The following is a 57,671-nucleotide window of genomic DNA, read 5'->3' on the forward strand; positions in this document are numbered from 1 at the left end:
AGCACGCCTTTTTGTTATTCATCAATTCTAATAACCTCGCCTTGAGGGAATTCCTCAGTTTCTAGTAAGTTACGAATAGCTTTCGCAACATATTCAGGTGATAATAGCTTTCCTTCTTCTTTTAATGCAATGAAGCGGTCTAAATTTGTGAAGTCTTCTTTAGCTGTTTCACGAATTTGTGCTTGCATATTTGTATCAACAACACCGGGGGCAAAAGCGACGATTTTTACTGGATATTCTTTTTCCCATTCTTCAGTTGCTACGCATTGTGTAAACATATTTACACCAGCTTTCGTCGTACAATAAGCGCCCCATCCGAAATAAGGATTTTTTCCTGCACCAGATGAAATATTTATAACGCGTTTATCTACTTTCCATTCTTTCGTATGTTTCATAAACGTAGATGTAAGAATCATAGGTGCAAGTAAATTAATGTGAACGTTCGTAATGAATTGTTCGCTTTCTGCTTTTTCAATTGGTTTCATAGGTGCAACTGTACCCGCATTATTAATTAAATGAATAGAGGATACATTGTCTTCTTTAATGGATGAAATGATTTCTTTAAAGTTAGTTTCTAAGTTATGTACATCTTGAAGATCTAAGGAATGAAAAATGCAATTGCTGTTATATTGCTCTGCAAGTTTAGTAAGTTCTTTATTTTCTCTTCTAGAAATAGAGATGACAGTTGTACTTTCTTCTAACAATTGAGTGGCAATAGCCTCACCTAAACCTTGTGAAGTTCCTGTTATGATAACGTAGCGCATAGTTTTATAAACTCCTCTCGTATGTGCGGAATTTTGTTGGACAACGTACATTGCATAGTTTGTCTACATTTTATAGTATAGAGCACTTTTTACTATAAATGAAATGAGATGATTGTGTGCCTTTTATAAACCGTTTTACAACAACAGTACCTGGTGCCGTCACGTTCACTGGGAACACGTTAGGGCTTAGCCCTACATCACCTGCGCCAGGTAATATTTTTGGTACACTTGCTGTATTTACTACGGTAAATACAGCGCTGCAAGTACCAGGGTTCCCAGCAGGAACGACGGATGAATGGCAATTGAATTCTTCAAGTGCAATTTTAAATCTTCCGGCGGGGAGTAGTGTGCTATATGCAGAGTTAGTTTGGGCTGGTACTTTTCGGACTGATACGGAAGATGTTTTACCATTTTTAAATGATGATATTACATTTACAACACCATCAGGGACGTTTGCTGTTACGCCAGATCCCGCTACCGCGCAGCAAGGTTCAGTAGGAAATCAGTTTTATTATGCTCGCTCTGCTAATGTAACGAATCTTGTTAGTGCAGGTGGGGCAGGCACATATACAACAGGTGCTGTGCCCGCTGCAAGAACTTCAGCTGATCCAACAATCAGTCGTTCAGCTGGCTGGACGCTTGAGGTTGTATATCAAAATGCAAGTTTACCTCTTCGGAATTTGTCAGTTTATGCAGGCCAAGAAATTATTGATGCTTCATCCCCGCCTGTTGATGCTACTATTTCAGGATTTGCTACGCCGGCAACAGGAGCTGTTACAGGAAGAGTGCTCGTAACTGCTCAAGAAGGCGATTCTAACATTGTTGGAGATCAACTTCGCTTTGGACCGAATGCAAATGCTACAGTTGCATTATTCGGACCGAGAAACCCTGCGAATAATTTCTTCCAGTCTCAAATTTGTAATGACATTGGAGAGTTAGATACAACCGGGACATTTGGAGATTTGAATCAGCCGTTAGGGATAGCTTTAGCTGTCCGAAGACAAGGGTGGGATATTACGAATGTAAATGCCTCTGCAGCATTAGTAAATAATCAAACGTCAGCAACGGTTCGATTTGTTACAAATGGAGATGGATACGCTGCAGCTGGTTTTGGTGTTCAAATTGATGCAACAGGTCCAATTATTAATCCTGTTAAATCAGTTAATAGAACAGTCGCAGGGGTAGGGGATACCCTCACTTATACGATTACGGTCCCAAATACAGGAACAGGAAGTGCAGAAAACGTTGTATTACGTGATAGTATTCCGAACGGAACGACGTTTGTTGCAGGTAGTGTTACGGTAGGAGGAGTAACACAGCCGAATGCAAACCCTGCTAATGGAATTAATTTAGGTACAATCCCAAATAACACGCAAAGAATTGTTACATTTCAAGTTCGAATAACATCATTCCCGAATCCCAATCCTATTTTAAATCGTGCAATGGTGTCATATCAATTTCGTCCTTTCGTTGGTAGTCCTCCTATTACAAGTACGTCTTCTTCAAACACAGTACAAACGACAGTGAATCAAGCAACTATAAGTATGCAGAAATCTGTAGATTTACAGACGGCAACGCTTAATGATGTATTAACGTACACAGTTAATGTCACAAATAATGGAAATGTCACTGCGAGCAATGTTATTTTTGTTGATAGTATCCCTGCTGGAACAACATTTGTCGCAAATAGCGTTACGGTAAATGGAGTAGCACGTCCAGGAGCGAATCCAGCAAGTAGTATTAATCTAGGAAGTATTAATGCTTCGCAAACGACTGTAGTGCGCTTTCAAGTTCGAGTAACATCGAACCCTCTTGTCAATCCAATTCCAAACCGTGCAAGTGCAACATTTACCTTTACTCCAGTGCCTGGTCAACAACCAGTTTCAGGGCAAGCGACAAGTAATACTGTAGTTACGACAATTAATATAGCTGATATAACAACGAGAAAAACAGTGGATAAAGCTTTTGCAACGGTTAACGACGTTCTTACGTACACGGTAACAATTCAAAATACAGGAAATGTACTTGCAACGAACGTTATTTTTCAAGACCCAATCCCAATTGGAACGACTTTTATCGCAAATAGTGTGACTGTGGACGGGGTTTCACAACCTGGGGCAAATCCAGCGAGTGGGTTTACGGTAGCTAATATATCTCCTGGCGGAAGTAGGGCTGTTACATTTCAAGTACGAGTAACATCTACGCCGTCAGGTGGTACGATTCCGAATCGCGGAAATGTGTCTGCTAATTTTGTCGTTATTCCAAATCAGCCACCGATAACAATTAATAGACTAACGAATACAGTTGTGACACAAGTTAATACAGGTGGTTTGAATGTAATAAAAGAAGTGAATACAATGCAAGCAGCAGTAGGGGATACTTTAACATACACAATTGCCGTCCAAAATACAGGGAACGTTCCGTTAACAAATGTATTTTTCCAAGACCCTATTTCTTCTGCTGTTTCATTTGTTGCAAATTCTGTAACAATTAATGGAGTACAGCAAAGTGGACTAAATCCGAATACAGGATTTTCTCTTCCGAATATTCCTGCGGCTCAAACAGTTGTAGTCACATTTGACGTGTTAATTGTACAGGATCCAGAAAATGAAGATATTTTAAATCAAGCGAATGTAACAGCAAGCTTTCAAGTGAATCCGAGTGAACCACCAGTGACAATAAATGTTCCGAGTAATGTTGTGAATACGACAGTACAATCAGGAAACTTTGAAGTTGTGAAGTCAGTGAATACAGATGTTGCGACGGTAGGAGATGTTTTAGTATATACAATCGAAGTTATAAATGCAGGTAGTGTACCAGCTACAAATGTATTTTTCCAAGATTCAATTCCACAAGGGACATTATTTATTGAAAATAGTGTATTGGTTAATGGTGTTTTACAAGAGGGGGCAGATCCAGGACTTGGATTCCCATTAAATGATTTGCCTACTGGCGCCAGTGTTATTGTTACGTTTGAAGTATTAATTGATGAAATTCCCCAAGGAAATAATGTCGTAAATAATGCGAATGTAACTGGAGATTTCCTTGTAAATCCAACAGAGCCACCGATTACTGTAACAGTACCAAGTAACACTGTTATGACGGTCGTGAATTCTTCAGGGTTAAATGTAAGGAAAAGTGTAAGTGCTACTGAAGCCGGTGTAGGAGATACGTTAACGTATACAGTCCGTATACAAAATAGTGGAACGGTGGCAGCGACAAATGTATCATTCCTTGATCCGATTCCAGTTGGAACCACTTTTGTAGCGAATAGTGTAACAATAAACGGGACACCTCAACCAGGTTTAAACCCGACAACTGGATTTCCACTTGCTAATATTCCAGTAGGAGGTATGGTGACGGTCACTTTTCAAGTGACAATCACGAGTATACCACCAAATAGAGTTCTTCCGAATAATGCGAATGTCACTGCTGATTTCCAAGTAAGTCCTCTCCAGCCACCAATTACAATTGTAACGATTAGTAATATTGTTGTGACGCGAGTGAATGTAGGATCACTTAATGTAATGAAGAGTGTAAATACACCACAAGCCGGTGTAGGAGATACGTTAACGTATACGATTCTTATTCAAAATACAGGAACTGTTCCTGCAACGAATATTGTTTTTCAAGATCCAATTCCGTCTGGTACTGCCTTTGTAGCAAATAGTGTGACGATAAATGGAGTCGTTCAGCAAGGTGCGGATCCTATGGTAGGTTTCCCAGTACCAAATATTCCGGTCGGGCAAACATCTACGATTACGTTTCAAGTTACAGTGACGAGTATTCCGAGCGGTGGAAATATAAGAAACCAATCGAACGTTACTGCAAGTTTTCTTATAAATCCAGCAAACCCTCCAATAACGACTGTTACAAATAGTAATTTTGTAGTGACGCAAGTAAACACAGCACAGTTAAATATACAAAAATCTTCATCTGTACAACAAGCAGCACTTGGAGAAACTTACACGTATTCTGTTGTCATTCGAAATAACGGTACAGTAACAGCAACGAATGTCTCTTTCCTTGATCCAATTGCTTTAGAAACAACATTTGTAGCAAATAGTGTAACGATAAATGGAACGCCTCAACCTGGATTTGATCCAAATATTGGTTTCCCGCTTCCTAATATTGCAGCTGGAACATCATTGACAGTAACGTTCCAAGTTACGGTAGTTGCACCGTCTACACGTGGAGCAGTATTAAATACAGCATCTGCTACAGCCACTTTCTTATTGAATCCTTTACAACCACCTGTAACAACAACAAATTCAAGTAATACAACGGTAGTTACAATACCGTTACCTCCTCCTGGTGAAGTAACAGCAACAAAAACAGTTGATGTTGCAACTGGGGCTGTCGGGGATGTATTAACGTATACAGTGCTAATAATGAATGTAGGAATTATCCCTGTTACAGATGTACTCTTCCAAGATGTCATTCCAGAAGGGACGACGTTTGTTGACAATAGTGTAACGATAGGTGGAGTGCAGCAACCAGGATTAAATCCAGAAATAGGATTTACAGCTACTCCATTATTAATCGCTGGTGGAAGTATTGAGGTCACATTCCAAGTGACGATTACAGAAATTCCAGATAATGAAGTCATATTAAATGATGCAGATGTTACATTTACTTCACAACCAAATCCGCAGGAACCACCGATTACGGAAACGATATTAACAAATTTAGTCGTTACGACAATTAATATAGCGTTTATTTTTCCATTGAAACTAGTAGATAAAGAAGTAGCGACGGTAGGAGAAATATTAACGTATGATGTATTGATTTTTAATTTCGGAACAGTGCCAGCGACGAATGTTCAATTTATCGATACTACTTCCGCGGGTGTAGCATTTGTACCAGGAAGTGTGAGCATAAACGGGGTACCAGCACCAGGATTAAATCCTTTCATTGGTTTTACAGTTCCAGATATACCTGTCGATGATTTTGTACTTGTCACATATCAGGAAGTGGTTACAAGCATACCAGAAGGTGGAACGATTGTTAATTTTGTAGACGTTACAGCTACATTTGCTGTAAGTGAAACAGAACCGCCTATTACGGAAACAACGACAAGTAATACGACATTAACAGAAATCAATGAATCTGGTTTGAATGTTTTAAAATCAGTAAGTCAGCCGTTTGTTGCAGTAGGCGATACAATCACATATACAACAGTAGTTCAAAATACGGGAACAGTGATAGCGACGAATGTTCAATATAGTGATGTATTACCATCCTCTATAACATTCGTACCAAATAGTGTAACGATAAACGGTGTGTTACAGCCTGGATTAGACCCTAACACTGGCTTCTCACTTCCCGATATAACCCCAGGTGAAAGTGTAGAAGTCACATTCCAAGTAACAGTTGTTAGCGTTCCGTCAAACGGAACAATTGCCAATACGGCAAATGTTACTGGAAGCTTTATTTTAGTACCAGGAGAACCACCAGTTATAGTAAATCAGCCAAGTAATACAACACTCACAACTGTAAATAGAGGACGCTTTAATGTTATTAAACAAGTAAATAGAGCCGCTACTCTAGTTGGAGATGTATTGACGTATACAGTGCAAATAACGAATACAGGAACAGTAACAGCTAACAATGTTCAGTTTATTGATACGATTTCAACAGGTGCGTCATTTTTACCAAATAGTGTAACAATAAATGGAGCCCCGCAACCAAACTTAAATCCGATTACTGGATTTGGAGTTGGAGATATTCCAGTTGGTGAAACAGTTATAGTGACGTTTCAAGCGACAGTTACAAACATCCCGTCATCAGGAACAATTACGAACGTTGCAAATATAACAGGAAGCTTTACTTTAGTGTCAGGAGAGCCACCGGTTGTAGTAACAGAGCCGAGTAATACGACGATAACTAGAGTGAATAGAGGACGATTCAGCGTTATAAAATCTGTAAATAAAGAAGCGACACGATTAGGAGATACGTTAACGTATAGTGTGCAAGTTACAAATACGGGAACGGTAACAGCGACGAACGTTCAGTTTAGCGATGTTCCATCACCTAGTTTAGAATTCGTTCTTGGAAGTGTACAAATAAATGGGATTCCGCAAGTAGGTTTAGATCCATTTATAGGCTTTGCATTGCCTAATCTTGCAGTAGGGGATAGTGTATTAATTACATTTGAAGTAAATATAATCGCAGTTCCGCCTTCTAGTAGCATTATGAATACAGCAAGAGTAACGGGTGATTTCGAATTGATTCCAGGAGAACCTCCGTCTACAATTACAAATTCAAGTAATACGACAGTCACACCAGTAAATAGAGGCAGTTTAGATATGCAAAAAGAAGTAGATCATTCAATTGTTGGAGTAGGAGAAACAGTAAAGTATACGGTTCGAATATTAAATACTGGTACTGCTGATGCGATGAATATTCAATTTATCGATGTCCTATCTCCGGAAGCTGTTTTTGTACCAAATAGTGTAACTGTAAATGGAGTAGCTCGTCCGGGAGTGAATCCGCAGGTTGGATTTACGATTGTAGACATTCCAGTCGGTGAGACGGCGATTGTAACATATGAAGCTACGATTACGAGCTTTCCAGATGGTGGTACAGTAGTGAACGTTGCTGGGGCGTTAGCAGAATATATTTTAGTACCAGGGGAGCCGCCAGTTACAGTGATGGATACGAGTAATACAGTTATAGTGACGGTAAATACTGCAATCTTATTTGTTGCAAAAGGAGCAAACTTTGAAGTAGCAATGATAGGGGATGTTGTCACTTACGGAATCGCTGTTATAAATGATAGTACAGTTCCTGTGACCAACATTGTGTTAACAGATATCATTGATCCGAATACGCTATTTATAAATGGCACGGTAACGGTAAATGATGTACCTCTTCCATTTGCTAATCCGAATACCGGTATTCCGTTAGGTGATTTTCAGCCAAATGACGCAGCAATTATTAATTTCCAAGTCGTAATAACAGGAGGACAAATAAATAATTTAGTTACAAATACTGCTATAGCAAATGGGCTCGCAACTGTAAATCCGAATGAGCCGCCAGTAGTAGTTGAAGGTGATAGCAATACAGTTGTTATCCCGTTTATTCCTCAAAATGTCTCAACGACAGTCGTAAAAACGGCAAATTTACAGGCAGCAACAATTGGCGATGTTATTACGTTTACGACAGTTATTACAAATACGGGGGATACAGCAATACAAAATATTCGTTTTCAAGATATGTTAGATAGTAGTGTTCAATTTGTCCTTGGAACTGTAACGATTGATAATACGCCAGTGCCAAATGTAAACCCAGTATCAGGTTTTATTATAGGAAATTTAAATCCAGGTGAAGCACGGACAGTTTCGTTCCAAGTAGTAGTGCAGAGCGCGCCAAATGGTTCAGGAAATTATATAAATCAAGCGAGTATTCGTTTCGAACATCAAGTAGGCACAGTATTGCCACCTGTTACACAAATGGTAGAAAGTAACATAGTTGTCATTCCATTTGTTCCAACGATAGAACAAATTTGTGAAACGAATCTTAATTGCTTAAGGAAAATTCCTTTTCAATGTTCTCCGTGTAATCATTTGCAAATAAATAAAAAATAAATACAGAAAGAGCATCCGGAAAAAAGGATGCTCTTTCTGTATTTATCATGTAGATTCTTTTTCGGGTGAGGTGAAAAATTCGTCGATTTTGTCGGAGAGTAGTAATGGAATGGCTCCTTTTATAACAGAAATGTCCCAGTCCCACCATGCGAGATTCTCTAGTTTGTCAATCGTTTCTTGTGGGAAACGATATCGAACAAATTTTGCAGGATTACCAGCCACAATTGCATATGGAGGGACGTCTTTTGTAACAACACTTTTTGCACCAATAATGGCACCGTTACCAATTGTAACACCAGATAAAATGCAGGATTGATAACCAATCCATACATCATTGCCGACTACGATATCACCTTTTGAAGAAGGGTGACCAGTAATATGTGCTCCTTCATCAAAAAAGTGCATTAAATGGATAAGTTGTTATCCAGTCTGCGCGATGTTCACCGCCAAGTATGAAAACGACTTCTTCTGCTAATGAACAAAACTTACCTATTTTTAATTTTGTTTCATCGTTCCAAGAAAAAATGGTTGGCCCTACTTTACTATAAGTATAATCACCAATATCATATTTATTATATTCAGGTTTTTGATTTAAATATAACATGCTTCTTCAGCCTCCTTTCTCAATTAAGTGATACGTATGGAATATTATATGCAAGATGTAGTAATGTGAACTGTATTAATAGGTGAAATGAACAAAAGGAAGTGGGATGTATGCGATACGAAATGGGTCTATATAATAAACCGTTTCAGTCAATTCAATCAGGAAAAAAAGTATATGAAGTACGCCTATACGATGAAAAACGTCAACTAATAAACAAAGGCGATGAAATCGTATTTACGAATCTTACGACAAAAGAAATGATGACGGTAAAAGTAACGGAAATAAAGCGATACGAGAGCTTTAAAGCCATGTATGAACAAATCGATAAAAAATTATTGGATTGTGAAAATGATAGTTTAGAGGAAATGTTAGAAAGTACATACAAAATATATACGAAAGAACAAGAAAAAGAGTGGGGAACAGTTGCGATTCGTATTGAGGTAATAAAATGATAAGAAATCGCGGAGCGGCTATCATTGTACAGGAAGGAAAAATCGCTCTTATAAAACGTATTCGAGAAGAGGAAACATATTATGTGTTTCCTGGCGGAGGGATTGAGGAAGGTGAAACGCCTGAAGAGGCAACGAAAAGAGAGGTATACGAAGAATTAGGGGTACATATAAAAGTGGAGCACCTCATTGCAAAGGTAAAATATAAAGGAAATGAATATTATTATGCTGCCTATATTACAGGCGGAGTGTTCGGAAGTGGAACAGCTGAGGAATTTCAGTGGGAAGGTAGAGGAAGTTATATTCCGTTATGGCTACCGATAAATGAGTTGGAAAAAGTGAATATAAAACCTTATGAAGTGGTCGGAAATATATTTAATCATTATAAAATATAACGTCTGACAACATACAAAAAAAACCATTGACATAGGCTTCTGATTTAAGTATTGTATTCGAGTATGTTTATAATCAGGAGGTTTATATGAGCAATCAAACTACTACACATCATGTGAAAATGACAACAGCAGATCCATCTGGAATTGGACTATTTGGATTAGCGATGGTAACACTTGTAGCATCATCTCAAAAGTTAGGCTTAACAGATGGCGTTTCACTTGTATTACCGTGGGCAATCTTTTTAGGAGGATTTGCACAAATCTTTGCTTGCATTCATGATGCAAAGCATAACAATACATTCGGTACAACAGCATTCGGTGCGTACGGTCTATTTTGGCTAGGTGTTGGAATGACTTGGTTAATTCAACTTGGAGTATTTGGCGAAAAATTAGCACAAGCTGCAGATTCAAAACAGCTTGGTGTAGCCTTTATCGGATATTTGATTTTCACAATCTTTATGACAATTGGTGCAATGGAAACACATAAAGTATTATTTATGATCTTCGTCCTTATTGATTTCTTATTTATCGGTCTTTCATTAAGTACTTTAGGTGTTATGCCGCATGCAATGCATAATTTAGCAGCATATTCTGAACTTCTTATTTCATTATTATCTTTCTATGGTTCAGCAGCAGCAGTGTTAAACACACACTTTGGAAAAGTTGTTTTACCAGTTGGAAAGCCGTTTGGTATTTTTAAAAAGTAATAAAAGACACAGATGATTGTATAGTCATCTGTGCTTTTTTTATTTATTCCGCTCTTTGTGGGCTGTCTGAAAAAGCTTGATTGGTGAGGTCTCATTAAACTTTCACTTTATTTGAAATAAGTAATGTGAAATGTAAATAAAAGTAGAAAAAAATTAATTGAAATTGATTCTCATTATTAATATAATGAGAATGAGAATCATTTATTGTTAGAGGGGGATGCCAAAGTGGCAAAGATTTTAATAGCTTATGCAAGTATGTCAGGAAATACAGAGAGTATTGCTGATTTAATTAAAGTTAGTTTAGATGCTTTTGATCATGAAGTAGTATTGCAAGAAATGGAAGGCATGGATGCTGAAGAATTATTAGCTTATGATGGAATCATTTTAGGATCTTATACGTGGGGCGATGGTGAATTACCATTTGAAGCGGAAGATTTTCATGATGACTTAGAAAATATAGATTTAGCTGGGAAAAAGGTAGCGGTATTCGGATCGGGTGATACGGCGTATGAACTGTTTTGTGAAGCGGTAACGATATTTGAAGAACGTCTTGTGGAACGCGGTGCAGAGCTTGTACAAGAAGGGCTGAAAATTGAATTAGCTCCAGAAGATGAAGAGGATGTTGAAAAATGCAGTAATTTTGCAATTGCATTTGCTGAGAAGTTCTAAGAATGGGAGTGTCAACGTGGAGACAATGTTAAGTGCAACTGCTATTACAAAGTTAAGAGATGGAAAACTGTTGTTAGCTACTACATATAATGGCTTATTTGTTGAACAAGACGGAGAATGGAAACGAATTTTAAATGGTTTTCAAAAACGAATTAGGGATTTACATAGCGAAGATAATGTAGTTTATGGTGTAGGTGACGAAGGGATTTTTATTCGTAGTATGAATGGTGGAGAGAATTGGACAATTCAGCGTTTTCCAACAAAAGCAACGAGTTGGAATGTATGTAGCAATGTACAAGGAACTGTTGTTGCTCATGGAGAAAAAATGCTGTATCTTTCTAATAATTTCGGTTCGACATGGGAAACTATTCATCCGTTTCTTGAGTATGGCAGTGCGGCACCGTCTATTCGATCGTTATTTTTATATAAACATTACTTATTTATTGGTACGAAAATTCATGCTAAATATGGTGGTGTTTGGCTCTTTGATTTGAAGACACGTAAATTAAAGAGGATTAAAATTGCGATGAATCAAATGATCTCTGCGTTGACTTTACACAATTCTTATTTAGTAGCGGCAAGTGGATCGTGCAAGGGAGTTAACGGGAATATTTCTTATTGTAAAATAGATGAAAGTATTGCAAGTGAAAAAATATATTGGCACACATGTCAAAGTGAGCAGAAAGCAAGTAGTTATTTAGACTTAAGTGTAGATCAACATATTTTATATACAACTTCAACGCAAAATAAGGCGGGTATTAGTAGTGTGTGCCGTGTGCTTCTTGAAGAAGGTATTGTTACAGTATGTGATTCGGTTAAAGGGCACGGATGGCGCATTGTTAATCAAAAAGATGGCTATGTAGTAGCCGGATCAGGTGAATTAAAAGCAATGCAGTGGGAACAAAAAATAATTTAAGAAAAAAACTTTACTTTTATTATATTGATATGATATAGTATATTTAAACCATTTTACTTTTAATAATATAGAGATTTAAATGAGCTGTAACTTCCGAGGAGGATAGCAATGTTAAATCTCCTCAGGGGTTGCAGTTTTTTAATATCTGGCTTATTATTGTAAGGTGGTTGAAAATGAATATGTACATATAGGTACATTGTAGGAGGATTTTTTTCATGCAAAACGGTAAAGTAAAATGGTTTAACTCAGAAAAAGGTTTCGGTTTCATCGAAGTTGAAGGCGGAGAAGACGTATTCGTTCATTTCTCAGCTATCCAAGGCGAAGGCTTCAAAACTTTAGAAGAAGGTCAAGAAGTTACTTTCGAAGTAGAACAAGGTAACCGTGGACCTCAAGCTACTAACGTAAACAAGAAGTAATTTTTGAAAAAAGAAGGGCTCGCCCTTCTTTTTTTTTGCATTTTTATAGATGTCCTCCTACTTACATATCATAACGAGACTGAATTTTCATTTATTTATTCGGAGTATTTTTGTATAAAGTACATGAATAAATAAATACTGAAAATAAAGTGTTTGTGTGAAAAGGAATTTAGAAAGAGGTAAATAAATTGAAAAACGCTACACATTTTATTGTGTTTGATATTGAGAGGAATTTCAGACCGTATAAATCAGAAGATCCGTCAGAAATAGTTGATATCGGAGCTGTAAAAATAGAAATAGGTACAATGAAGATAATTGAAGAATTTTCGGAGTTAGTAAAACCAAGTGCACGATTAACTCGTCATACAACAAAATTAACCGGTATTACGAAAAAAGATTTAATGGGTGTAGAAAAATTCCCTCAAATTATAGAGAAATTTATTCAGTTCATCGGCGAAGGTTCTATATTTGTTTCATGGGGAAAAGAAGATTATCGCTTTCTATCTCATGATTGTACATTATATGGTGTTGAATGCCCAAGTATAGAAAAAGAAAATAGAATTGATTTGCAAAAATTTGTTTTCCAAGCATATGAGGAATTGTTTGAACATACGCCAAGTTTACAATTTGCGGTAGAACAGCTCGCTTTAACGTGGGAAGGAAAACAGCACCGTGCTTTAGCAGATGCTGAAAATACAGCAAATATACTTCTTAAAGTGTGTAGCGAGAGAGATATTAATAAGCGATACAAAAGACATGGTGAACTTGAACTTGTAAAAAACGGAAAACTAACAGAAAAAGCGAAAAAAAGATGCGAAAATGGGTGTTTAAAGAACTAAAGAAAAATACAGAACGCCCTTTTGAATGGAGTACATTTGAAAGTGGTGACACGTGGGAAAGTATAACGGAAAGATATTATATAAGTGAAAATACAGTAGAACTCCTGAAAAAACATTTTCGTACAGCAGTGAGAAAAGCGGAACGGCAGATTAGGTATTTGGCTGAGATGGAGGAGAATACAGAGGTTAAATGAATTGCTCCTCCATCTCTAACTACATACATGTAATAACAGCGTATTGATATTAAATAGGCATCAACTTGTTGTTGTGATTGTGCATTATAATTGCTTTGGGAGTGTTAAGACGTAATAAGAGTTTTAAACTGTATTAATAAAATAAAAATATATATAAAGAAAAGAGTGTAGCTTAATGGAAACAATCTTTAACATTTAAACTGTTTTAGTTTTTTGGATAATATTTACTACACAATTAGCATTAACTACACTTTCTTTCATAGTAAAGAAGAATTGGAAAAAACTTAATATCTCTTTAAGTTGTGGTGTATTAAAGTTTAAAATAGAAGAGTAAGATTGAGTTTTGTATAAGGGAGGTATGATAGTGGTAGACTTGGATATTAAAGATGTCACAGTAAAGATGGAATTAAACGGTGTCTTTTGGAATGAGGATCGGATTGCTGAAATGAAGGTGACTACAAAAGAAGAGCATTCTGTTATTCTTCGTCTAGTAGTTGATTTAGAAAGTAAAACTATTAGGGCGACGAGTGCGGAAATAGTGAATGGATTCTGCCCTCTGTGCAAACAGAAAAGGGACGAATGTAGTGAACTTAATGACTTGCAAAACAAAATGGAAATTTTAGAAGAAGCCTACGATTGGGTGAGAGAACATCCGGAATATCGTTTTCAATTATCTTTTTACGAGTACAATAAATTTGAGGTAGTAAAGTGAAATTTGCATTTTAACAACTTATAGAAGGACTTGGTCAACTAGAAATATTGAAGTAGATATTTCTAATGGAAATAAGCCTGTATAACAAGGAAGGGATATATTTGATTCTGCAACAAATGTCATCTTGCATCAAAAAAATTTAAAAATAAACATGTTTTATTATAAAGCAGAAAAATCGATTCTTAGTAGAATCGGTTTTTAATATAAATAAAAGAGCGCTTATTAAAAGCGCCCAGTAACAACAGTTATATGGAAGTATTTATCCCGTAAAAGCCCGATTGGTGAGGGCTAATAATTAGTGGGGGATGAACAAAACCCCACTGATTAAAGTTTCACTTTATTCAATACCGCTCGGATCAAACGAATACTGCTGCTTATTCTCAATCCGCTCAATCACATCTTGCAGCTCATCTGGCTTCAGAAACTCAATAGGAGAGAAGCCTTTTTCAAATGTAAGTGTGTCTGCTTCAATCATAAGTACATATCGATCATTTACCTTCGCAATATGTATTTGATCCCCAAAATCCGCAAGCAACGCCTTCACAGAGATATGATCGGCTTTTAGTTTTAATTCCACTTCAGGAGCATGCTCGACGATTTGAGCGGTTGCTTCCATTACTTCTTCGGTTGAAAATTGTTCCATAATTTCGCGTTTCGGACTGGCAGCCCATACTTCCATCGCTTGGTCGAATTGTTCGCGTTCTTCCGTACCTTCTTCAAATACATCTTCAATTTGGTCGTATACCATGTCCATTACTTGTGTTTTCATAATTTCAGGCATAGAGCGTTCATATTCGACGAATTTTAAGAAGTCTTCAAAGTAGCGGGCATGTGATGCTTGATGTATTTTTAGTTCGCCTACTTCAGCCATCCCTTCTTCAGGCATGTACGGATATTGGATAGATTTCATATTCTTTGTTGTGATGGCCATTTCAACGTTACGAATCAGTGTTGATTCATCAGAAATAGAAGCAACCTTTGGTTCGAAGTCGCATTTCATTACGAATACAAATGGATCATCAAAGTATTTGCGTAGTTTTGCCTGAGCAATTAAAAATACACCACCACGTACAGCGCTTGTGTCAAGATATGTATAAACGAGAGGTTCGCTCATATCTTTAAAGTTTTCTTTTGTTTCTGCAAAGCGAATACGATTAAAAAGGTTGTAATGAGGGTTTGAATCAAGTTCGTGCCCTTCTTCTACAATAAAGCGACCAATTTTTGTTGGGGCTTGTTCTGTTTTTGCATGACGTTCTACTTTTCGCTTCGATATTTTTAATAACTCACCATTCAAAAATTCTTTTAAGGAGCTATCTTCATATTCTTCAGCGTCTAAAGTTTGAAAATGTTTGTAGCGTTTATCAACTGCTTCACCTTTTCCTTCTACTTGTACAACATAAAAGGAAAGATAATTTATTTCAAAATCCATATTTATCACCTTGTTTCATTTCATTAACTCTTATCAGTATAGAGATGGAAAAAACTTTCGTCAATTTATATAAGGAAGGGGGAGCCCCTTCCTTATATAATTTTTATTTTTTCAATTAAAATCCGTCTTCTAATGCTGCGAATGGAATGTTTAGTCTGTTTTCTACTGTGCGTAAACGTTGGTTTAAGCGGTTGAGTCTACGTGTATGGCGCTCAACTGTATTTTCTAGTTGACGTACTCTTTGTTCAAGCTCATTTACGCGTCTTTCTAATTGACGATTTCCAGTGCCAGGAAAAGAGATTGGAAGTTGGAATTGTCTATTTTGGTCGTATGGATTCGTGTGCTCTGCTTGATCTATATAAGATTGATATTGTGTTTGTAAGTCATACTGTGGTTGTTGGTACGCATATTGATTATATGGATCATATGGATTGTAGGGATACATAATAACATCCTCCATTTCTTTAAAATAGGTTGAATACACCATAATGTATGTGCAAAAGCGGAGCGGTGGCACGGCAAATACCTATTTATGTTGACGGGATTTCTCTTTATCCCGCATTAACGGGCAGTAAGACCCCACTGATTAAAGTTTCACTTTATAAAAAATAGCTTGAGGGTTTTTGATTTGTATTTCTTTTGTATGATGGTATATACTGGATAAAAGGGAGAGTTTACATAAAAGTTACAATTCTATCAAACTCAAACTTTTATGTAAATATGTATAGACATTTATAAAAGAAAAGAGTAATTTATATAGAGTGAAAAATAACTTGTAACATTTTATAAACATATTGTAAAATGATTGTAACAAAACATACATGAAAATGAAATAAATACATAATAGTGATGTTGGGGAAAGGGAGAGAGTATATTGTTCCGTAAAGTAAAGGGTATATTGGTTGGGGTGTTATGTGTAGCTATAATGAGTGGCTGTGGTGCAAAAGTAAGTGATGTTGCATTGGTAAGTGATATTGGTGGGCATACTGTAGAGGCTAAAGCAGAAGTGCAGGATACTATTAGTTTAGTTGATGGTCGAACTGGTACTGAAGTGAAAAAATTAGATTTATCTAGTTTAGGCTATTTTGAAGATGAAGCGAAATTTAAAAAGTCTGTAACAAAGGTTGTTGGTGAGGTTGGAAAAAGCGTCGACAAAAAAATGGTTCCTTCACGTATAGCACCTGATGGAAGTTGGCAAGAAGGAAAACCTTCTTATGAATTAATGGAAAAAGAATTAGTAGATAAATTGTTAAATGTTGGTATGTGGGATGCTACGTATCAGTTGCCGATCGTGGAGAAAAAACCAGTCGCAACATTAAGTGATGCGCAAGGAAATGGTACGGTAATTGGTAGATATGAAACGAACTTAGGTGGTTCAACAGGTGGCCGTATTGAGAATATTCGTTTGTCAGCAGCGAGCATAAATGGAGTTGTGTTAGCAAAAGGAGACCGTTTCTCTTTTAATTCATTAATCGGTGATACAACACCAGATAAAGGATATCAATTAGGGAAAGAAATAGTTGATGGTAAATTAGTAGATGGATATGGCGGTGGTGTTTGTCAAACATCTTCAACTTTATACAATGCAGCAGATCAAGCTGGTCTGAAAATGGTGGAGAGAACTACACATTCTAAAACGGTAGGTTATGTTCCACAAGGAAGAGATGCTACAATTGCATATCCATACTTAGATTTAGTATTTGAAAATACGAATGATGCACCTGTGAAGCTTTATATGGGCATTCAGGGTGGAAAGCTAGTTGCTGAAGTACATAAAATGAGATAAGAGTTAAAAAGCCACCTTTTCTAAAAGTTAGAAAAGGTGGCTTTTTATTATGAAAATAAAAATGTATGTAAATTCTGACTTTTCTTATTTACATAGGATGATTTTAGTTGTATCCTTCATAGTAACGGTTATATGTAATGGGAAAATATAGGGATAAGGAGATGAAGTTATTCATGGTAAAAATTCATCCGAAAACACGTATTGGTCATGTTGAATTTAAAGTGAAAGATTTAGAGCGTCAAATTGCTTTTTATGAGAATGTTGTAGGATTAGAGGTAATTAAGCAAGAGGGGAATAAAGCATATTTATCTGGAAAAGGTGGAAAGAATGCGTTACTTGTTCTTGAAAAGTTAGAGGACGGGGTACTGCAAGAACCGCGTACGACTGGTATATATCATGTAGCCTTTTTAGTTCCGACTCGTGAAGCTTTTGCTTCTGCGCTATTTGGGGTTCTTCGTAATAAGAATGTAATTGACAGCCCGGCTGAGCAAGAAGGGCGTTATACATATTCAAATGAAATTTTACCAATTTCAAGGTTTAATAGTGCAAGTGATCATACATATAGCGAAGCTTTTTATTTGCAAGATTTAGAGGGGAATGGTATTGAAATTTATGCAGACCGTCCGCGCGATCGATGGGGAGAAGGGCCAGGAGGAAGTACACCACTTGATTTAAAAGAATTGGCAACATTCGTTGATTATGAGTTTGATGGTTTGCCTGCTAATACTGTCGTTGGGCACGTACATTTACGAATAGCTGATGTAGAGAAATCACATGAATTTTATGTGGAAACAGTAGGTTTTGAAGTACAACAGCGTGAAGAGGATTGCTTATTTATTTCAGCAGGGGGATATCATCACCATATTGGTGCAAATACGTGGAACGGAGTAAACAATCCACACCCACCAGTACATGCAACTGGGCTAAAGGTGTATACGATTGTACTACCGTATAAAGAAGCGTTAGATGAAGTGAAAGAAAGATTAATAGAAAAACAACATGAAATAAATGAAACTACAAATGGGTTTGTGGTGGTAGATCCAAGTGGTATTACAGTGCAGTTTGAAATAGAAGCAGTGTAAAATAAGCGAGAAAGTGTATAATCACTTTCTCGCTTATTTGTGATCATTCATAGCTCAATCCAATATCTTCTTACTACATTCCCATCTTCCTCAGTGAAATCATCATCACGAAGCCCGCCGTTATGTAAAATCGTTTTTTCAGAAGCGGTATTCACTGCGTCGCAAACGACAAGTACTTTCGTGATTTCTAATTCCTTCGTTTTTTCTAATGATAATGCTAGTAACTTCGTAGCATAACCTTTTCTTCTTTCAGAAGGGCGAATGCCATAACCAATATGACCGCCAGCGTTAAATAAATGTTCGGTTAAACTATGACGTATATTAACAGCTCCCACAATTTTATTTTCATCTGTAACAAGCCAATATGTAGAGTCTGGTACCCAAGTTTCAGGGATATTTATTCCGTTATGCGCATCGAGAAGTTCTTGAACCATAGCTGGGAAGTTGGCAGGATTTTTTGAGATAACCCACGGGATCATTGTTTCACCGCTATCTTTCCATTCGTTATAGAAATCTAAGTATTCTTCTTGTAAATCAGTAGTAGGTGTAAGTAACGAGACGTTCATTGTTAGTAAGCTCCTTTATTTATGTATTTTTTATAAAAAATTATGAAACAAAATGAAAGCGTTTTCTAAAATTTCTCAACCTAATTTCATGCAATCCACCTTTGGTTTTTTAGAAAATTAGTGAAGGTTTAAAATCAGGAGTTATTTATTTTATGTTAATATTTAAAATATTAACATAAAACAGTCGGAGTATTAAGTGTATTTTAGTGGTATTCTTTCATGGTGATAAATGGATGTTTGTGATAATTTTTGTTTTATCTATCTATAATGAATGAAAGGGGGAAGTGCCCGTGAGTGTAGATTTTGATTTTATTATACGAATCGGTGTTGCTGGCTTGTTAGGAGCAATGATTGGTATTGAAAGAGAAATTCGATCGAAAGAAGCTGGATTAAAGACTCATTTCCTCGTAGCGGTAGGAAGTGCGTTAATAATGGTTGTTTCGAAATATGCCTTTTCAGATATTGTGTATGAAGAGCATACGTCTCTAGACCCAAGTCGGATTGCAGCACAAGTCGTTAGTGGAGTTGGTTTTTTAGGTGCAGGCACAATTATTATTCAAAAGCAGGCGGTGAAAGGATTAACGACCGCGGCTGGTTTATGGGCTACTGCCGGTATAGGATTAGCAATTGGAGCGGGAATGTATGTAGTAGGCATTGGAGCGACGATTCTCGTTTTAATTGGTTTAGAAATTGTAAGTCGTATTTTTAAGGTGCAATTTCTATTTCCACAAAATATAACAGTGCAAATGTTTGTAAATAAACATGAAGCGATACAACAAATATTAGAAACACTACAAGTGAAAGGCATCCCAATACTCTCATATGAGGTGGAAGCTTCACAGCAAGGTACAGAAACTGTTTATAAGGTAGGAATGCAGCTGAAAAATATATCGTCAGAAGAAAAGAATGAGTTTATTCAGCATATGCAAACATTACCGGAAGTTACGTTTATAAAGTTAAAATCATAGTGTTGAAAACGAGGATAGATGTAGCAGAAATTTTGCTATTATCTATCTTTTTTTGATCTAAAATGCACGGAAAGTCAAGCGTTAATTTTACATGAAATGAATATATGTGTGAACGTTACCTTATTTTTTCTCAATACAGGACAAAAAGTAAAAATAGTAAAATAATGGAGCGGGACACTAAAAATGTAAGGTAGGGGAGAGCATGAAAAGCTATTCAAAGAAAATGTTAGTAGGGGTAAGTTTTGCTAGTTTAATGTTAGGGAGTTTTCAAGGGGGCAGTTTGGCAGAAGATACTAAGGGAGAGCAAGTTTCTTATCGAAATGTGCTCAAAATGGAGCCAGTCGGTGTACAACTACCAGTACAAGAATTAGCTCATTCATCGAAAGTGCTCGAAAGCAAGTCTTTTGAGAAAAGGCTACAATTTGCCGATTTATCACAAAGACCACCTGAGGTGAAAAAAGAAAGTAAGCAATTAGCTGTAGCGAAAACTTATACAATTGCTGAATTAAATCAATTAAGCAATCAGCAGTTAGTAGATTTACTTGTAACAATTGATTGGGAGCAAATTACGGGGCTATTTCAGTTTAATACAGACAGTCTAGCATTCTATCAAAATGATAGTAGGATGCAGGCGATTATTGATAAATTGAAGCAGCAAGGACAAGCCTATACGAAGGATGATTCAAAAGGGATTGAGACATTAGTGGAGGTATTGCGTTCAGGATTTTATTTAGGATTTTATAATTCGGAACTTAGTAAATTAAATGAACGGAGTTATCATGATAAATGCTTACCTGCATTAAAAGCGATAGCTAACAATTCAAATTTCAAGCTGGGTACATTAGAGCAAAATAGAGTGGTATCATCATACGGAAAGTTAATAGGAAACGCTTCGAGTGATGTGGAAACGATAACATCAGCTGCAAAGATTTTTAAACAATATAATGATAATTTTTCTACATTAGTAGATAATCTTTCAGCTGGAAATGCTATTTACGATATTATGCAAGGTGTTGATTACGACATTCAATCGTATTTGTACGATACGAGGAAAGCACCGAAAGATACAGTATGGTATCAGAAAATAGATAGTTATATTAATGAACTAAGTCGTTTTGCATTAATGGGAACGATTACAGCAAAAACCGGTTGGCTTATTAATAATGGCATTTATTATACAGGTAGACTCGGTACATTCCATAGTACAGGAACGAAAGGGTTACAAGTTGTAACAGATGCGATGAAAATTTATCCGTATTTAGGGGAGCAATATTTCGTAGCTGCTGAGCAAATCGCAACGAATTATGGCGGAAAAGATGCAAATGGTAAAGTGGTGAATTTAGATCAAATAAGAGAAGATGGAAAGAAAAAATATTTGCCAAAAACGTATACGTTTGATGATGGGGCAATTGTTTTAAAAGCTGGAGATAAAGTGACAGAAGAAAAAGTAAAACGTTTATATTGGGCGGCAAAAGAAGTGAAGGCACAATTCCATCGTACGGTTGAAAGTGATCAACCTTTAGAAAAAGGAAATCCTGATGATGTACTAACGATGGTTATTTATAATAGCCCAGCAGAATATCAATTTAATCGTCAATTGTACGGTTATGAAACGAATAACGGTGGTCTTTATATAGAAGGAACAGGTACGTTCTTTACTTATGAGCGTACGCCAGAAGAAAGTATTTATAGTTTAGAAGAATTATTCAGACACGAGTTCACGCATTATTTACAAGGTAGATATGAAGTACCAGGGTTATGGGGACAAGGGAAAATATATGAAAATGAAAGATTATCTTGGTTTGAAGAAGGGAATGCTGAATTTTTTGCAGGGGCAACGAGAACGGATAATGTTGTACCGAGAAAGAGTATTATAGGAGGATTATCTTCAAATCCAGCAGAGCGTTATACGGCAGAGCGAACGTTAAATGCAAAGTATGGAACGTGGGATTTCTATAATTATTCCTTTGCTTTACAATCGTATATGTACAATAAGAGATATGATATGTTCGATAAAATACATGATCTTATTAGGAAAAATGATGTAACAGCATATGATGCATATCGCTCTACATTAAGTAAAGATGCGAATTTAAATAAAGAATATCAAGACTATATGCAAATGCTAGTTGATAATCGTGAGAAATATAATGTGCCATTAGTATCAGACGATTATTTAGCGAATCATGCATCGAAGCCAGTTTCAGATATTGCAGCAGAAATAACAGCGGAAGCAAAATTGAAAAATGTATCAGTGAAGAAAAATAAATCACAGTTCTTTAATACATTCACACTACAAGGAACATATACAGGAACTGCAGCAAAAGGAGAATATGAAGATTGGAAAACAATTACACAAAACGTTAATGATACGTTAAAACGTTTAAGTGCAAAGGAATGGACAGGCTATAAAACAGTAACAGCATACTTCGTAAATTATCGCGTGAATGCATCAGGACAATTTGAATATGATGTTGTGTTCCATGGTATTAATACGGAAGAAGGGGCAGAGAATAAAGCGCCAGTTGCGGTTATAAACGGTCCGTATAGTGGAAATGTAAATGAAGCAATTTTATTTACAAGCAACGGATCAAAAGATGAAGATGGGAAAATTATTTCATATAAATGGGAGTTTGGTGATGGAGCAGTAAGTAATGAGCAAAATCCAACTCACGTATATACAAAAGAAGGAGCATATACGGCTAAATTAACAGTAACAGACGATAAAGGAGCAACTAATACTGCTACAGCGACTGTAACTGTTCAAAAGAAAGAAGATAACAGTGTAGAAAAAGAACCGAATAACTCATTCCAAACAGCAAACAAATTGCAGTTAAATCAAGTTTTACGTGCTAGTTTAGGAAATGGCGATACAAGTGATTTCTTTGAAATTAATGTGGAGACTGCTAAAAACCTTCAAATTAACGTAACGAATGAAAATAATATTGGAATGAACTGGGTACTTTATTCTGAAGCAGATTTAAATAATTATGTTACGTATGCTCAGCAACAAGGGAATAAATTAGTAGGTAGCTACTACACGTATCCAGGGAAGTATTATTTACATGTGTATCAGTATGGCGGGGGGACAGGGAATTATACGGTAGAAGTGAAGTAGTAGAAGGGGAGTTGTCTTTTTCGATGAATGGAAAAAGGTCTGTACTTTAATGAAAAAACAACTGCAGGAAATGTCACTAGTGATAATAACAAATTAAGTGTCGCGAGATATTATATTTACATTAAACAAATCTAATCAGTAAATGAGATAAAATCGATGAACTAGTATTTCATCACGATGTAAGAAAAGTTATAAATATTAAGTGCGTTTAATGTAGTTAAACTAAAGGATCAGAGTGTATCTGTAACAATAGATAAGCTCTGATCCTTATTATATTTAATTAACGCATATGAATTTAAGATAATTAATAAGTAAGCTAGCTAGCGGAATTCTTAAAATTCATTTATGTAATTAACTAAACAGAAAATTGTTATCACATTAGCAAGGGATACTAATAGAAAAGCGTGTCCCTTTACCTAATTCACTCTCTATTTCTATATCTCCGTTTAATTCTCTAATAATACTATAAGCAATCATAGTACCAAGCCCAGTTCCTTTTTCTGTTGTTGAATAGAATGGCAAAGCAATTCGTTTTATTTGTTGAGATGACATCCCAATTCCTGAATCAATAATATCAATTATGATATTTCCTTTTACTTTTTGTATATTTATTTGTAATAATCCACCATTTTTCATAGCCTCAATTCCGTTTTGGATGATGTTGTTTAGACAGAGTTTGAATTTTTCGGGGTCCCCATTTATATAAAAGGAATCTGTACTATTTTGTTTGATTTCAACTTTGTATGATAGAGCGAGTGGTGAAATAGTATCTTTCACCTGATTTAAAATGTGATTAATATCTATTTTTTCTTTTAGGGTATTCTGTGGTTTGGTTAAAGATAAATAGTTATTAATAGTAGATTGTATTTGCTGCATTTCAATTAACATGATTTCTAAGTATTGATCCTGAGATAGCTTAGAGGCATGTTTTTCATTTAATAATTGAGTGAATCCATGTACCGTGGTTAGTGGATTGTGGATTTCGTGTGCAATTGACGCTGCTAGTTCGCTAGCTATATAAAATTTTTCAGCCCGTTGCAGTTTTTCTTTCATTTTATATTTCTCAATCATTTCCTCTATAAAATAAACTGATAATAATACTGTGAAAATATTAATGATTATATAATTTAATAAAAATTCTATGAGAGTAGAGTCTATTTTACCTCCTGTATTTATTTGAGTTACAATACCGCAAATAGAAAGGGAAGCTGTACATACTAAAATAAGAAGTAAGCTTAATAATATCTTTTTTTCTTTAAAATACATAGGTAATAAGTAACGAAAGAGCATTGTTATAACAGAAATGATAGTAAAGATAATAAATGATGGAAGAACGCCATTTCCGCCTAAGTAAAACCGGTAAGAAAGATATAAAATTCCTATAAAAACAATGTTTTTTGTATTTCCATATAGAAAAACTAATATTATAGGAATAAAACGTAAATCATAAATAAATCCCACATGTAAATGAAAAGGAAAAGTCATACAAAAAATAATAGCAATGGAGGAAAGGATAGAAAATAACATATTATTACATGTTATTTTTTCTTTAAACTCTAGCCAAAATACGTGATAGCTAAGGATACAAATTATTATAATAAAGGTATTTAATAAAAGAGTAGAAATTCCCATAGTTTTGCATCTCCGATAGTTTGTAAGTAGAATTATGTATGAGTTGGACATAGATGTTTAGTATTAGTAGACTTTTTATCTAAAAAAGGAAGGGTACTTGAAAAGTGCTGTTATATTACTCGTATTAAAATTGATAAGGAAAATAGAAAAAATAATAGATAAAAAATCTATTTAAATTTATGTATATATGAAATTATAAACTAACTTTTGTATAGATGAAATTTGGATTGAGTTACTGATAAAATAAGTCTTTTTAAGTATGAATATTCTGTGAAAATGATATGCGTGGTGACTCCTGTTTTGTAGCCTTCGTTATATTAACATGGAATATATCAAATTACAAAGTGAAATTTTAGAAAAATTTTATTAGTACATTTTATCTGAAATAGAAATGCTATTTATTTGAGTATTTTGGTACTTACTCGTAGAAAACTTTGTTAGAAAAAGATTTTAAAATTTACATGTTTTTTATGAAGTGTAATATTGTAGCTTTATCTATGTGGCTTTCTCAATAACTATTAAGGCTTAAAGTTAAAATATATAGGTTTATAGATATGAATTATTACATAAAAGCGCACTTAAAAAAGGATGTATGATGGTAATAGAATACAAACATCAAGGGGGAACTTAAAATGAAGTTAAATAAACTAGTGCTTAGTTGTGGAGTAGTTTCAGCATTAACACTTGGTGTGTTAGGGAATAATACTTATGCTGAAGAAGTACACAAAACGAACGATCCAATTCATGTAGTTGAACATGTTTCTGCAGACTTATTATTAACCCAAACAATGGATTATAGTGGCGAAGCTGTAACTTCTTTCGTATATGATGGGAGTGCTGACTTAAGCTTCTCTATGAAAAATAATGGTCAAAATACAATGGGATATAGTGTAAAAGGTCCAAATACAGAGCTAATTGTTGGTGGTTATATAAAACCTGGAGAACAACAAATTAATGTTACAAATGTACGGAATGCTTTATCTTCATTACCGAATGGAACATATAAAATTTACGTTTCAAATGATGATGGTTCTAAGGGGCAATTCCAAGTTTCAGTAAGATCTATGAATTAAATTTAAAACGCTATGCTTTTAAGTTAATTTAATCTTTACTTATCGGAAAGAAGCTAAATTGAATTGAGAATTACCGATAAAAATAAAAACGAGCACCTTATCTAATTGAGAGGGTGTTCGTTTTTTGCTATTAAACAGAAAATAATTATAAATATATTTTGATATTCCCATTGCTAACCTACTAGATTGTGTCAACGAGAGAATGTCTACTATAAAAGATAGTAAAATAAAGATGATGGAACATTCCGCTAAATTATATGGGGAAATAGAAAAACCACCCTTATATGAGTGGTTTTTAGTAATTATTTTTAGGTTATACATTTAAAATTAGGCTAAGTTATAGAAATAATAAACATTTAATCCGTTGTTATTATTTTGGTTCTGGATAATGATTGTAGTATGAGATTCTAATAAATTCTTGGTAGACATTTGTTAATTTGGCATCTCTAAGAGCATCGTTGAATTTTTGCATACGTACACTCCCTTGAGCGTAGCCTCCACCTGGAGTATAAGGGTTTCTAGCTTCAAAGTCATCCAAAAATACTTTTAATTTTTTATAGTCTTGAGATTGATAGAAAGCCACGGCCTCTTCAGGAGTGACATCAAAGTAAGAGGATGACGTTGAGTTATAAGAAGCTGCTTGAGCAGTAGGTGCCTCTAGCATAGTTGCAGCTCCACCGAACATAGTAAGCGCCATAGAAGATACAATAATTTTTTTAAACATAATAAAACCTCCATGTAGAATATTAGATTAATAGTAATCATGTAATCATTATAGTTACAATGAAAATGATTATCAAATGCAATATTGCATAATATATCCCGTTATTTTTGGGCAGTAAGACTCCCGCCCAAAAATTCAATGAAAGCAAAGAAGTTAGGTGGGAATCGGGCGGATTAAAGTTTCACTTTATTATTTGAACGAGAAGTCACCTTTATATTTAAATGGAGGAGTGTAATAGATTAAAAGAGGTGTATAAATTACTCAGGTTAACAAGAAAATGAAAAGGCTATTTTTAATAGGGGAAAGCTTAATAACTGGAGTAAAGGAATTGCTATTTATATATTTAACATACATATTTGTCTTTTAAATTGTAGGTGTGTTTTAGAATTTGTATATAGTAAATTCGTTAAAAAACTTGATAAATAATAAAATGTGTAAATTTTTTGACTATTTTATTAAAATTATTTAATATTTGTAATTTATTGTTTTATAATGATAATTGGGTCGATCGTGAATGTTTTAGATATTGCGATATATACTCGGATTAATTTATTCTAGGGAGGTTACAAAATTGGGTAAGAGAGTCATTATAAGAGTTTTTACATTATTATCAGTACTGGCATTATTCCTTAATGTATTTTTACCTAGGGCTAGTGCAGAGGTTATGACGCATGAGAAATATTCAATGGACTGGAGTTATAGTAATAGTCTAGGTAAGTACATTCGCACTGAAATGATTCAAAATTCAAGTGGTCAAATTGCTTATTGCTTAACCCTTGGATTAAAATCACCAAATGGTGAAGATCTTCCTGAAATGGGGAAAACAGATAATGTAGTATATAGAGTCTTATTAAATGGTTTCCCGCAAAAAAGTGCTGAACAGCTGGGAGTAGCTAATAAAAATGAAGCGCATTATGCAACGCAACTTGCGGTTTGGAATGCATTAGGTCAACTCGATGTAAATGAATTAAAACATGAGAATAAAAATGTTGAAAAAGCAGCTAAGACAATTATTAATGCTGCTAATAATAGTGGGGATACGCAAGATATTTATATGAATGTTATCCCAGCTGAAAAACAAAAAGCAGAATTAAAAGGTGAATTCTTCGAAACGAATCTATATACAGTACAAACAAATGCTAAGAGTGGTTCTTATAAAGTAGTAGCGAAAAATGCACCTAATGGAGTTAGAATTGTTAGTGAAAATGGAGAAGTGAAAGATCAGCTTTCAGTTGGAGAAAAATTTCGTATCCAAATTCCTAAAAATACAAAAACGGGTGAATTTAATTTAAGTGTTGCTGCTAATTTAACTAAAGTTCAAGCAATTGCTTACCGTGGTACGGATACTGTTCAGAATGCTACAGTACTATTAGAAAGAAATGAAGAAAAGCTTAGTAGTGATCTTGCAGTAAATTGGGAAGCAGCTGGTTCTTTAAAAATTAAAAAAGTTGGAGAAAATGGAGAAGTTTTAGCTGGTGCAGTATTTGAGGTCTTTAATGCAAATAATGAATCAGTCGGAAAAATCACGACTGGTGCTGATGGTATGGCAGAATTAAACAACTTACCAATTGGTACTTACACATTAAAAGAAATTAAAGCACCAACAGGCTATGTTTCAGATGATAAACCACAAACTATTGAAGTTAAGACAGGGGAAACAGGAGCTGTCCAAATAGTAAATAACAAAGTAAAAGGTAACATCGAAATTAAAAAGCTTAGTGATTCAGGAAAGATTTTACCAAATGTTGAATTCACAGTCTTCACTGAAGATGGAAAAGAAGTAGAAAAAAGTAGTAACAAAAGAAAATGGAATTGCAAACGTTGAAGATCTTACGTATGGTAAATATTATTTCTTAGAGACAAAAACACCTAATGGATATATTGGAAATAAAACAAAGTATCCTTTTGAAATTAAAGAGCACAATAAAACACTTACTTTTACAGTGGAAAATACCGAAGTGAAAGGTAGTGTAAAATTACTAAAAGTAGATAATGAAGATATTAGTAAAAAATTAGAAGGTGCAGCATTCGAGCTAAAAGATGCAAGTGGAAAAGTAGTTGGGGAATATAAGACAGATAAAAATGGTGAGATTAACGTCAAAGATTTAGCGTATGGTAAATATTCATTTGTAGAAAAGGCTTCTCCAAATGGTTACGTTCTTGTTAAAGAACCGATTGCGTTCGAAATAAAGGAACATGGAAAGATTATTGAGTTATTGGCAGTTAATCATCTTATCAAAGGTGATCTAGAAATTACAAAGGTAGATGTAGCTGATGGAAATAACAAGCTTCCAAATGCAGAATTTACAATTTATAACGAAGCAGGAAAAGAAGTAGTAAAAGGTAAAACAGATGATAAAGGTATCGCTAAATTTGAAAAGTTACCATTTGGAAAATACACATATAAAGAAACTGTTGCACCAAACGGTTATATCTTAAATGAAGAGACGTTTTCTTTTGAAATTAAAGAGAATGGTCAAATCATTAAACACATTGTCAAAGATGAGAAGATTCCTTCAATTAAAACAACAGCATCTGATAAAAAAGATGGTACAAAAGAAATGCACACTTCTAAGTCTGTAACAATCCAAGATAAAGTGGAATTCAAAGACCTACAAGTAGGTAAAGAGTACACTTTAAAAGGTAAATTAATGGATAAAAAGACTAATAAACCATTCGTTGTAAATGGTAAAGAAGTAACTGCTGAAACGAAGTTTACACCAAAAGAAGCAAATGGTTCTATTACATTAGACTTCACATTTGATGCAACTGGTTTAGAAGAAAAAGAAGTAGTAGTATTTGAAGAGTTACTGAAAGACGGAAAAGTTGTTACGACACATGCTGATATCAATGATAAAGGTCAAACAGTTAAGTTCGTTAAGCCATCAGTAAAAACGACAGCAACAAACAAAGCTGATGGTTCTAAAGAGTTAGATGCTTCTAAATCTGTAACAATCCAAGATAAAGTGGAATACAAAGACTTAATCGTGGGTAAAGAGTACGTTGTAAAAGGCAAACTAATGGATAAAGCAACAAACAAGCCATTATTAGTTGATGGTAAAGAAGTAACAGTAGAATCTAAGTTTACTGCTAAAGAGAAAAATGGTTCTATCACACTAGATTTCACATTTAATGCTTCTGCATTACAAGGTAAAGAAGTAGTAGTATTTGAAGAACTGTATCAAGATAATATATTAGTAGCTATTCACGCTGAAATTGAAGATAAGGGACAAACAGTGAAATTTAAAGAAGTAAAACCAGAGCAACCAAAACCAGAACAGCCGAATCAAGATAAAAATACTCCAACTACAGAACAACCAAAAGAGCAACCACAATCTAAGAAAGAAGTTCAATCTAAAATTGGATGGTTACCGCAAACAGGTACTAATCTTACAAGTTGGATTTCTATGGCTGCAGGAGCATTACTGTTAATTGCTGGTGGAGTTATTTTCTTAAAACGTAAAAATGCATAAAAACTAAAAAATAAGCACATCTGTTTTTATAACAAGATGTGCTTATTTTTATCATTTTAGCCAAGAAGACTCCTATATTTAAGCGTGAATGGCATTTAAAATAGCAACTTTATTTGTAGTAAACAATACATAATTTTGTTTTACTGTTTTAATTAAAATACGGTCTGTTGTCCCATAAGCTGTTCCAATACGTATTACATCTACTTCTTCAACACCAGCATAGGTAGCATCTTCGGTAACCTCAATCACATCACGTAATGGAATTGTAATCTCCGCCAATTGCCATGAAATAATTAACTCTTCATTTGTTTTTTTGACATTAATGCCTAGCATTATACCAAGACCTTTCAATAATAATAATAATAATATGCTACACTTCTAATCTTATTATATAAATTTTTAGATTATTTATCTATATATAGGAATAGAATTTATTTCTATTTATGAGCATCTTAATGATGTCAAACAAATAGAAGGATATACAGTCTTTCTATTAAGAAATATGTTAAGAACAAAATTTTACTTCAAATTAATATGAATTTGATATGGTTGAGATATTATGAACGAGAAACAGTAAGAGTTGCAGGAAGGAAATGAATAATGAGACTTAAATTAGTAGGGATTTTCATTTGTGTAATTATGATGTTAGGTATCTTTATAATTTACACCAATCAATCTATTGCTAAAGAACCAGATAAGATGAACTATGAATCTCGTGAAAACTTCATAAATAAAGAGAAAGATAGTAGAGGAAAAAGGCAATCAAAATACAATGAAAGTTCTTTTGCTAGTATACAGGCTGTAGTTAATAAGGAATATGGATTACCCGAAGACTTAGTGGACAGGATTGTTACTGCATTAACAGATAAACCTAATGTGTAAATTATTCAGTGTTTATGAATTCTATTATTACTATTTAAAGCCTAATTTCTCAATGTATTGTAGAGAAATTAGGCTTTTTTTATCAATTCATTAAAGTTTTTATAATTCAAGGACTCAAGTTAATGATTATATTTTCAAGTATTCGTTTTGAGCTACATAGATATAGTTTTCGTTGCAACTGTTTGTTGAAATATTTTATCATGCTCAACAATAACCATTGTGGGATTAAATTGTTGAATAAGTTCTTCAATCTGCATACGGGAATAGATATCTATAAAATTTAGTGGTTCGTCCCATATATATATATGAGCTTTTTCACATAAACTTTTAGCGATAAGCAGTTTTTTCTTTTGTCCACCAGAATAATGAGATATATCTTTTTCAAATTGAATTCGGTCAAAGTCCATCTTACTTAGGATGGACTTAAATAAGGTTTCATCAATCTTGTGCTCTTCAATAAAGCCTGATAGCGATCCCTTCAAATGAGAAGTATCTTGTTGGACATAGGAAATGATGAGTCCTGTACCTAAAGTAACTAAGCCTGTATGCTGTATCGGATGTCCTAGAATTAGTTTTAGGATACTACTTTTTCCGCTCCCATTCGTTCCATCAAGTACAATTCGGTCACCTTGTTCAACTATGAAGCTAATCGGCTCATTCACAATTTGATCATTGTACTTAACGGACACGTCAACTAAAGTAATCAATTCATTTGATTTAAATTGTAGTTGTTCCAATTTTAATGATTCAGTTTTCTCCACATTTTTTAGTAATTTTGATTTTTCCTCAATAGCTTTTTGTTGCCTTGATTCAAGGTTTTTTGCTCTTTTCATCATCTTGGCTGCTTTATGTCCTACAAACCCCTTATCCAACTTAGAGCCTGAATTCCTCGTTCCATTTTTGGAAGCTTCCACGTCATGAGACCAACTTGCTGAACGTTTGGAAGACTGTTTTAATCGCCCTATGTCTTTTTGTAGACGCTCATTTGTAGCCTTCTCGTGTTCTTGCTGTCTATCAAAATTTAACTTCCAAGAAGAATAGTTACCACTTTGAACTTCAATATTTGCTCTATTAATAGATAGGATATGGTCAACGCACCCATCTAAAAAGATTCTGTCATGTGAAATTAAAATAAATCCTTTTTTCTTCCTTAGATAATCGGAGACTATCTTTCGTGCATCTGTATCTAAGTGATTTGTTGGTTCATCAATTAATAGAAATTGACCCGCATTTAAAAACAGTGCAGCAAGCAACACTTTTGTTTGTTCCCCATTTGATAATGTTTTAAATGGTCTGTACATGACCTCAGCATCAACATTTAAATAGGATATCTCACGTAGAAGTTCCCAATCTGCGGCTTGGGGACAAATTTCTTCAAGGATTTCATGAGTGAATTTGTTCTTATCTGAAACAGAGTAGGGGAAGTAATTGAATTCTACTGAAGCAAGGATTTTCCCGCTATACTCATAATTCCCTAACAATAAATTAAAGAATGTCGTTTTACCTCGTCCGTTTCTACCAATAAATCCTAGCTTCCAATCCGTATCTATTTGGAAGTTTACACTTTCAAAAATATTATCAAAGCTACCTGGGTATGAAAAAGTTAAGTCTTGGACCTTTATCATTGACATAATAATTCCTCCTTTATATATCGAAACGTTTCATATAAAGTCGGAACATCCATCCATTTTTTAATTCCTCTATATAAGTTTGATGGATATTAACGACTTATATAGAGCATTACATGTGTAACAATAGTATCTGAAGTACTCATTTTTCTCGCTCCTTTATTTGTGAAGTACATTTAACAATTAGTAAGTTTCAACTAAGACAAACGGGAATAAAAAAATCCCCCAATTTGTAATCGGAAGGATTAGTCTTTCGTCTATACTTAATAAGTACTTATTAATCATTTGAATCATGACAAATAAAGTATGAACTGAATTTTAAAAATGGATAGACTAACCCTATATTTTGTAGTTTGAAGTTATAAAATTCAACTTAAAATATAAATTAGTTAATCATTATTCATCCATCATTCCTTTCATAATTCTATTTTTAGAGTAACATTCTTTTTAGGGAGATGCAATATTAGCTTCAATTTCATCTAATTCTAAATCATTTATAATTCTTTGAGTAAGGAGATAAAACTTTACCGCCCTTTTTATAAACATCACATTTTTGTTCAATAGGTCATGTCTTTTGTCCGTTAAAAAGGGAGGATATGAAATTGACATCAACTTTTTGTGTAACTATAATAGTTACGGTTGGTTTCGTAAACTAATTTGAATTTCTATTTTAATGATAGTATATTTTCATTCCTTTTTAAGTGTGACAGATAGCAACTATAATCCAATAGAGGAGTAGATTCTATCTCATATGTAAAGAGTAGATAAGTTGTACCCGCCAAATTTACGATGCTCAAATACTTAAAAAATTACATTTTTCAGCTTATCCTTTTTAGAATCCTCAGTATTGATAATTGTAAACATCTACAAAAAGTTAATAAGATTGTTGTGTGTAGAAAGAAATCTTTTAAAAAGGTCATAATATGGATAATAGGTAGCACACATTTTAATTAGTAGGACTTGTGCCACCATCAAGCCATTTTTTAATAAAAGTATAGAAAAATCAAGAAGGTGAATCCATTGCGTAAACATGTATATGTGCAATTTTATGTATTGATATTGGCTTTAATAACTTATATAAGCTTTTGCTTTATATTTTTATTTGTTTTTCCGAATCATTATTTCGTATCAGATTTTAATATCCGACTATCATCTTTAGTCGTTGAAACTACTGTATTTATCTCATTACTGTATTCTATATTATCCCAAAAAATTAAGTTAGGAGTATTCTGGGTTTGCATTACTATTGCAATAGGGTGTTTTTTGATAGGGAATTTCATATCCGCTTTTCAAGTACTTAATGTAGAATTGCCAATACAAAATTTTAATATTTCTGATGTATTTCTACTGTTTTTCTTATTCTTCTTTCTTTTTGCGTTCTTTTATAAAATTATGATGGAATGTAACAAATGGGAGAAAGCGTATTTACTTTGTGATTTATGCATTGTTGTTACTGCTATTTTTACATTAGAGTGGTACCTATTTAATAAACCATCTGCAAATATTTTATTCTTATCAATTGGAGATGTTTTTCTCTCATTTATTTTTCCGATTATAGATTTATTGCTTCTATTACTTGGAGTTACACTGATCTTTCGACCTGCTATTTTCAATGCAAAAAGTAAATTGTTTATTTTTATCCTAGTATTAACTGGATTGGCTATTACGGACTATTTGTATTTTTACTTACAAGGTGATTTGTCAGAGCGTTCAGTTATATTTTTAAGGTGTTTGTATAGAGTTTTCCTATTATTTATCGCTATTGCTGCTACAATCCCAAAGAATACTTCTTCTAAAAGAAATTATTTTATTATTAATCCGACATTTGGAGAGAAACTTCTTGGTATATTCCCTTATCTTGCAGTTGCAGTCTTAATTGGCTTTACTTTGAAAGAGCAAACTTCTTCAGCTACATTAATTACGGGAAATTGTATTGCTTTTGTATTTGTACTGATTCGTCATACAATCGTACGAATGCAAAACAAAGAGTTAACTAAAACATTAAAAGTGTTTAATAATCAATTAGAACAAACAGTATCTCAAAGAACAAGGGATTTAATAAATAAATCTAATGATTTAGTAAAAAATCAAGAGAGATTTAAGTCATTATATGAGTATCATCCGGATCCTATTTTAACGATTGATTCAAACGGTATCGTATTAAATATAAACCAGGCTGGAAGTATGTTATTAGGAAAAGAAAGTGCTGCATTGATAGGGAAAGAGTGCTTCTCTATTTTTTTAGATGAAGATAAATCTGAATTGGAAGTAGCTATAAAGAAAGGGAAACGATGTAGTTCATCTTCACTACAGTTACGTGTGAAAAATAACAATGAGAAGGATATACTCTTTTGGTATGTCACTATAGTTCCTATTATGATAGAAGGACAAACCTTTGGGAGCTATGTAATGGTAAAAGACATAACAAGGATGAAACAACAACAGGAAGAGATAAATTACCTTGCATTCCATGATACGGTGACGGAGATTGGAAATCGTATATTCTTCCAACAAGAATTAGATAGATCTATTAAGCGTGCACAAAAAACACAGGATAAGTTTGGGCTCCTGTATATTGATTTAAATCGCTTTAAGACTATTAATGATACATTGGGTCATTCGATTGGTGACAAGGTTTTAAAAGAAGTTGCCAAACGTTTTAGGACATGTCTGTCACCGACTATTCCTCTAGCAAGAATAGGTGGTGATGAGTTTGCGATCATTGTCCATAACCAAACAGAGCAACAGCTATTGGATTTGTGTAAAACTCTATTTCGTATAACTGAAGAACCATTTGTAGTAAATCAGCATAGTTTTTACTTATCTCTTAGTATAGGAATAGCAGTGTATCCATTTGGAGGAATAAATACTACTACACTTTTACAACACGCTGATATCGCTATGTATAGCGCAAAGGAAAAAGGTAACAATGCTGTTTGTATGTATGACGAGACATTATCTCAACAAGTAACTCGTCGATTACGATTAGAACAGGATTTACCAAATGCAATTGAAAATAATGAGTTGTTTTTATTGTATCAACCACAAATTGATAGTAAGGCAGGTAAGGTTATTGGTGCAGAGGCTTTAATACGTTGGCAACATCCAGAGCTTGGGCTGATTTCTCCTTTTGAGTTTATACCTATCGCAGAAGAAACGGCGCAGATTATTTCAATTGGGAAGTGGACGTTACAGAAAGCGTGTCAACAACTGAAAGAATGGCATTCTGCGGGCTTTTCAAATCTAAAGATGGGGATAAATTTATCAGCTATAGAGTTTGAACAGAAAGATTTTGTTCAAACAATGATATCTACTATAGAAGAGATAGGAGTACCTGCTAATTCGATTGATTTGGAATTAACAGAGCGAATTGCAATGGTAGATGAAAGAGAAACTTTATCGAAGTTAAAAGCATTAAAATCATTTGGTGTACATTTATCAATTGACGATTTTGGTACAGGTTATTCTTCACTAGCGTATCTGCCTCTTTATCCAATTGATACTTTGAAAATTCCAAGAGAATTTGTTAATAGGATTGGAACTTCTACTGATGGAGATGAAATTATACAAACCATTATTTCACTTGCTCATACTTTAAACATGAAAGTGATAGCAGAAGGGGTAGAAACGAAGGAACAATTAACAGTGTTACAACGTAATGTATGTTATCTAATTCAGGGCTATTACTACAGTAAACCTGTAAATGAAGATGAATTTATGGATTTCTTAATTGTAATGCAAAATGAATAAGTGAAAAATTGATATATGTATGAAGTAAAGTGAAAAGACGTTCTATCCATTTGGAGTAGAACGTCTATTTTATGTTTATTTTCAGTAGTTATGCAGTTATGTTTATGTTTCAGCCTTTGAAAGTAAAATAAGTATCTATATTCCTTGTGTTAGGGATAATTTTAAAAATATTTTATTTATAAAAATATGATGTTCATTTGTAGAAGATGGATAATTAATCAAGGGGCAAGAACCTCATTAGATAGGTGTTGGAAAAATAGTCCATATAAGATGCTACACGAGTTGTGTCCAGGGAAATTTAAAGAATGGGAATTCAGGTTCCACATAGACCCTAGTTGATTTATATAGTTGCACAGGTCTAGGTCTAGATAAGGAAAACGTCCATAGCAGGTGATTATTTCTTTGTTATATAGAAAATACACATTAAACGTGTATGTGAACAAAATGAACATTTGGTTAAAAAGAGTATATAAATAGAAAGCACCTAATTATTGGATTCATATTTTAGTCTGAGAGGCACAAATTCGATGCGACGTGAAAAGGATTTGTTGAAATAATGGAAGGCTGATCTGCAAGCTGTTCAAGAAGAGAAGAGGCTGAAGAAGAAGGCTAAGAAAAAGAATAAGAAATATAGCATTCCTGGTAATACAGCTGACTTCATGAATGGAAAGAATATTTTTCGTAGAGAGAATGGGGTATGGAAGCAAAGAAATAAATGATATGAGAATCAATAGTTTTGATTAAATGTATAGGAATTGTTGTAAGCGCTACTGCGGATTGGGTGGCGTTTTGTTTGTTGTTAAGAGAAAGTAAGGTGTGAGGGGATGGGGGTTTATGCCAACCTTCCTTTTGAAAAAAGATTGGCATTGTTGTTGCATACGTAATTTAATAAAACTTGTCTTAAGTGGTATAATTTCCACTATTACTTTTTCTAAAATACTATCTCTAAAATACGAAAATCTCACCGTACGAATTCCAAGAGAGTTATTATAAAGTGTAAGGCTCATTTAAGAGTTAAAAAACCATTTTGTTGAATCTCTTTCCAAAATGGTTTTATTATTAATTTTGTGAAAAGCGGGTATCAAGGTTACAGATTTTAAAGTAAAAGATTATTTATTTGCGTCTGGCAATATCATCTGCTAAACGGATTAATTCCTCCATAGTAATCTTTCTCCGTAACTTATCCTTTATGACTTTCTCCATTTCCTTTGTAACAGTCAATCCCTCAATTGCTAAGGTCGCCTTTGCTGCTTCAAAAGCTTTTTGCAGCTCTTCCTCATTTTTAAACATAATTTGTATCATCTCTTTCAATTTTAATTTATTTTTAAGTGTTATTTCTGCCTACTAAACCTAAAAATATATAAAAATTAGTTGAATGGGGGTTGTGCCATTACAACTTTGTGAAAATAAAACGGGATTCAATATTTAATCATTAAAAGGATCAAGTTATATATATAGAATCTAAAACAGAGATATCTAGTACGGAATTATATTATGAGAACAGAGCATATCAAGTTGAAAAGGATGTATCTATGAAATTGCTTTTCCAGTACGTAAAATACAGGGTACTACATGTTTTTTGTCTGGTGGTAAATGTAAGAAGAATAAATCGTTTGTTAATAAGCGGGAATTTCCGGTGATTCATTACTTTCAAATGATAAAACAAGCACCCATTCGAGTGCTTGTTTTATCACGATTTAGAAGTTTCCTCATAACCATGATTTCTATGACTAGGATTTACTCCATCCCTATTTGAGTTTTACTTACTGCTAACTTTTGACCATCTTTTTCAATGAAACTAACGGTGAAATTAGCTCCTGTGCCACCTTTTGCATTTTTACTCCAACTAGCAGTATACGTTTTTACATTTTTACTTGTAGAATCAGATTTGATGTCAGGTTCGCCATATTTAGCAACTAGATCCTCGTATTTATCTCCACCTTCACCAGTTACAGGATCACCAGTTTTAATAGTATCCACATCGGCAACCGTTATCTTCTTTTTATCGTCCTTTTTCGTTTCTTGTTTTTGGTCTTGTTTTGCTTCTTTCTTAGCCTCTTGTTTTGGTTCATCTTTCTTTTCTGTAGAAGCTTTGTTTGACGAATCATCACAAGCAACTAGACTCATCGCTAAAGCACTTCCTAATGCAATGGTACTCAACTTTTTGAACATGTTTAATTCCTCCATTTTGAAAATTGTAAAATTCCACAGATGATTATACCAAATTAAGGTAAATGGTGATGTCGTATTCTGTCGAGATAAGAAAAAAACCATAACGCAAGTTCTACCGTTCACTCTAATTGGTAACGAACCGTTATTTGAAGTGTATTGGAAATACTACTATATATTGCTTTTTCTTAATGTTACAATATATAAAAGGGAGGTTTTCACATGGGAGATGTAATCGGTGATGTATTAGGAGGACTCTTTATGTCCATCCCTTCAAAAAGGGAAAAAGTCATTCGTAAAAATTTTAAGCTTTTGGAAAAAGAAGTGTGGTTTAAAGAAATAGAGCATAGATATGGTAGTTTAATGGTTTTTAACCATTCTATTAGAGATTTTGTAGCAAATGAGAACCTAGAGGATATCTTAAAGGATGTTGAGAAAACTCATACATTTCTTCATGAATTAGAAAAACTACTGCAGCAAGAAAAGATTTAATTGACGTAGTAGTGAAGGAATGTTTTATCCGTAAAGGATACTTCAAGCGTAGAGGTCTAAGGATATAGGTTTAGATGAAACAAGAAATCAATTATATGAAAAATTGCTTTATTGATTGATATATTCAGCTCTTGGAGAATTATTTCTTGTTTAGTGGATAGAATGATTCAATTTGCATGAACATCGTCAAATAGAGCAAATTAAAAAGGGGAAATTGTTTTGTGAAGTTGGAAGTGAAAATCATTGTCTATTTTTTGAGCCATTTAAAATAGCGTCAAGTTCTTACGTAATATATTAGAAGCTTGGTACTGATCTATACAAAGAAAAGACACCAAAGGCGCCTTTCTCCGTATGTAACCATCTTAAGTTTAATGTTATGGATAAGATTCCTAACCAAAATGATTGTTGCAATTTAATATATTTTGAATACATGGATGTGTGCATTTCTATGACAAATAGATTATGCACTATCATGCAAGTTCGTATATTATTAATAATCATTTTCATCTGAGTTACTATTATAACTAGAATTATAAGAAGGACTATCATACTTAGAGGAATCTTCATTTTTGTAACTAGAAGTGCTGTTATAATTGGAGTTACTATATGAACTTTCGGAACTTGAACTATTAGAAGAGCTATAATAGCTAGGGGAACTGTAGTCGTCATAATAGTTGTTAAAATCATCTTCATCATCCAAATCAGAATTTACAACTTTATTTGTATTTGCTTTCTTTCCAACTGATTGAACTCTATAAGACGCACTCCTTTTTTTATTTTGTTTTCTTTTTCCATTTCCTTTAGATTGCAATGGAGGTGTATACGTTATAGGTATTACTCTAGATAATCCCCTTACAAATAATCGAACAATACATACTAAAATCCACATGCAAATAATAAATACAAAGACATAAAGAGCAATGTTGTAAATCATATTGTTTATTGTATCTATCATCGCACCCTTTGAAATATTAAACATAAAATCAATCACCGCCATTTTTCTATAAGTTTTATATCAAAAACGCAATATTAATCTAAATAGAATTATAAAATATTTTTTCCGTTTTTTGTATAAAAAATATGAATTTGTTACTGCGGATTAGAATTAAGAAAAAGACACCCTGAGGTGCCTTTCAATGACCTTAGTATCATTTTTTAGTGTGAAAAGGCAAATTGTATACAGTTTGATACTCTCGCTGGATTATTTCATTTGTATATAAATTATTTTAAACTTTTTCTCATTTTCATGCATTTGAAATTTAATATTGAGGGATACCGCTACATGCCCATCAACTTAAGAAAAATAAATGTCCCAAAAATTATAAAAGGAACAAATTAATTTACTCCTTTTTTACTTGAATTCCACATGACATTTAGTATCAATGATTCCAAAAGCAACTTTACATGGGAACGGATTTTTTCCTATTGAAGCAGCGCGCATACATGAAAGCACCCAATCATCCAATTCTAAAGGTAAACGGAATACTTGGATACTACTATCATCGTTTTTTACTGTTACGATTGGTGTATTTACCCTATTTGTAGTGAAACCGTCAGTTGTTATCATTGCTACTGCATCATTATTATGAAAACCAGCGCTTAAAACCTCGTAAATTATTCCATCATTCTCATTGATAATCATAGGTATATTTAAATAGGGATAGTTATTTATATCATTATGAATAACTGTTCTTGCTGCATTCTTTTTTATCTGATTCCCTTGCATTTTATACACTCCTTTATAACAATACAAACGTTTAAATCTATTCTATTTTACATCCAGTATATCCGAAAATTGTAGTGTCAACTTATTATAAAAAGCATCCGTACATATGATAGCGCTATTTAGCGGATCTATATCGATGATGGTCATATAGTTAGTAAGTAAATAGCCGCCTTCATAATATGTAATTAGTATTTCTTCTTCGGACAATAAGGAACATAAAAGCATGTTCTTAATCAGTTCCTTTTCTTCAGAGGTTAAAATGGGAGATGCTACTTTATTTTTCTCTTTGATTATTTCACGAATTCCGGCGAATTGAGCCCATTTTACCATTCCTCGGCCTTGTTGCATATTAGCGTTGTTCATGCTTTGTGTCCCCCTAACAGTGTGTTTCTGTATCTTGCTGTTGCATTATTTGTATACGAAATTCCTCTTAATATGCTATTCTCTCCAAATTTTGTGCGTATTTCATCCGTTACTTTCGTTAGCTTTATTTCTTGTTCTCTTTGCGTGACATTATCAAAAAGTGAAATTTGTTCTTCTCCTTCTTGAAGTAGGTTTGTTAAGGATATGTTTGTGCTACGAATGGTTTCGCCAGTATATTGCTGATTTGAACTATCTCATTTTTACTTCGTTTAGAAGAAGGAATTCCTAAGTAAAGAGTTCTATCGAACTCTAATTTATTAGGCTAGTTCCACAGTTCTTGCGGTTAGAAGCCTTATCGTTGCATTCTTTAGAAGGAATCATCTTGGTTAAAATGATAAAAAATGTGAAAATCGACATCTAAGATGACCCTATTCAGTAGGATTAAATAATTGTACATTGTAATTCTTTTTAAAAACAAAAGAACATTAGTTCTTATTATACACGAACGTTAGTTCTTTTATAAAGAGGTTTAAAAAATTTTTTAAAATTAATTTTTTTGTTAAAAAGAATATGTAACAAAGGGGTAAAATCCCTAACAATAAAAAAGTAGTGGAGAGATAATGATATTGATATAGCATATTTAAGAGACATAACTTTAGGAATTTTTAAACGTTTTATGAGTTCAGGAGTTGGTAGATATGATTCATATAGATATTGATATGTTGATTTATCAAAAAGTTCAACAGTTCATTAGCTCCAAATTATACATAAAGGAAAGATAATATTTTGTTCTGATGAAGAACGAAAGTTCGATTTTGAAATGCAGGCTTTAAAAATGTATTTAAAATTGAATGAGGAATAATAAATTAACGGAGCAACTTCCAGTGACTTCATAAAAGATGCACTAAGAGAAATTCCATTTACGTATGTCTAAAATACAGAATTTTACTTAAAGATTGTGAAAAAGTGTCTTTTTATTTTCTCAACTGTTGAATTGCTATAGAACAAGAACTCTTCCTATAGCAATTCATGAGTTTAGAGGAGAGAAAAGTATATAAATAATTAAAGTTAAATATTATAATAATATAGTGAAAAGGACCTCTGTTTCATTAAGAAATGTGTATGTTCTGATTTGAAATTTAAGATGTATGAAATAGCCACTTGTATATTGAACGGCGTTGAAGTTACGCAAGTAATGAAAGCCAACTTAACTTATAGGTGAAATCTATTTAAAATGAAGTTAGGTTCATACATAAGTTATTTGGAAGTGCGTCATAATCTGTCATTAAATAGGCTTTATTGGGTCTATATTTCTATCAAATGTTTTTTGCAACTGAACCCTTTTTTAATTTGCTTCAAGCCAATTGTAAGAAGAAAAATGAAAAGTGGTTTCATGGGTTTGTTGGTTTTCTATCTTTTTCAGTTTTTTTACTTCGTTTTGACGCTTAAGAGTATTCTCTCTAATACGGTCTACAAGATTATTAGCGAAAAATGCAGGTTCATATTCAATTACTTCGCCTTGGGATAAATACTTTTTGACGTTCATAGCATGTTTACCTATTGCATTTAATACATCTACCTTGTGGAATGTTGTAATTCCAGCTTCTGCAAGTATTTTCTTCACAACATTAATTGCCTTTAGATCGGGACAGATCCCAACTTGTTCAAGGATAGGATTTAATAAGGCATAATTATTCTTTTGTAAAACAATATTATTTTTAAGTTCTTCTATTGGTTCTTCATCTATTTTTGTTTTAGAAGATTTATTTGGATATGTATCATTCTCGTTGGGATAAATCTCACTAAGGTCAAGATAACTAGAATAAATATTATTAGGATGTACTTTTTCCTCCCCTAGGGGTGGAGTTTTCTCCTCACTAAGGGGTGTACTTTTTCCGTCACTAGGTACCGGGATTTCTCCTTCCCTAGTACCGGAATTTTTCTTATCTACTTTTTTTACACCGTATTTATCTATGGCAGTAGCTATACACTCTTCTAATGTTTTTAATGGTTCTTTCTTCTTTTTCTTACGCATCTTAACATGTTTGTAGTATTCTTTTTCACCTAGGAAATGTGCTAATGACGCTCCACTAGGATCGGGTTCATTCAAGTAGATTCGATTAGCGCCTCCATCTACTGATTCTGTGGATACAAGTTCTTCAGCTATAAGCTCTTCCATGAACTTCGTAACAGTTTTGTTTGAAATATTTAATGAGAATTCGATTTCTTGATTATCTAAAATACAATAAATATCACCTTTTTCATCTACGAAGGCAGGCGTGTCGTTTCCGTTATCAACTGAAATTTGTGTTGTATATATAGATAAATTAAATCGATCTCTTATTAACATGTATAGTAATTTCGCACCGATACTTAAATTCTCACGATATTGTTTTTTCCAAATGAAAACTTTAGGTAGTTTATAGAACTCTTCGTTTGGTATATCTTTTATATTAATTCTCTTTTTTAACATAAAAAAGCCTCCAGATTCATTGGTAGTATAATAGTTTGCAAAGGACAAAAGATTAAAAAGATAAAGAGCAGTATCTTTGTATTATTAAAGATGATAGATTTTCATAATAGAACAAATACAAATTGAAATATTAATTTACGCATTCCAATTTTAGACTCAAAACGAAAATATAAGTGTTCTTACTTTTAAATTTTGTCCTAGGCTCGATGTGGCGAACATCGCAGCCTATTTTTTAGGTTAATTTTTATGAAATGTCTCGAAAAGGTATTGACAAATCGGATTTAATGATGTTTGTTTTTCTTGGTTTTATCATACAAGGGACAAATAGCGATTGCAATCACCTTTTTTACAAATACTAACTTTAGTTATTTAATGACAAAAATGTTATTTTAACTAAAAAACAATATTAACTTTGTTAATCTAGTGTTTATTCAACAAAATAGGATATATTTTTATTTGTTACATGAATGAAATATGTCGATAATGTCATTTATCTGAAAGATAGGAAAATTGAGTGAGATATGGTTTTTGTAATTAAGTAGGGGCTAAAGCTCCTACTTTTCTTGTGTTTTTAAAGTTTACAATTTTTTTCTGAAATGAAGTGGTGCTTTTGATAAAATTACTAGCATTTTTTAAATCAAGTGTTTATGTTACCTACATTAAGAAAACATTAGGAGGAATTATTTTTGAAAAGCCTTAATATTACTATTTATACAATTAACAGTGCAGAAGGAGAAAGGGTTGCAGAAAAATTAGCCAAGTACGATTTAATGGCGACAAATAAACATATTGTACGAGATCGTTTTACTTTTACCGAGTTCAAAGCTTTGTTAGCGTTAACAGACAACGGTTTAGATGACTTATTAACTCAACGTGGTAGTACAATTGATTTTCTTACTGAACAAGGGATTGATCTTGATGACTTAACGTTACGTGAAGCATACAATGTCATTCTTCAAAATCCGAAGTTGCTAAAAACAACTATCTTGACAGACTGGAATAGGATTGCATTTGGGTTAAACGGTACGAAGATGTTCCTTCCACGACATTTAAGAAAGCAAGAACAACGGAAGATGTACTTAAAACCAGAAGCACAAATCGAGTACGAGGAAGCTAGTTGAATATAAAAGTTACTAATCATATGTAGTAATTTGAAAAAAATTTCGACTTAACTAAAATATTTTAGTGTATTCCTAATACTAGTAGGGTTAAAGATATAATTAATCACCTTGTTAGTTATATAACATTACATACATTAAGAATTCATAAGGGACAAGTTAAGTGTGAAGATTAGTATGGCGAATTCTTGAAGAATATACCAAGTTTTTAGAAACAATTGCAATATTCTTTTGCATTGTATTGTCAATAAAGATTTTAACCAATCCTTAGTATGTGAAGGTTTTCTAATTATCTATACAGAATTGAAATCATTACCTAATAGGAAGTATTAGGTCTTTATTATTGGCAGGGTAAAACGGATGTTAGAAAATATTTCAATGGTAAAAGAACATGTGGTACTTCGGGACATATTAAGTGTAGTAACGAACTTGCTGTGATTGAGGGATTGACTAATGTAGTAAGTAGACTGTAATTACATACTTGATTAATAAGACATATTTAGCATTTGTTCGCAATTTTCAATGCATATTTGAAGTTATTAATTGGAGTAATAGATTGTAAAGGACCTGTTTTGATTGAATGAGAATTGACTTCTCGAATCAGTGGTCTTTTTTTATTTTTAGTGGATTCTACTGTATTCCTCTATAAAAATATAATCTAATCTATTGAAAAAACAAAAAACTATGTGATAAAGGATTTTTCAAATGACAAATATACTAAAAGAAATTTATGTAAATAACGAACTAGATGTACTAGTAGATACTAATACGGAGGTGTTAGAAGCAGCAAAACTAATGAAGAGACTACAATCTCATATTAGCGAATTCTCCTACAATTTAAAATCTAGTGGAATGCAGGAGAAGGAAATTGTTTGTGGTGGACAGATTCAGAGTATTGTAAACATGAATAATCTAAGTGATACTGCGGGTGCTAATATTGTCTATGTAACACTTAATGATGGTTTTGGTGAGCTATTAATTGTGGTACCAGTAACTTTATGGCAGAAACTCAGTGCTAAAAAAGGTGATGTTGTAATTGCGAGTGGGAAAATGTTTGCCTTAAAAAGAGATTGTAAATTCAAATCAAAGGCAAATACAGATATTATTGTTTCACATGGATTTGAACCTTTTCGTGTGTTAGTGAGAGAAATTAAATTATTACCAGAATAAAGCGTTGGATAACGTCTTATTGATTTAATGAAAATTACAAGTGTACAATTTTCTTCTGACCTATTGACTTTTTGTTCTCAAATGGTTTTGTTTGTACATGCAAAAAATATAACGTCGAATCCTCTTAAAGCGACTCAAAATAAGAGGTAAGATGAGGTGGGCTGATGCACTTCATAAAATACAGTCTGTAGTCTTAAAGAATTCAAAAGGAATATGAACAGATTGACAACAGAAGAATTAGGACCGGTAGAAGGTAGTGTTCTGGATGCAGTACCAGATGTAGTTGTTCCTCACGTATCTGGTTTTCTAGTTAGAGGAATTATACATTAGATTGCATTACATTAAAAACAAAAGAAGATTTCTTAAACACTAATGAACACCTCTTAATTAGAGTGGATTTTCATATTTTTGAAATTGCAGATAGCGAACGCTATATAAATCGAGTAACAAATAACTAAGCAAACTAAGACAATACAGGAGGATTTTAACTATGCAAAAAACATTAGCTAAAGAATACATTGAATCTGTAGCAAAGGCTTTATTAGAAACATCTCCAAGAGAGGTAATAGAATTTAAAACAGTATTAAATTCACACCCACAAGGTAATGAAACTCATGCAGGGATAAACGAAGTAATTTCTCGTATTTTCACTGATCCATTATTGACAGAACTCTTATCTATTGTAGGAATTGAATCTGAAGAGAAAACAATACAAGAACCAATTCTTGCTAGCTTATTAGCTTCTCAAATTTCAACTCAACAACTTTCTAAACAAATTCGTGAACAAGTAGCGAAAGTAGATATGGATTCTTCAGTAATGATTCCTTACATGAAATTAGAACCAAAGGCTAATCTTGCAGCTTTCATCAAGGAACAAGCTGCTTTCAAAAAACTTGTAGAAGATATAAAGGCTCAATCCGAAGTGAATACCAAAGAAGATTTTGCTGCAAATATTAAAAATCAAGTAGAACAACAAAGACCTGCTAAGACTACTGAGGGAAAAATAAAAAGTATCCTTGATGAAGTTGTTAACGAAATTATTGAAGACGGAGCTGCTAGTCAAACAGTTTGCTTAGACCCTAGTGGAATTAAGGTTTACGAAATTCTATTTTCTTCTGTTTTTTATAAAAAGGCAAATATGTTAGGTTTTAAAGAGTCTGTAGAGTACAAGCACGAATACACAGCATATATCCTAAGTGAACTTGCTACTTATTTAGTTGAAGAAGAAGGCTTTAAACTATCCTTTGAGGTGGTAGAAGATAAGGTAGTAGCAGGTTTAGCTTAATAGCCTGGTATTAAAGAGAATATAGGATGGAAAAGGCTACCCTTATTTTCTGGAAATAGTGTAGTAGACAAATGGTAAAAACAGTGCGGTACAGAAAAAAATAGACATATCAGTTCTCTTCATTTAGGAGCGCTCAATAAAGTAGATTAAGTTTAACCTTGAACTAAACATAGGAAGTGGTTAATTTAGTCGTGTATTTTAATCTATACGGAGGTGTACGACTATGGCCATTCCAGTTATACAAAATCTTGTGGCTGCAAGTAAATATCCAATCAAAGCTCCTTATTCTATGAACGCAGAGTATATTACAGTGCATAATACGTATAATGATGCTCCTGCAAAAAATGAAATAAATTACATGATTAGAAATAACAATGAGGTTTCATTTCATTTTGCAGTAGATGATATTGAAGTTATACAGGGTATTCCAGTTAATCGTAATGCTTGGCATTGTGGAGATGGCGGTGGGAATGGAAACCGAAAATCTATCGGTGTTGAAATCTGTTACTCGTTGTCTGGTGGTCCAAGATACGAAAAAGCTGAAAGTTTAGCAATTAAATTCGTCGCTCAACTGTTACGAGAACGCGGATGGGGAATTGATCGTGTGCGTACTCATAAGAGTTGGACAGAGATTGGTGTTCGAAACGGTAATTCTAGAGCAGTTAAGAATTGCCCACACCGTATCTTAGATGAAGGGCGCTGGAATAGTTTCTTAGCAGCAGTACAAGCTGAACTTACTGGTACGGGTGCAACTATAGCACCACCAGTAACTCAACCCCCATCTTCAGATGGTATTGGTGTTGTTGAGATTCTTGTTCCAGAACTTAATGTAAGGGAATTTGCTAGCTTTGATTCACGAGTTGTTAAGACAGTGAAAAAAGGTGAAATGTATCAAACTTGGGGACTATCTAATGATCTATACAATGTTGGAGGAAACCAGTGGGTGTCAGCAGGTCCTGCTTATGTTAAGTTTACTCCTGCAGGAAGTTCTAATGGAAATCCAGAAAATTTAGCTGGAAAACGTGATCCAATTGGGAAAATTACAACTACTGCAAATCTAAACGTTCGTACACAATCTTCTACAGATGGGGATATTATTCGTACTATCCTTAATGGAGAAACGTGGAATATTTACGATATTAGTGATGGATGGGCGAGAGTGCATGATGGTTGGGTTTCTCTATCTTATGCAAATCTAACAAGATATTAATTTCCAAAAAAGTAGGCACATGTTGTGTCTGCTTTTTTATTTAGATAATTTAAAAGTTATTATTGACTTTATTTGATTATAGGGTTTTTTTAATAATCCAGCAAATATATTTAAAATTAAATTAATAGATTTTAGGATGGTCTTCGCTGTGAGGAAGAAGACCCTAGTATTCAATACTAGATTAGGGGAGTGGTAGGAGCCCTTAATTTAAATATAAAAAATAAATACCGGAAAATAAAAGAGAAGTACTTATGATTTTAAATATTATTTCTCTTTCGCTTAGCTGTTAGAGCGCTTATCTTACACACATAGAGTTACAGGTTCAAGTTTGTCATTTTAAAAAATTATAGTTCTATAGCTCTGCATAGCCTATGCGGTAGCACGGATTAAAATACCGTTTGGGTCGTTTGTTTTTAATAAAACGAAAAGGAGTTTGATATTAGTTGAAAACATTTTTAAGCAACTTAGTCCCCAGGGTTTATAAGACTAGAAATACAATAATTATTTATTGGCTAGGTTATGAATTAGTACTAGGTAACTAATGTAACGATAATACTACAGATAGATATACTAATGGTCGAAGAGGATTACTAGCTAGGTGGGTAGTAGTTGGTAAGGTTTACGCGATTTTGTAACCTGTTCTTTCTGGTAACTTATGATTATTCTCTCACTCGTACTATTAACAGATTAGATATATTTAAAATAATATATACGCCTAATGTAAAGAGTTTACTTGTGTAGAAAAAAACTACGTGGGAAAGCTCTTTTTTTACCTTGATTTTTAATTTTTAAGTGCTTACGTTTTGAGAGGAGTTATTTATTAACAACTCATAAAAGCAGTTTGATGTTGTTTCATTAAAAACATTTTACTATAACATGAAATGTTTAAGAAGTACTTCTATTTTCATAAATCATGACACTACTAATGATAATCATATTTTAATAGAAATATGTAGGTACTTCTTTCAAAAAGATAGTAAATAAACTATCAACAATCTCCTTTTAATAAACTTATAGAGAAAAATTGGGGAGAAATGTAATCTTCACGTGTCATAAATAGAAGTAAAGTTTTTATACAGGATTTTAAAGAAAAGTAAAATCTCCACTAAATTGGCTGTATTTCTGTTGTTAAAACAGCTTCATGACCATGTGGCAAATGAAACATTTTTACCAAATTAATTAAACATTAGTTGGAGGTAATTTATTATGCATCAAATTATTACAATTACAGGTCGCTTAACTTGTGATCCTGAGAGTAATACGTATGGTGAAAAGACAGTTTGTCGTTTTGCTGTAGCAGTAGATGATGGGTATGGAGATAAAAAAACTACTGATTTCTTTAATGTATCTGTTTGGGGGAAAATGGGTGAAAAGGTACAAAGATACCAAAAGAAAGGTTCTGTTGTGCAAGTAATCGGTAAAATGAAATCTTCTAAGAAGGATAAAACTACGTACTGGGAATTACGCGCAAATAACATTGTATTTTTTACCTTTGATAATAATAGTAATCAACAACAAAATAACTTTGAAATGTTCACTGGTGACATAAATATCAGTGATGATGATTTACCATTTTAAAGTAGGTTATTTATTGGTGGAGGTGATTATATGAGTGATCAGAGAAGGTTACGGTCGGAGTTAAAACAAGGGCTCCATCAATTTACGATGACCCTTTATAATTCTTATAGACAAACTTTATCGCATGAAAAATCTGTAGAACAAATATCCAACTGTTTAATAGAAGAGTATGAATATGTAACTAAACAAGTCATGAAACAAGAACAAACTTTTAATCTTGGAAGCCTTGTTGAAAAGGTGGAAAAACGTGCTAAGGATGAAAAGGACCCCGTCAAACAGTTTGAGTTGTATGAAGATGTGGAAATTCTATTGCGTGCACAGGAACTTGTTACAAAATACGAAACGGGGAAGGATAATAAATGAATATTGCAAAATTAATGTGTGTAATTAATAAGTTTTGGTTTTGATAATAGAATGTTTTGTCGATTAAAAGATGATATGACCCATTTCATATCAACAAAGAAAGATAAATTTATTATGAATTATAAAAATTTTTTTACTCAGTCACAAAACATTAAAGATTGATTTAATACAGTACTTCCTATAAGAGAAGCCAATACCTTTGAAAATAGATTATTTCTATTTAATAGATGTAAAATTTGTTTTTGGAGGATTTGATTATATTCAATTTAGGGGTGAACAATTAAAGGATAAAGATTTTGTTGTTATTGTTAGTCAGCAAACTTATAAATTGTTCCTACCAATAGTTTCTCATCTTTATTCTACGCGCATTCATAATACACACAATGAAGTAGATTCATACTTTCCTATGTTAGACAGTTCGGAATGGTCAACTAAAATACATTTCTATTATAAAAAAGTGAGGATTACGACTATTCGTTCAGTATATATTTTTTGAAAGGAAGGGTTAGCTATGCTAAAGAATCGTTCATGTTCATGGTGTGATAGCACCGGTATTACGGAGAAAGGATTTTGCTGTATGTGTAAAGGGAAAGGGTATATGGAAGTAATTGATCAAGCAGTGTTTGCTGCAAAACAACAACCTAACTTATCATGTCTTATCCGCGCTATTTCTAAGCATACGACTCCGGAGCAATTTTCAAACATCATGAATGATTGCTAAGTCTTAGCCAATTAGTTCAAGAGCTCCTTGAAAGAGGCTCCCTTTTTTTAGAGTTAATACCCTTAACTAAAGTAAGAAGAAAGGTAAATGTACTAGGGTTAAGATGTTTGTAAGTCACTTGTTTGGTTTATATATGTATACAAGTTTAAATTTACCAGTTAATCATGATTATAAGGAACAAGAAAGGGTCTAACCTGGCCTCCTAAAATTATTAACAACAGCAATATTAAAAACCGCTACATTGAAATCCCTCGATTAATACTCTAAAGAGATGTTTGAAAGAGGGATTTCAAATTAGGGGATGAAGCTGTATCAGAGGATATAGTTCATAAGTTAATAGAAGCTTAAGAGTAATTAAAAATTCCTACTAGCCTTGAGAAAAATAGTGGATTTAAAAATTGTAGAACTTGGATATGTGGTTAAGGTAAATTATGATAATCGTATGCACCAATGAGTGAAACCTAAATAGCAACAATAATAGAACTTGTTTACTCTCCCTTAAGAACATGATTTTGTAAATGTGATTTAAGTTGGGAGAAGAAAAAGTAGGATATGGCTCTAATCTCTGTAATTCGTTATGGTGATTAAGTACCATATCTTCTTTTTTTGGGGTGTTGCATATGTTTAAAGATGTTTTAATGGATAATAAGGGGGCATTAATTCGAATTATTGTCTTTGTACTAGCTTGGTTGAATCAGTATTTGACTTCTAAAGGCTATCAACCTTTACCTGTATTAGGTGAAGCAGAAGTTGCTGCTGTTGTTACATTTATCGCATCGGTGCTGACATTGATAAATGATAACAAGGTAACGTCAAAGACAAAAGAACTTAAGGAATAATGTCATCTTGTAAGACGGGCTTAAATGCTCGTCTTATTTTTTTACCGACTTATTGACGTTTTCAAATTAACTGCTTACGTTTCTATTGAGAGTTGTGAATAGGGGGGATTTGCATTTATGAGTACTTACATTACCAAATGAAAATACAGCATTTAAATTGTAGCCACCAACTATAATAAATGCGAAAGTTAGGCGTTAAATCCATTTGAAGAAGTTGAGAGTTGTGAAGAAAATTTAATAGAAAATCAATTAGATAGAAAATATTTTTGTATAACCGAAAGGGGAAGCTCAAGATGATAATTACAGAACATGCCGTCAGGAGGTATAAGCAACGTGTTGGAAAAAGAACTGCTTCTAAGAAACGTGTTGTAATGCAAATTAATCGAGATCTTGCTCGTGATGTAAAATACCGCAAACCTTCTAAGGTTAAAAATCATTATATATTAGTAACATCTAGATACCAAGCTGTTTGTTACAAATCTAGAGTTGTTACTATCACTGGTCCGAAAGATGATGTTACCAACTACAAGTATACCACTCGTTGTGATCAGGAGTTGGGTCTTGTTGCATAAGTGTAGTAAGAAACAAATGGCGAATATGAGAATGTAGCAATTTGTAATTATGTAAATAGATTCAGCTTTATAAGAATACTAAAGGAAGGGGCTAGAAATTAGAAACCAGAAAGAAAAGCAAACGGCTGGGAATGTCGTGTAGAAAAATAGAGATTTAAAACCCGGGATTACTTAATGGTAAAAGATAAAAAGGCTATAAATACACATTTTAAAAAATAATTATTAATCCTAAGTATTTGTTTTTAAATATACATTTGAAGTGTTTTGAGAAAATTGACCCCACTCCGTTATTTCGTTTTGATGAAAAATATCTACTTTATTTATCTAGTGAGATCATTCAATCAAGAAATAAGAAAATCCAAGAGGAAAATGAAAGGATAAATTAGTGAGAATGTTTAGAAAGATGACAATGATTTCATTGAATGTTTATGTAAAGTTAATTGGTATCTTAAAATGGAGTATGGCAAAATTATTAGAGTGTAATGCATATGTTTTTATATCTTAGGGGTGAAAAATTTGAATTCAGCAAACTTGGGTTGGTTTATTTTATCTCAAACAATTTTGGGAATTGGCAGTTATGCAATTATGTGCGCTATATTCTGTTTAAGGTTCCATCGAAACATTACGATAATTTCTCTACTTTCATTTTTGTACTAGTATTATTAATTACTCCATCTACTTTAATAAACAAGAAGGTATTGGTTATTTAGTACCGATTATAGGAATGCTGATAACTTTCCTTTATTTAGCTGCTATAGAGAAGCTTTCTATTATTTGGGCACTTGTAGTGACTGTTGCAGGAGGTGTCATTATACCTCTTATTATTCAAATTATGATCATATTTGCTTCACTTGGATTTTTTAGTCCTTCTGAATTGAAAGAGCATATTTGGAGGAATTATGCAATGGATATTACATCTGGTTTTAGCTATGCTTTATTAGCATTTGTTCTTTATTCTCAAGAGTGGACTTTTAAATTTGATTTCGAAAAAATACGTTTTAAATATGAGAAATATATAGTGATAGGAATTTCTCTTGTTGCGGCAATTGTTCTACCTGCTTCAATGTTTATGACACATGTAAAAGGTACTGATTTGAATTTAATATTTTTAACTATTAGCTCAACTTTAGTATTTATTCTACTTTTAATATTTTCCATAAGAAAAGAACGGACAGAAAAACAGTTTGACAAAACAATTAAGGAGGTAAAAACGAATGCTCAAAAAAATGATGTTTAATCTTTCAATGGCTGCAACTAAGATGTCTATTACTAGTAGTATTTCTTGGTGGTGGCAATAAATAATTAATGAAGAGGGCAGGCATCTTTATGATGATGGCTTTCTTTTTATAGATAATAATCAGATTTATTTGTAAATAAATAAAATGTCATAGAATCTTCATTCTAATTTAATTAGTTTTTTTATGTATAATATGGGAAAATTAAGTGGTACCAGTAATTATATCCATGGGATAATTTTACAATAAATGTAAGCGGGAATGTCTATCTAAAAAAGATGTCCATGTGCTTATAATTTTTAGACAAGGTTCAGTTGGAAGAGTAGTAGGTTTTAATAATATTACTGAAAGAAGCCGAATTCACCATACTTATTCATATAACAAGGGAGTAGTAAATAAAATGTCAAACAAAGATAAATCAAATATATTTGAAAAAACATTTGGTGAACTACTAGAAAACAACAAAGAAGAGAATGATGCGGTGATTTATCAATCGAGAGATAAATTACAAGAGGTCTTGTTAAGAGCAGAAGGGAAAAAAATCTTATCGCATGAAGATAGGGAAAAATCAACTGAGGGGTATATTTCTCCTTCCATTAAAGATGAAAAGTTGGAAGAGTTTGTAGGTGAAATGCCATTACCTCCTATTAATAGAGAACAAGAATCAAGGGCTGTATCTATTGGTTTACAAGAAATTCGGGAAATGAAGGAGTATATGCTGTATATTCATCGTTATATGATTAATGAATTTAATCGAATTTATGCTTCATTTCCAATTCTGTTTGCAAAAGACTTTGAAGATAAATTCGGCACTGCTCATAAGGAATTAGCCACAATAATGGAAGATATCGAGCATTTCATTATTGGAGATATTTATAATGTAGAGGCAGTGAAAAATGATTTTAAACTCGTTCAAATCCTCGAAGGAAAGCGGCTTTCAATCCTCTATGATTTTTTAGAATATCAAAATAATAAAAAAATACAATAAAGACTTGTAAAATCAAGTGTAAGTGCTTATATTCTGTTTGGACATTTTATATTATGGTGTAAATGATTTTTAAGGTAAAACAACTGTTACAAATTTTGCATAGGGATGAGGTAGTTTATATGGAGAACAAACAAATCGTATCATATAATGCACAATCAAGAGGTCATAAGACAAAGGGGAATACATACAAAGAACGTTACGTCGAGAATACATGCCCGGAGTGTCAAAATCCTCGTGCATATAAAGATGAATGGAAAACAAGGATTAAGTATACATGCTTAAAGCGTGCTTGCCGTCATCAGTGGTTCGAAAAGAAAGAGTTTCCTGAAGTTAAAGAATAAAAATAATGTATAAAGAGTCCGTTCTTTTAGGAGGGCTCTTTTTTATTTTACTTCTCTATAAAAACTTCTAACTTTCTCACTACTGTAACAACAGAAATATAATAATGAGAGGACTTGATTCAAAATGAAAACAAAAATCAAAAAGGGAAAAATAATACAGAACTGTTTAAAAGTCACGGCAGCAACCGTAGTGGCTAGCGGTGTAGGATTTCAATTTTATGAGATTCAAGAGTTAAACAAAGAAGTGAAATCCTTAGAGAAAAACCATAAACAAACTGTCCTAGAATTAAAAACCGCGAATGAAAACAACAAAGTATTAGAAGAACAAAAAAACAAATTGCAGCTAATACAGAACAGCTTTCTATTGAATTAGAAGAAATAAAAAATGAAAACGAAGCTATGAATGAGGGGAAACATCAGTCTCAAGAAGAGAATCAGAAACTTCAAGCAGAGAATGCAGATTTAGCTAAGCAATTGCGCGAAGCGAAGGAATCTGCCAGGCCAGTGATGCCTGAAAAAACATCATCAGACAAATCTGATCCTCCTACTGCTAAAGATACTAGTGTTTCTAAAACGATTATGGGGATTGGTACTGCTTATACATTAAACGAGCCAGGAGTTACAGGTATAACAGCTTCAGGTAAGACAATACAACCAGGTATGATTGCAATGGATCGCTCGGTTCCAATGGGAACAAGAGTAAGAATTACATGTGATTCTTATCCATATATTAATGGAATTTACACTGTCGAAGATCGAGGTGGTGCTATAAAAGGAAACATAGTAGACATTTATATGACAGATGCTGACAGAATGAATGACTTTGGACGAAGAGATATCAAGATAGAATTTCTTAACTAGTTGATGATATGGATATCATTGGGCACGGTTGCTGAGAAAATCAGGAGAACATTAGAAGGAAAAGCAATTTTGGTATAACTATTATTTAGGTAAACAAACTGAAAGAAGTACAATGAATAGCGTAATACTTTATATTAAGAAAAATAGAATTAAAAAAGTTTTATAAAAATGGCCCATTGTATTATTTGATGGGCCATTTTTATGCATTCCTCAAAGAACGCGAAGTAAGTAGGAGAAGATGAGTTTGTTTCGGACAAGAGATGACAGGAACCATATTAATTTTTCCACGTACATAAAGTGGTACTATATACCGAATGTACGTTTGGTGTATAATAGACCTATATCGAAATGGAGGTGAAAGAAATGAGGCGCAATAAAGTATCTAAATTTTGTATCTAACCAAATTAAGCACAGGCACTGGTAACTAATAAAATAGTTAGCTATTTACATGTTATAGTTAATCACTTTCTATTCTCTTTGGGATAACGTATACAAAGATACAGGGAAAGGTTTGACATATGGTATATGCTTTCATAAACTTTCTGCCATGAAGAAAGTGTTTATTTTGCAAAAAGAAGTGGATAGTATTGCGATTCAGTCGTCTATTTGCAACATTGCGGATGCAAATACACTTTTTTTAAAAAAATAAACAGTATCCTGGGTTTCAAATCTAATAAGAACGAAGGAATCTTCTCATTAAAATAAACAGCTAGTAAAGGTAGCTAGAATTGATTAATATATGGAAAATTATTTGGACAAAGTCTCAAATTAAAGAATGAAGCGATAAGGTTTCTAACTGCATGGACTGTGAAGATGGTCTAATAAATTAGAATTCCAGAGAAATCTTTATTTAGGAATTTTCTCTTCTAAACGAAGTGAAAGTGTAGGTAGTTGAGTATAGTATGTAACATAAATAGGAAGGAAAACGTTTTTCGACTAAATGAAATAAAAGTCTATACATCAGAAGAATTGAAAGATAAAATGGAACTTGACCTAAACCAACATTTAAAACAGGTAGTTGAAATGCCGAGTATGCTAGGTGTTTCACTAAGAATGGATTATGAAAGTATTGCTTCTATTTCAGATTGGTATGTAAATAAGAAAAAGCTATCGATTATATTGGCAGAAATACTGAATTAATTAGATTTTTTCTATACGATGACGTACTTAAATGTAGGATTAAATTCATTCGTGGCAAATATGTCGTGAAAGATGATTGAAGTGTGTAAACATTTATAAGTATGCTTTCAATCTTGAATAGGTAGGGCAGAATTTTAGGAATACGACAAAAGTGAGAAAATGAAGCACAATGTAGAATTACTCCAAGTTTTAAAAGAGGATTTAAGCAGAAAAGTTAATGTACATGTAGTTATAAAAAGTGTTTCACGTATAAAGGTTAAAAAATAATATGAGGAATTTGGACGATACTTACAAGATTGAACGTTACTCGTAAGTAGTACCTTTTACAGACATTAATTGCATTATGTACAAAACAATTATGGAAAGATAAACGAATTCACTGCTTAATTTCGCCTTCTAACAGGGGATTTTTTGCGTTGTTTTCAAACATTTCGCACTTAAAAGACCCGTGGGAGGGAGAAAATTGTACAGATTATTATTACTTGAAGATGAAGTTGAAATCGGTAGCACACTTGAAATGATTTTAAGAAGCGAAAATTATCATATTGATTGGTTTACTACTGGTGATGAAGCAGTGAATGCTGCTGTATCTAATGATTATGACTTAATGATATTAGATGTCATGTTAAAGAAAACAGTGGGAGAGTTAAATACTCGTATTT

The 57,671-nt window shown here is 33.3% G+C and carries 46 protein-coding genes and 7 pseudogenes (1 of these 53 only partly in view); 37 read left to right on the forward strand and 16 right to left on the reverse strand.

Annotation, left to right across the window (positions count from 1 at the left end):
* Positions 1–14 precede the first annotated feature (14 nt).
* Complete coding sequence (locus HMPREF1014_RS06695) at positions 15–764, reverse strand: (S)-benzoin forming benzil reductase (protein ID WP_001271048.1); 750 nt, start codon at positions 762–764, stop codon at positions 15–17.
* 116 nt (positions 765–880) lie between these two features.
* On the opposite strand from HMPREF1014_RS06695, the gene HMPREF1014_RS06700 reads away from it, so the two are divergent.
* Complete coding sequence (locus HMPREF1014_RS06700; RefSeq protein WP_001115908.1) at positions 881–8,353, forward strand: DUF11 domain-containing protein; 7,473 nt, start codon at positions 881–883, stop codon at positions 8,351–8,353.
* 45 nt (positions 8,354–8,398) lie between these two features.
* Here the strand turns inward: HMPREF1014_RS06700 and HMPREF1014_RS06705 are convergent.
* Positions 8,399–8,957: pseudogene (locus HMPREF1014_RS06705) on the reverse strand (CatB-related O-acetyltransferase).
* Positions 8,958–9,067: 110 nt separating this feature from the next.
* Here HMPREF1014_RS06705 and HMPREF1014_RS06710 point away from each other — a divergent pair.
* From HMPREF1014_RS06710 to HMPREF1014_RS06750, 8 genes and pseudogenes are all read left to right on the forward strand, one after another.
* On the forward strand, positions 9,068–9,409 hold the full coding sequence (locus HMPREF1014_RS06710; protein ID WP_001268348.1) for an ASCH domain-containing protein: 342 nt from the start codon (positions 9,068–9,070) through the stop codon (positions 9,407–9,409).
* Positions 9,406–9,801 (forward strand): NUDIX hydrolase, encoded by a 396-nt coding sequence (locus HMPREF1014_RS06715; protein ID WP_000620829.1) that lies wholly within the window; start codon positions 9,406–9,408, stop codon positions 9,799–9,801. The genes HMPREF1014_RS06710 and HMPREF1014_RS06715 overlap by 4 nt, the downstream gene beginning before the upstream one ends.
* A gap of 86 nt (positions 9,802–9,887) precedes the next feature.
* Positions 9,888–10,508, forward strand: coding sequence for an acetate uptake transporter (locus tag HMPREF1014_RS06720; protein ID WP_000070938.1), 621 nt, complete (start codon positions 9,888–9,890; stop codon positions 10,506–10,508).
* A gap of 225 nt (positions 10,509–10,733) precedes the next feature.
* Positions 10,734–11,177, forward strand: coding sequence for a flavodoxin (locus HMPREF1014_RS06725; RefSeq protein WP_001062752.1), 444 nt, complete (start codon positions 10,734–10,736; stop codon positions 11,175–11,177).
* A 16-nt stretch (positions 11,178–11,193) separates the two neighbouring features.
* The gene (locus HMPREF1014_RS06730; RefSeq protein WP_000449492.1) at positions 11,194–12,093 is read left to right on the forward strand and encodes a WD40/YVTN/BNR-like repeat-containing protein; all 900 of its coding nucleotides are present in this window, start codon (positions 11,194–11,196) and stop codon (positions 12,091–12,093) included.
* 215 nt (positions 12,094–12,308) lie between these two features.
* Complete coding sequence (cspB, locus tag HMPREF1014_RS06735; protein ID WP_001179150.1) at positions 12,309–12,509, forward strand: cold shock-like protein CspB; 201 nt, start codon at positions 12,309–12,311, stop codon at positions 12,507–12,509.
* Between the two features lie 188 nt (positions 12,510–12,697).
* Positions 12,698–13,542: pseudogene (locus tag HMPREF1014_RS06740) on the forward strand (exonuclease).
* Between the two features lie 364 nt (positions 13,543–13,906).
* Positions 13,907–14,254 carry a hypothetical protein gene (locus tag HMPREF1014_RS06750; RefSeq protein ID WP_000227983.1) on the forward strand — a complete coding sequence of 116 codons (348 nt, stop codon included), beginning with the start codon at positions 13,907–13,909 and terminating at the stop codon, positions 14,252–14,254.
* Between the two features lie 337 nt (positions 14,255–14,591).
* On the opposite strand, the gene HMPREF1014_RS06755 is transcribed toward HMPREF1014_RS06750, so the two are convergent.
* Positions 14,592–15,683 (reverse strand): DUF3900 domain-containing protein, encoded by a 1,092-nt coding sequence (locus HMPREF1014_RS06755; RefSeq protein ID WP_000345039.1) that lies wholly within the window; start codon positions 15,681–15,683, stop codon positions 14,592–14,594.
* 115 nt (positions 15,684–15,798) lie between these two features.
* A complete protein-coding gene (locus HMPREF1014_RS06760) occupies positions 15,799–16,128 on the reverse strand; it encodes a hypothetical protein (protein ID WP_000283715.1) in 330 nt (109 codons plus the stop codon).
* Positions 16,129–16,557: 429 nt separating this feature from the next.
* Between HMPREF1014_RS06760 and HMPREF1014_RS06765 the strand changes: the two genes are divergently transcribed.
* Together HMPREF1014_RS06765 and HMPREF1014_RS06770 are read left to right on the forward strand one after the other, a co-directional pair.
* Positions 16,558–17,469 (forward strand): VanW family protein, encoded by a 912-nt coding sequence (locus HMPREF1014_RS06765; protein WP_000488973.1) that lies wholly within the window; start codon positions 16,558–16,560, stop codon positions 17,467–17,469.
* A 137-nt stretch (positions 17,470–17,606) separates the two neighbouring features.
* Entirely contained in the window at positions 17,607–18,551 is a 945-nt protein-coding gene (locus HMPREF1014_RS06770; protein ID WP_139256967.1) for a VOC family protein, read from the forward strand.
* Positions 18,552–18,598: 47 nt separating this feature from the next.
* Here the strand turns inward: HMPREF1014_RS06770 and HMPREF1014_RS06775 are convergent, their stop codons facing one another.
* The gene (locus tag HMPREF1014_RS06775; RefSeq protein WP_001103119.1) at positions 18,599–19,117 is read right to left on the reverse strand and encodes a GNAT family N-acetyltransferase; all 519 of its coding nucleotides are present in this window, start codon (positions 19,115–19,117) and stop codon (positions 18,599–18,601) included.
* A 290-nt stretch (positions 19,118–19,407) separates the two neighbouring features.
* Here HMPREF1014_RS06775 and HMPREF1014_RS06780 point away from each other — a divergent pair, with 290 nt between their 5' ends.
* Together HMPREF1014_RS06780 and colA are read left to right on the forward strand one after the other, a co-directional pair.
* The gene (locus HMPREF1014_RS06780) at positions 19,408–20,085 is read left to right on the forward strand and encodes an MgtC/SapB family protein (protein WP_000109728.1); all 678 of its coding nucleotides are present in this window, start codon (positions 19,408–19,410) and stop codon (positions 20,083–20,085) included.
* A gap of 202 nt (positions 20,086–20,287) precedes the next feature.
* Complete coding sequence (gene colA, locus HMPREF1014_RS06785; RefSeq protein ID WP_000844554.1) at positions 20,288–23,203, forward strand: collagenase ColA; 2,916 nt, start codon at positions 20,288–20,290, stop codon at positions 23,201–23,203.
* A gap of 378 nt (positions 23,204–23,581) precedes the next feature.
* Here the strand turns inward: colA and HMPREF1014_RS06790 are convergent, their stop codons facing one another.
* Positions 23,582–24,835, reverse strand: a complete 1,254-nt coding sequence (locus HMPREF1014_RS06790; RefSeq protein ID WP_000513016.1) for a sensor histidine kinase — start codon at positions 24,833–24,835, stop codon at positions 23,582–23,584.
* A 632-nt stretch (positions 24,836–25,467) separates the two neighbouring features.
* Here HMPREF1014_RS06790 and HMPREF1014_RS06795 point away from each other — a divergent pair.
* A complete protein-coding gene (locus tag HMPREF1014_RS06795) occupies positions 25,468–25,908 on the forward strand; it encodes a hypothetical protein (RefSeq protein ID WP_000773519.1) in 441 nt (146 codons plus the stop codon).
* Between the two features lie 370 nt (positions 25,909–26,278).
* Here HMPREF1014_RS06795 and HMPREF1014_RS06800 read toward each other — a convergent pair whose 3' ends face one another.
* The gene (locus HMPREF1014_RS06800; protein ID WP_000473483.1) at positions 26,279–26,632 is read right to left on the reverse strand and encodes a hypothetical protein; all 354 of its coding nucleotides are present in this window, start codon (positions 26,630–26,632) and stop codon (positions 26,279–26,281) included.
* Between the two features lie 571 nt (positions 26,633–27,203).
* Between HMPREF1014_RS06800 and HMPREF1014_RS06805 the strand changes: the two are divergent.
* Positions 27,204–30,105: pseudogene (locus HMPREF1014_RS06805) on the forward strand (VaFE repeat-containing surface-anchored protein).
* 78 nt (positions 30,106–30,183) lie between these two features.
* On the opposite strand, the gene HMPREF1014_RS06810 reads toward HMPREF1014_RS06805, so the two are convergent.
* A complete protein-coding gene (locus HMPREF1014_RS06810; protein WP_000900695.1) occupies positions 30,184–30,438 on the reverse strand; it encodes a SunI/YnzG family protein in 255 nt (84 codons plus the stop codon).
* A 267-nt stretch (positions 30,439–30,705) separates the two neighbouring features.
* Between HMPREF1014_RS06810 and HMPREF1014_RS06815 the strand changes: the two are divergent.
* Positions 30,706–30,939, forward strand: a pseudogene (locus tag HMPREF1014_RS06815) (hypothetical protein); the annotation flags it as partial.
* Between the two features lie 200 nt (positions 30,940–31,139).
* Here the strand turns inward: HMPREF1014_RS06815 and HMPREF1014_RS06820 are convergent.
* On the reverse strand, positions 31,140–32,618 hold the full coding sequence (locus tag HMPREF1014_RS06820; protein ID WP_000061794.1) for an Lsa family ABC-F type ribosomal protection protein: 1,479 nt from the start codon (positions 32,616–32,618) through the stop codon (positions 31,140–31,142).
* A 1,017-nt stretch (positions 32,619–33,635) separates the two neighbouring features.
* On the opposite strand from HMPREF1014_RS06820, the gene HMPREF1014_RS06830 reads away from it, so the two are divergent.
* Positions 33,636–36,365 (forward strand): sensor domain-containing protein, encoded by a 2,730-nt coding sequence (locus HMPREF1014_RS06830; RefSeq protein ID WP_009326640.1) that lies wholly within the window; start codon positions 33,636–33,638, stop codon positions 36,363–36,365.
* 1,113 nt (positions 36,366–37,478) lie between these two features.
* Here the strand turns inward: HMPREF1014_RS06830 and HMPREF1014_RS31485 are convergent.
* Together HMPREF1014_RS31485 and HMPREF1014_RS06840 are read right to left on the reverse strand one after the other, a co-directional pair.
* Complete coding sequence (locus HMPREF1014_RS31485) at positions 37,479–37,655, reverse strand: hypothetical protein (protein WP_000475744.1); 177 nt, start codon at positions 37,653–37,655, stop codon at positions 37,479–37,481.
* Positions 37,656–38,102: 447 nt separating this feature from the next.
* Entirely contained in the window at positions 38,103–38,537 is a 435-nt protein-coding gene (locus tag HMPREF1014_RS06840) for a hypothetical protein (protein WP_000473787.1), read from the reverse strand.
* Positions 38,538–38,756: 219 nt separating this feature from the next.
* Between HMPREF1014_RS06840 and HMPREF1014_RS06845 the strand changes: the two genes are divergently transcribed.
* Positions 38,757–39,026, forward strand: a complete 270-nt coding sequence (locus HMPREF1014_RS06845) for a hypothetical protein (RefSeq protein WP_000503057.1) — start codon at positions 38,757–38,759, stop codon at positions 39,024–39,026.
* A 490-nt stretch (positions 39,027–39,516) separates the two neighbouring features.
* Here HMPREF1014_RS06845 and HMPREF1014_RS29575 read toward each other — a convergent pair whose 3' ends face one another.
* The 4 genes and pseudogenes from HMPREF1014_RS29575 to HMPREF1014_RS29580 all read right to left on the reverse strand — a co-directional run.
* The gene (locus tag HMPREF1014_RS29575) at positions 39,517–40,023 is read right to left on the reverse strand and encodes a hypothetical protein (protein WP_225989757.1); all 507 of its coding nucleotides are present in this window, start codon (positions 40,021–40,023) and stop codon (positions 39,517–39,519) included.
* 354 nt (positions 40,024–40,377) lie between these two features.
* Entirely contained in the window at positions 40,378–40,752 is a 375-nt protein-coding gene (locus HMPREF1014_RS06855) for a hypothetical protein (protein ID WP_001161877.1), read from the reverse strand.
* Between the two features lie 42 nt (positions 40,753–40,794).
* Positions 40,795–41,115, reverse strand: coding sequence for a YolD-like family protein (locus HMPREF1014_RS06860; RefSeq protein WP_001057825.1), 321 nt, complete (start codon positions 41,113–41,115; stop codon positions 40,795–40,797).
* Positions 41,112–41,360: pseudogene (locus HMPREF1014_RS29580) on the reverse strand (Y-family DNA polymerase); the annotation flags it as partial. The pseudogene HMPREF1014_RS29580 and the gene HMPREF1014_RS06860, both read right to left, overlap by 4 nt.
* Before the next feature lie 371 nt (positions 41,361–41,731).
* On the opposite strand from HMPREF1014_RS29580, the pseudogene mntA reads away from it, so the two are divergent.
* Positions 41,732–41,977: pseudogene (gene mntA / locus HMPREF1014_RS31990) on the forward strand (type VII toxin-antitoxin system MntA family adenylyltransferase antitoxin); the annotation flags it as partial.
* Positions 41,978–42,460: 483 nt separating this feature from the next.
* On the opposite strand, the gene HMPREF1014_RS06865 reads toward mntA, so the two are convergent.
* Positions 42,461–43,588: a replication initiator protein A gene (locus tag HMPREF1014_RS06865; protein WP_000914744.1), complete on the reverse strand. Its 1,128-nt coding sequence runs from the start codon at positions 43,586–43,588 to the stop codon at positions 42,461–42,463.
* A gap of 686 nt (positions 43,589–44,274) precedes the next feature.
* On the opposite strand from HMPREF1014_RS06865, the gene HMPREF1014_RS06870 reads away from it, so the two are divergent.
* From HMPREF1014_RS06870 to HMPREF1014_RS06955, 18 genes and pseudogenes are all read left to right on the forward strand, one after another.
* On the forward strand, positions 44,275–44,709 hold the full coding sequence (locus tag HMPREF1014_RS06870; RefSeq protein WP_000838805.1) for an ArsC/Spx/MgsR family protein: 435 nt from the start codon (positions 44,275–44,277) through the stop codon (positions 44,707–44,709).
* A gap of 702 nt (positions 44,710–45,411) precedes the next feature.
* Positions 45,412–45,876 (forward strand): hypothetical protein, encoded by a 465-nt coding sequence (locus HMPREF1014_RS06875; protein WP_000181810.1) that lies wholly within the window; start codon positions 45,412–45,414, stop codon positions 45,874–45,876.
* 490 nt (positions 45,877–46,366) lie between these two features.
* Positions 46,367–47,161 (forward strand): hypothetical protein, encoded by a 795-nt coding sequence (locus HMPREF1014_RS06885; RefSeq protein ID WP_001172955.1) that lies wholly within the window; start codon positions 46,367–46,369, stop codon positions 47,159–47,161.
* 223 nt (positions 47,162–47,384) lie between these two features.
* A complete protein-coding gene (locus HMPREF1014_RS06890; protein WP_001007309.1) occupies positions 47,385–48,371 on the forward strand; it encodes an N-acetylmuramoyl-L-alanine amidase in 987 nt (328 codons plus the stop codon).
* 1,206 nt (positions 48,372–49,577) lie between these two features.
* Positions 49,578–49,949, forward strand: a complete 372-nt coding sequence (locus HMPREF1014_RS06895; protein ID WP_000553951.1) for a single-stranded DNA-binding protein — start codon at positions 49,578–49,580, stop codon at positions 49,947–49,949.
* A gap of 30 nt (positions 49,950–49,979) precedes the next feature.
* Entirely contained in the window at positions 49,980–50,312 is a 333-nt protein-coding gene (locus HMPREF1014_RS06900) for a hypothetical protein (protein WP_001283602.1), read from the forward strand.
* Between the two features lie 328 nt (positions 50,313–50,640).
* On the forward strand, positions 50,641–50,808 hold the full coding sequence (locus HMPREF1014_RS31995; RefSeq protein ID WP_232291888.1) for a dihydrofolate reductase family protein: 168 nt from the start codon (positions 50,641–50,643) through the stop codon (positions 50,806–50,808).
* Between the two features lie 15 nt (positions 50,809–50,823).
* Entirely contained in the window at positions 50,824–51,033 is a 210-nt protein-coding gene (locus HMPREF1014_RS06910) for a hypothetical protein (protein ID WP_000916955.1), read from the forward strand.
* Between the two features lie 638 nt (positions 51,034–51,671).
* Positions 51,672–51,872, forward strand: a complete 201-nt coding sequence (locus HMPREF1014_RS06915; RefSeq protein ID WP_227069120.1) for a phage holin — start codon at positions 51,672–51,674, stop codon at positions 51,870–51,872.
* Between the two features lie 293 nt (positions 51,873–52,165).
* Complete coding sequence (locus tag HMPREF1014_RS06920; RefSeq protein WP_000587333.1) at positions 52,166–52,444, forward strand: hypothetical protein; 279 nt, start codon at positions 52,166–52,168, stop codon at positions 52,442–52,444.
* A 724-nt stretch (positions 52,445–53,168) separates the two neighbouring features.
* Positions 53,169–53,681, forward strand: a complete 513-nt coding sequence (locus HMPREF1014_RS06925; RefSeq protein ID WP_009326641.1) for a hypothetical protein — start codon at positions 53,169–53,171, stop codon at positions 53,679–53,681.
* Between the two features lie 398 nt (positions 53,682–54,079).
* Entirely contained in the window at positions 54,080–54,667 is a 588-nt protein-coding gene (locus tag HMPREF1014_RS06930; protein WP_000066112.1) for a hypothetical protein, read from the forward strand.
* A gap of 119 nt (positions 54,668–54,786) precedes the next feature.
* Positions 54,787–55,008 (forward strand): zinc ribbon domain-containing protein, encoded by a 222-nt coding sequence (locus HMPREF1014_RS06935; RefSeq protein ID WP_000428645.1) that lies wholly within the window; start codon positions 54,787–54,789, stop codon positions 55,006–55,008.
* Between the two features lie 124 nt (positions 55,009–55,132).
* Positions 55,133–55,381 (forward strand): hypothetical protein, encoded by a 249-nt coding sequence (locus tag HMPREF1014_RS32000; RefSeq protein WP_000850217.1) that lies wholly within the window; start codon positions 55,133–55,135, stop codon positions 55,379–55,381.
* A gap of 26 nt (positions 55,382–55,407) precedes the next feature.
* Positions 55,408–55,869: a 3D domain-containing protein gene (locus HMPREF1014_RS32005; protein WP_002204722.1), complete on the forward strand. Its 462-nt coding sequence runs from the start codon at positions 55,408–55,410 to the stop codon at positions 55,867–55,869.
* A 417-nt stretch (positions 55,870–56,286) separates the two neighbouring features.
* Positions 56,287–56,550 (forward strand): annotated as a pseudogene (locus HMPREF1014_RS32010) (hypothetical protein); the annotation flags it as partial.
* Between the two features lie 300 nt (positions 56,551–56,850).
* The gene (locus HMPREF1014_RS29230) at positions 56,851–57,009 is read left to right on the forward strand and encodes a hypothetical protein (protein ID WP_218920799.1); all 159 of its coding nucleotides are present in this window, start codon (positions 56,851–56,853) and stop codon (positions 57,007–57,009) included.
* A gap of 463 nt (positions 57,010–57,472) precedes the next feature.
* Positions 57,473–57,671: the start of a response regulator transcription factor gene (locus HMPREF1014_RS06955; protein ID WP_000286076.1), read on the forward strand. Its footprint extends 509 nt past the window's final position; only the first 199 of its 708 coding nucleotides appear in the window; the start codon lies at positions 57,473–57,475; its stop codon lies beyond the right edge, outside the window.

The sequence above is a fragment of the Bacillus sp. 7_6_55CFAA_CT2 genome, from assembly GCF_000238655.1.
In the GTDB taxonomy this organism is placed as follows: Bacteria; Bacillota; Bacilli; order Bacillales; family Bacillaceae_G; genus Bacillus_A; species Bacillus_A cereus.

What these genes read in the sequence shown, in the direction of transcription:
- HMPREF1014_RS06715 (WP_000620829.1), top strand. Translation starts at nt 9,406, where the DNA reads ATGATAAGAAATCGCGGAGCGGCTATCATTGTACAGGAAGGAAAAATC.
- HMPREF1014_RS06760 (WP_000283715.1), bottom strand. Translation starts at nt 16,128, where the DNA reads ATGTATCCCTACAATCCATATGATCCATATAATCAATATGCGTACCAA.
- HMPREF1014_RS06695 (WP_001271048.1), bottom strand. Translation starts at nt 764, where the DNA reads ATGCGCTACGTTATCATAACAGGAACTTCACAAGGTTTAGGTGAGGCT.
- HMPREF1014_RS06915 (WP_227069120.1), top strand. Translation starts at nt 51,672, where the DNA reads ATGGATAATAAGGGGGCATTAATTCGAATTATTGTCTTTGTACTAGCT.
- HMPREF1014_RS06845 (WP_000503057.1), top strand. Translation starts at nt 38,757, where the DNA reads ATGGGAGATGTAATCGGTGATGTATTAGGAGGACTCTTTATGTCCATC.
- HMPREF1014_RS06935 (WP_000428645.1), top strand. Translation starts at nt 54,787, where the DNA reads ATGGAGAACAAACAAATCGTATCATATAATGCACAATCAAGAGGTCAT.
- HMPREF1014_RS32005 (WP_002204722.1), top strand. Translation starts at nt 55,408, where the DNA reads ATGAATGAGGGGAAACATCAGTCTCAAGAAGAGAATCAGAAACTTCAA.
- HMPREF1014_RS06795 (WP_000773519.1), top strand. Translation starts at nt 25,468, where the DNA reads ATGAAGTTAAATAAACTAGTGCTTAGTTGTGGAGTAGTTTCAGCATTA.
- HMPREF1014_RS06775 (WP_001103119.1), bottom strand. Translation starts at nt 19,117, where the DNA reads ATGAACGTCTCGTTACTTACACCTACTACTGATTTACAAGAAGAATAC.
- HMPREF1014_RS06840 (WP_000473787.1), bottom strand. Translation starts at nt 38,537, where the DNA reads ATGTTCAAAAAGTTGAGTACCATTGCATTAGGAAGTGCTTTAGCGATG.
- HMPREF1014_RS06860 (WP_001057825.1), bottom strand. Translation starts at nt 41,115, where the DNA reads ATGAACAACGCTAATATGCAACAAGGCCGAGGAATGGTAAAATGGGCT.
- colA (WP_000844554.1), top strand. Translation starts at nt 20,288, where the DNA reads ATGAAAAGCTATTCAAAGAAAATGTTAGTAGGGGTAAGTTTTGCTAGT.
- HMPREF1014_RS06865 (WP_000914744.1), bottom strand. Translation starts at nt 43,588, where the DNA reads ATGTTAAAAAAGAGAATTAATATAAAAGATATACCAAACGAAGAGTTC.
- HMPREF1014_RS32000 (WP_000850217.1), top strand. Translation starts at nt 55,133, where the DNA reads ATGAAAACAAAAATCAAAAAGGGAAAAATAATACAGAACTGTTTAAAA.
- HMPREF1014_RS06710 (WP_001268348.1), top strand. Translation starts at nt 9,068, where the DNA reads ATGCGATACGAAATGGGTCTATATAATAAACCGTTTCAGTCAATTCAA.
- HMPREF1014_RS06790 (WP_000513016.1), bottom strand. Translation starts at nt 24,835, where the DNA reads ATGGGAATTTCTACTCTTTTATTAAATACCTTTATTATAATAATTTGT.
- HMPREF1014_RS31485 (WP_000475744.1), bottom strand. Translation starts at nt 37,655, where the DNA reads ATGTTTAAAAATGAGGAAGAGCTGCAAAAAGCTTTTGAAGCAGCAAAG.
- HMPREF1014_RS06930 (WP_000066112.1), top strand. Translation starts at nt 54,080, where the DNA reads ATGTCAAACAAAGATAAATCAAATATATTTGAAAAAACATTTGGTGAA.
- HMPREF1014_RS06890 (WP_001007309.1), top strand. Translation starts at nt 47,385, where the DNA reads ATGGCCATTCCAGTTATACAAAATCTTGTGGCTGCAAGTAAATATCCA.
- HMPREF1014_RS06800 (WP_000473483.1), bottom strand. Translation starts at nt 26,632, where the DNA reads ATGTTTAAAAAAATTATTGTATCTTCTATGGCGCTTACTATGTTCGGT.
- HMPREF1014_RS06855 (WP_001161877.1), bottom strand. Translation starts at nt 40,752, where the DNA reads ATGCAAGGGAATCAGATAAAAAAGAATGCAGCAAGAACAGTTATTCAT.
- HMPREF1014_RS06810 (WP_000900695.1), bottom strand. Translation starts at nt 30,438, where the DNA reads ATGCTAGGCATTAATGTCAAAAAAACAAATGAAGAGTTAATTATTTCA.
- HMPREF1014_RS06755 (WP_000345039.1), bottom strand. Translation starts at nt 15,683, where the DNA reads ATGGATTTTGAAATAAATTATCTTTCCTTTTATGTTGTACAAGTAGAA.
- cspB (WP_001179150.1), top strand. Translation starts at nt 12,309, where the DNA reads ATGCAAAACGGTAAAGTAAAATGGTTTAACTCAGAAAAAGGTTTCGGT.
- HMPREF1014_RS06895 (WP_000553951.1), top strand. Translation starts at nt 49,578, where the DNA reads ATGCATCAAATTATTACAATTACAGGTCGCTTAACTTGTGATCCTGAG.
- HMPREF1014_RS29575 (WP_225989757.1), bottom strand. Translation starts at nt 40,023, where the DNA reads ATGGCGGTGATTGATTTTATGTTTAATATTTCAAAGGGTGCGATGATA.
- HMPREF1014_RS06900 (WP_001283602.1), top strand. Translation starts at nt 49,980, where the DNA reads ATGAGTGATCAGAGAAGGTTACGGTCGGAGTTAAAACAAGGGCTCCAT.
- HMPREF1014_RS29230 (WP_218920799.1), top strand. Translation starts at nt 56,851, where the DNA reads ATGGAACTTGACCTAAACCAACATTTAAAACAGGTAGTTGAAATGCCG.
- HMPREF1014_RS06720 (WP_000070938.1), top strand. Translation starts at nt 9,888, where the DNA reads ATGAGCAATCAAACTACTACACATCATGTGAAAATGACAACAGCAGAT.
- HMPREF1014_RS06885 (WP_001172955.1), top strand. Translation starts at nt 46,367, where the DNA reads ATGCAAAAAACATTAGCTAAAGAATACATTGAATCTGTAGCAAAGGCT.
- HMPREF1014_RS06820 (WP_000061794.1), bottom strand. Translation starts at nt 32,618, where the DNA reads ATGTCAATGATAAAGGTCCAAGACTTAACTTTTTCATACCCAGGTAGC.
- HMPREF1014_RS06920 (WP_000587333.1), top strand. Translation starts at nt 52,166, where the DNA reads ATGATAATTACAGAACATGCCGTCAGGAGGTATAAGCAACGTGTTGGA.
- HMPREF1014_RS06910 (WP_000916955.1), top strand. Translation starts at nt 50,824, where the DNA reads ATGCTAAAGAATCGTTCATGTTCATGGTGTGATAGCACCGGTATTACG.
- HMPREF1014_RS06925 (WP_009326641.1), top strand. Translation starts at nt 53,169, where the DNA reads ATGCTGATAACTTTCCTTTATTTAGCTGCTATAGAGAAGCTTTCTATT.
- HMPREF1014_RS06770 (WP_139256967.1), top strand. Translation starts at nt 17,607, where the DNA reads ATGGGAAAATATAGGGATAAGGAGATGAAGTTATTCATGGTAAAAATT.
- HMPREF1014_RS06875 (WP_000181810.1), top strand. Translation starts at nt 45,412, where the DNA reads ATGACAAATATACTAAAAGAAATTTATGTAAATAACGAACTAGATGTA.